The following is a 42179-nucleotide window of genomic DNA, read 5'->3' on the forward strand; positions in this document are numbered from 1 at the left end:
CCACTCTCGGGACCTCACCACGGGGGGGGCCGCGCCGGTGTCCCCGGGGCTGGTGAACAGCGGGCGGCACCCGGTATGCGAAGCTGGGGACCGACCGGTCGCCCGACCGGGTCTGGGAGGGGCGGTACGTGCGCCGAGCAGGGCGAAGAGTGGGTTTCCGGCTGGCCGCGGGGGCGGCGATGCTGGGGCTGGTGACGGGCGTCGCGGGGTGCGCCGGAGGCAGCGCCGGGGCGGTCAAGGGGCCTTCCGGCGGCGGGAGTTCGAACAGCGCCGCGTCGACGGGCGCCTCGGCGGTCCCCGCACCGCCCGGCGGTGCACCCGCCGGGGGAGCGGGCGTGCTGCCGCAGCTTCCCGGTCAGGCCTTCTACGTCTCCGACCAGACCTCCGCCGCCCGTCAACTGTCCGCCCTGCGAGGCCAGGGCCGCACGGCCGAGGCCGACACCCTGCTCCGGATCGCCGCCCAGCCCTCCTCGCAGTGGCTCGGCGACCAGGCGGCCCGGGGCATCGCCGAACAGGTGAGCCGGCGGGCCGCGGCAGCGGACCGCACGCCGGTCTTCGTCGCCTACAACATCCCGCACCGGGACTGCGGCCTGTACTCGGCGGGCGGTGCGCCCGACGCCGCCGCGTACCGGTCCTGGATCACCGGCCTGGCCGAGGCGCTGGGTGACCGCCGGGCCTGGGTGGTCCTGGAGCCGGACGCGGTGGCGCACACCCTGGACACCTGCGGGGTCAAGGGCGACGCGGCGGCCGAGCGGTACGGCCTGCTCGCCTTCGCCGTCCAGGAGCTGAAGAAGCGCCCGCAGGTGCGGGTCTACCTGGACGCGGGAAATCCCGGTTGGGTGCAGGACCCCTCCGCGCTGGCCGAGGCGCTGCGCAAGTCCGGTGTCGCCTCGGCGGACGGTTTCGCGGTGAACGTCTCCAACTTCTCGACCACGGACCGGAACGCCACGTACGGTGCCCAGCTCTCCGCCCTGCTGGACGGCAAGCACTTCGTCATCGACACCAGTCGCAACGGCAACGGCCCGCTGAGCGGCGAGGCGTGGTGCAACCCGCCCGGCCGCGCGCTCGGGGCGCCGCCCACCGCCGACACCGGGCGGCCGGGCGTCGACGCCTACCTCTGGATCAAGAACCCCGGCGAGTCCGACGGCGAGTGCGGGCGCGGCGAGCCCCGGGCGGGCGAGTTCTGGCTGCCGTACGCACTCGGGCTGGCCCAGGCCGCCGGCTAGCCCGGGCCCGGCCCGGCCCTGTCCGGGCCGGCTCCGCTCGGTGCTGCCCGGGCCGGACCGGGTGTCTGTCCCCGGTCCCGCCCGCTCGCCCGTCCGCCCGTCCGCCCGTCCGTCGGAAGAAGGGGGGCGCCGCAGCGGGACGTCAGCCGGCCGTGCCGAGGAAGGACTCCCAGCCGCCGGCCGGCGCCTGGCCGACACCGAGGGTGCGGAGCTTGCGGAGGGTGGACTGGTCCTGCGCCTCCAACCACTCGACCAGCTGCTTGAAGGAGACCAGCCGGACCTCGGGCCTGCCCGCCACGGCCTTGATCGTCTGCTCCACGGCGTCCATGTAGATCCCGCCGTTCCACTGCTCGAAGTGGTTGCCGATGAAGAACGGCGCGCGGTTGCCGTTGTAGGCGCGGTCGAACCCCGCGACGTAGGAGTCGCGGGCCTGCGCGCGCCACTCGTCGTACTTCGCCGGGTCGCCCTTGGTGCTGCCGGCCGACTGGTTGGCCAGGATGTTGTAGTCCATGGAGAGCACCTGGAACGAGTGCCCGGGGAACGGGATGCTCTGCAGCGGGAAGTCCCAGACCTTGCCGTCCTGCACCTTCTGCGGCCAGATCTGCTGGCCGCCGGGGGAGCTGGCGTCGTACTTCCACCCCAGCTTGGCGGCGGTCGGCAGCAGGGCCTTCTGCCCCTCCAGGCACGGGGTGCGGCCGCCGATGAGCTCCTTGCGGTAGTCGAAGGGGAGCGGGTCGACGTCGGTGAAGCCGGTGTTGGTCCGCCACTGGGTCACGAAGCCGACGGCCTGGGATATCTCGCTCTCCCAGTCCTCGGGGGTCCACTTGTTGACGCCGTTGCCGTCCGAGCGGCTCGCGCAGAAGTGGCCGTTGAAGTGGGTGCCTATCTCGTGACCGGCCAGCCAGGCCTGGCTGATGATCTTGATCGTGTTCTTCACCCCGGCGTCCGAGAGGTACGGGATGTCGGAGGCGCCGACCGAGTGCTTCGGCGGCTGGTACTGGTTCGCCTTGCCCTTCGGCAGGGTGTAGATGCCGGAGAGGAAGAAGGTCATCGAGGCCTTGTGCTCCTCGGCGAGCTTGAGGAAGCGGGGGAACTGGCCGTCCTCGGTCGCGCCGGCGCCGTCCCAGGAGAGGACCACGAACTGCGGCGGGCGCTCGCCGGGCTTGAGCTTCTCCGCCTTCGGCTGGTTCGGCTGCGGGCCGGTGTCGGAGGTGGAGCCGTCCCCGATCGGGGTGCCCTTGGGGCCGTTCGTGGTGGGGGCGCCGCTCGTCGGTCCGTTGCTTCCGCTGCTCCCGGTGGGGGCCGGGGCGGAGCCCGATGTCGGGCCGGACGTCGAGCCCGAGCCCGACCCGCTGCCGGAACAGGCGGTCACCGCACCGAGGGCCGCGGTGGCGGCGCCGGCTGCGAGCACGGTCCTGCGAGAGATGATGCTCATGGTCTCCCCTGGTGCCCCGGGCCGGGGGTCGCGGCCGTGGCTGTGGCCGTGGCCGCTCCGGCCAAATCGGACAATTGATCGATTTTCGTCTTCAGCATGGCATACGGACGCGGGGGCACCCAAGGTGCCGGGGTCCGTCGACACTGAACACGCATGGCACAGGTGTGCGGGATGCGCGCAGGTGTCGTCTGTTGCCGTCCTGTGACGATTCGCCCGTTTCGACGGATTGGTCGCGTCGATGCCCGATGCCCGATGCCCGATGCCCGGCACTCGATGCCCGGTACTCGATGCCCGGTACTCGGGGCTCGGTGCCGGTGCCCGGCGGTGGTCGCGGCGTCGCGGTGCCGGGGCGTCAGCCGAGGGAGAGGCGGCGGTTGCGCCGCACGACCCGTGCGATGGCCGTGCTGATCGCGGTGGCCGCCGTGCAGGAGACCGCGAGGCTCAGCCAGGCGGTGTCGAACCAGTGGCTGTTGAGCCAGCCCAGGGTCACGATGTAGGTCGCCCAGATCATCGCGGCCAGCGCCGACCACCGGAGGAACCGGTGCGGGTGCGCGGGAGAGTGGCCGATGGCCAGGTCGAGCACGGTCCGCCCGGCCGGTACGAACCGGGCGATCACCACCATCGCGGCGGCGGCCCGGGTGGTCCGCCCGTCCAGTGCCTGCTGGACCCGTTCCACGCTGGCGGCCAGCTGCGGCCGGTGTTCGAGGCGCCGCCGGACCATGGGTGCCCCGCTCCGGGCGACCCGGAGCAGCAGGAGGTCGCCGAGGAAGGAGGCCATCGCCACCCCGAGCCCGAGCATCAGCGGCGCGCCGTCTATCTGTGCCGTCTTGAGCACGGCCAGGATGACGAGTGTCCCGCTGGGGATGAAGGGGAGGAACGCGTCGCCGAGGACGGCGCAGAGCGCCAGGGCGCAGATCCACGAGGATCCGACCAGCGTCGCGATGTCCATATCCGAAATCTCCCTCCAGACCGCCCGGGGGAGCAGGTGGCTGCAGAGGACAACGCTAGCGCCTCGACTTTTCATGCCATGAAGCACCCCGGCGTGCTGCGGGTCACAGGGCCCACCATGGCGCGAGCCCCCGGAGCGGGGTGCCGCTCCGGGGGCTCGCGGGGATCGATCGGCGCTGGTCCAGCCCGACGATCTTGCTGGTGAGTGCGGATCCGGTTGGGTGATCCGCTCCTGGCCCATAGCCTGCCGGACGCCGACCGCCGACCGCGAGCCCTGGGGCTGGCGACTTCCCGCGCTGGCGTGAAGTCGCCCCGGGTGTTCGGCTGCTGGCGGAGCGTCAGCCGCGCGCCCGCCGGTCCGGCGCGGGTCCCCGGATGCGGTCCCGGCGGGGCCGGGACCGGGCGGGGAACAGCGGACCCCGCCGCGTGGTTGACCATCCTCGGCACCGGCGACGGCACTGACCGCCGAGACCGGTGAGCGACACCGGTGGACACCACCGGCGCACGGCAGCGACCACGGCCAGGAGGACGGACGGCATGACCACCGAGGACCGGCACGAGAACCAGCGGGACCACCGGACGGACCCACGCGTCGACGAGGTGGTCCGCGGTACGGCCCGGGGCACGGCGCCGGCGCCGCTGTCGATCCTCGACCTGGCCACCGTCGGCGTCGGCTACACGCCCGCGCAGGCCCTGTCCGCGACCACCACCCTGGCCCGCAGCGCCGAGGAGTGGGGCTACCACCGCTTCTGGGTGGCCGAGCACCACGGCATGCCCGGTGTCGCCAGCTCCACGCCCGCGGTCCTGCTGGCCCACCTCGGCGCCCACACCAGCACCCTGCGGCTCGGCTCGGGCGGGGTCATGCTGCCCAACCACGCCCCGCTGGCGATCGCCGAGCAGTTCGGCCTGCTGGAGGCCCTGCACCCCGGGCGGATCGACCTCGGCCTCGGGCGCGCCCCCGGCACCGACCCCGCCACCGCCCGCGCGCTGCGCCGCGGCCTGGCGGAGGGCGCCGACGACTTCCCCCGGCAGCTCGCCGAGCTGACCCACTTCCTGGACGGCACCTTCCCGCCCGACCACGCGTACGCGCGGCTGACCGCCGTGCCCAAGGGGGAGGGACGGCCGCCGGTCTGGCTGCTCGGTTCCTCGGGCTTCAGCGCCCAGCTGGCCGGCAGCCTCGGCCTGCCGTTCGCGTTCGCGCACCACTTCAGCAGCGTGAACACCGTCCCGGCCCTCGACCTCTACCGCGCCGCGTTCCGCCCCTCGGCGGTCCTCGACGAGCCGTACGCGCTGATCGGGGTGAGCGCGGTCGCGGCGGACGACGAGGCCACCGCCCGCCGGCTCGCCCGGTCCGCGGCGCTCGGCATGCTCCGGCTGCGCCGGGGCAACCCGGGCCCGATCCCCACGCCCGAGGAGGCGGAGTCCTACCCGTACAGCCCGGTGGAGGCGGACTTCATCGACGAATGGCTGGGCAACGTCGTCCTGGGCTCGCCGGGCGAGGTGGCCGACGGCCTGGAGGCGCTCCGCAAGCGGACCGGGGTGGACGAGCTGATGGTCACCTCGCACATCCACGGCCACGAGGCGCGGTACCGCTCCTACGGGCTGATCGCCGAGGCGTACGGCCTGACCGGGGCGAAGTCCGCCGACGCCTGAGAACCCCCTCGGGGGCGGCCGCCGGCAGGACGGCCGTCCTCGGGCCTCCTACTCGACGGGGCCGACGGCGCCGCCCGGGCCGACCGCGCCGCCCGGGCCGACCGGTCCTCCCTGGGCGTCGCGGCCGTCGCGACCGTCACGGAGTATCGCCGCGACGAGTTCCGCGTCGCCGGGGCGGGCGAAGTACCACCCCTGGGCGGTGTCGCAGCCGGTCAGCCGGAGCCGTTCGGCCTGGGCCGCGCTCTCGATGCCCTCGGCGGTGACGGTCAGGCCGAGGGTGTGGGCCAGCTGCACCATCGCGCCGACGATCTGCTCGTCGGCGTCGCTCCGGCGCGCGTCCCGGCCGGCGAGCCCGGTGCGGGCGCCCGTCGGGGCCGGGTCGCGGAACCCCTCGATGAAGGTGCCGTCCAGCTTCAGTACGTGCACCGGCAGGCGGGAGAGGTAGGCCAGGTTCGAGTAGCCGGTCCCGAAGTCGTCGATCGCGATCCGGACGCCCATGTCGGCGAGTGCCTGGAGCGCCTGCAGCGGGCGTCCGCCGGGGCCGAGCAGTGCGCTCTCGGTGATCTCCAGCTGCAGCAGCCGGGCCGGCAGGCCGGTGCTCTCGAGCGCCTGGGCGACGTCGGCGACCACGTCGGAGTCCCAGATCTGGCGGGCGGCCAGGTTCACGCTCACGAAGGTCTCGGTCTCGGGGAACTCGGTGAGCCAGCGCCGGGCCTGGCGGCAGGACTCCTCCAGGACCCACTTGCCGAGCGGCACGATGGCGCCGGACTCCTCGGCGAGCGGGATGAAACGGTCCGGCGAGAGCGTCCCGTAGCGGGGGTGGCGCCAGCGCACCAGCGCCTCGGCCCCGTGCACCGTGCCGTCGGCCAGGCCGACCAGTGGCTGGTACTCGATGGTGAACTCGCCGCGCTCCAGCGCCGGGCGCAGTGCGGTGGAGAGCAGTTGGCGGGTCAGCTGGTGGGCGCCCCGGTCGGGGTCGTAGAGGGTCCAGCGGGCCCGGCCGTCGGCCTTGGACCAGTAGAGCGTGGAGTCGGCGTCCTTGACCAGGTCGGTGGGGGTGGTCTCGTGGACGGACCGTTCGACGACGCCGACGCTGGCGGTCACCGCCAGCCGGTGACCGGCCACGTCGAAGGGGCGTTCCAGGGCTTCGAGGATCCGGGCGGCCAGGTCGGTCAGCTGGTGGCTGCCCTTGCTGTCGGTCACCAGGACGGCGAACTCGTCGCCGCCCATCCGGGCCACCAGCTGGGTCTCGCGTGCGGAGAAGCCGCGCCGCAGGCGGGTCGCGACGGCGATCAGCAGCTGGTCGCCGATGTGGTGGCCGAGGGTCTCGTTGATCGCGGCGAATCCGTCGAGGTCCAGGTAGCAGACGCCGACCCGGCGTTCGTCCGTCGTCGCCGAGCCGGCCGCCGGGCCCGCCGGGCCCACCCAGGCCGTCCCCGTCCCGGTGACGGTCCGGGCCGGTGACCCGGCGGTCGACCCCGTGGCAGACCCGGTCGGGCGGTCGGTCGTCCGGTCGTGGGTGAGGCAGGCGGCGTCGAGGCGCTCGAAGAAGAAGGTCCGGTTGGGCAGCCGGGTCAGCGGGTCGTGCAGGGCCTGGTACTCCAGGCGGTCGCCGAGCCTCCGCTGTTCGGTGATGTCCTCGACCAGGGCGAGCGTGTAGAGGGGGCTGCCCGCGCCGTCCCGGATGAGGGAGATGGTCACCTTGCTCCAGACCGTGCGTCCCTCACGGTGCTTGAGCTGCTTCTCCACCCGGAGCCGGTCGCGCTCGCCGTGGACGAGGGCGGGGAACAGGCGGTGCGGCATGCCCTCGGGGTCGAGGATCTCGTGGATGTGGGTCCGGGCCAGCTCGCCGACCGTGCGGCCGGTCAGGGCGGCGAAGGCGGGGTTGACCTCGATGATCCGGTCCTCGGGGTCGATCAGTGCCATGCCGATGCCGGCGTCGCAGAAGGCGGCCCGGAAGCGGGACTCGCTCGCCCGGAGCGCGGCCGAGAGCCGTTCCGCCTCCGGGGGTGACGCTTCGGCGGCCCCGTCCTCGGCCGGCCGGTGGGCCCCGTCGCCGAGCGGTGCCGAACAGGTCGGGCAGCGGTGGGGGCCGCCGTCGGCGGCGGGGGCGCGGGGGTCGGTCAGAACGGCGTGGGCGGCCCCGTTGGGGGCTTCGCCGTCGAGTGCGGTGCCGTTGAGCGCGACGCCGTTGGCCGGGCGGACGCCGGGTGGCGGGGGGAGAGGGTGTCGGTGCCGTGGCTCCTCGTGCCGCACGCCCGGGTAGTGTGCGTCGGCCCCCTCGTTCTGGCCCGGCACGGCATGCTCCCGTCCGCTGCTGCAGCTTGACGCTTGACGCTGGTCCGGCCGGTCACCCGACTGGCGGCGGCCGACTCCGCACTCTTCCGGGGCCCTCGGGGCCGGGGTCCGGTGCGGAACGCTCGGGGTGGAGCGGCCGTGCGGAAGCCCGCGTGAGGAACCGTGAGGAACAGGGCGCTGCGGCCGATCATAGGACGCGTCGGCAACGCGCGGTGACCGCCGCCAGGGTGATTCGTCGGCTTTGGGGGCAAGTGCGGCGATACATGCGGACGCCCCCGGTACACATCACATGACGTGTACCGGGGGCGTGTGCTCCGGTAGTGCGCTCTCGGGCGCCGGTCGAGCGCGGTGCGTGCGCCCGCCGGGCCCGAGGACCGCAGGTCGGAGCGTCAGCCCGCCAGCGTGGCGGTGAGGGTGATGGTGGTGCCGGTCAGGGCCTGGCTCACCGGGCAGTTCGCCTTGGCGTCCTCGGCGGCCTTCGCGAAGCCGTCCGCGTCCAGGCCGGGAACCTCGCCGACGACGGTGAGGTGGATCCCGGTGATGCCGGTACCCGGCTGGAAGGTGACGTCGGCCTGGGTGTCGAGCTTGGTCGGCGGGTTGCCCGCGCCGGCCAGGCCGTGCGAGAGGGCCATCGAGAAGCACGCGGAGTGCGCGGCCGCGATGAGCTCCTCCGGGCTGGTCTTGCCGTTCGCCGCCTCGGCCCGGGCCGGCCAGGACACCGGGTACTCGCCGATGCCGGACGACGCGAAGGTCACCTGGCCCTTGCCGTCGAGCAGGTTGCCTTCCCACGCGGTGCGGGCGGTGCGGGTGGTTGCCACGATCGGTACCTCCAGTAATGAGGAACTGCTGAGTCGTCACGTCCGGTCATGCCGCGCTTAGCCTACGTGCAGGTCGGGGGCCTGCCACAAGTAGCGCATCGGGCACGTGCGTCCGAAAACGCCTCGGCCGTCCGGGTGACGGTGCCGGTGAGGGGGCGTGCCCCGCCAGCTCGGAGCCCCGCCGGGGGATCACTCCGTGTGCCGTCCATATCGTGGACGGATAGGCCAAATGGTGCGGGCCCGTGCGGGGTGCCCTGTTAGATTGACCCGGGCCCGAGCCCGGCCGGTGCACGACCGGTGCACGACCGGGTGCCCATTGCGAGAGAGCCGCGGAGCCGCCCCGATGACGGACCACCCCACGACCCCCGACGCCGGACTGCACGAGGGGATCGACGACACCGTGCGGGCCGAGCTGACCAGCCTGCGCGAGAGCATCGACAACATCGACGCCGCGGTGGTCCACATGCTGGCCGAGCGCTTCAAGGCGACCCAGCGGGTCGGGCGGCTCAAGGCCGAGCACAAGCTCCCGCCGGCCGACCCGGCGCGCGAGCGCACCCAGATCAAGCGCCTGCGCGAGCTGGCCGCCGGTGCGCACCTGGACCCGGTGTTCGCCGAGAAGTTCCTCACCTTCATCATCGCCGAGGTCATCCGCCACCACGAGGCCATCGCCAGTGATGCCGTGACCGGCGGGAACGATTCCGTCTGACCCCGGGCCCGGCCCGACCCGCGGGCCGGGCGGGGGATTCCGGGAGAGCACCCGGAGGTCCGTTCCCGGGAGGACGGGTGCCCCGGCCCCCTCCGGCGGTGTCGGGCGGGGGTAAACGCCCGATTTCGCCAGGCTCCCCGGGTGGCGTAGCGTGCAGGTTCCCCCGCAGCCGGAGAGTGGAGCAGCGACGATGGCGGTGAACCTGCCCGGTACGCACGGCGACGCCGGGGCCGCTCCCTCCGGGGCCGTCGGTTCCGGCGGCGGTGCGTACGGCGCCCCCGGTACTCCCGGGGCCGGCGGTGGTCCCGGTGTGCCGGGGTACCCCGGCAGGCCGGAAACTTCCGGGACCCCCGCCGTGCCGTCCGGCGGCCGGGCCGAGGCCCGGCGGGCCCGGCGCGCTGCCGAGGGACGCCGGACTCCGAAGCCCCGCCGGCAGCGTCCGTGGTGGATCGAGATCCCCGCGATGGCGGCGGTCGGCCTGGTGGTCGCGCTGCTGATCAAGACCTGCCTGTTCCAGGTGTTCACCATCCCCTCCGGGTCGATGGAGAACACGCTGCGGATCGGTGACCGGGTCGGGGTGAACAAGCTGGCCCCGCTGACCGGCTGGGAGCCCGAGGCCGGTCAGCCGGTGGTGTTCAAGGACCCGGGGGACTGGCTGCCTCCGCAGCCGACCGGCGGGAACCCGGTCGCCAACGCGCTGGGCTCCGCGCTCGGCTTCGTCGGGCTGATTCCGCCCAAGGACGACAACTACCTGGTCAAGCGGGTCATCGCGACGGGCGGGCAGACCGTCCAGTGTGCGGGTACCACGCTGACCGTCAACGGCACGAAGGTGGACGAGCCCTACCTCCACCCCGGGGACGACTCCTGCGCGGGGCTGGACTTCGGCCCGGTGACGGTGCCCCAGGGCTACGTCTGGGTCGAGGGCGACCACCGCAGTGACTCGGCGGACTCGCGCTACCACCAGCGCGGCCCCGGTGGCGGGGCCGTGCCGGTGGACAACGTGGTCGGCCCGGTGTCGGCCGTCGTGTGGCCGCTCAATCACCTCGACTGGTTCGGCTGGGTCGGTCGCTGACCCCGGCCCGGTCGGCCGTCGCGTCGGCCTCGGCCGCCGCCCCGGCCAGCCGCTCGCCGAGTGCCGTCGCTCCCGCCGGCACCGCGTCCGGACCTCGCGTCACCCGGTCCGTTCCCGGCGGAGCGTTCTCCCGCCCCACCGAGGCCGCAGCCCCAGTCCCGGCCCCAGCCGCAGTCCCGGCCCGAGCCGCAGTCGTGGCCGTCTCCGGCGCGGTACCGGGCTTGCTCGCCTGGGCGGCGAAGGCGCCGGCCAGCACCAGCAGACCGCCGGTCACCTGCGGCAGCCCGAGGTGCTCGCCGAGCAGGACCCAGGCCAGCACGGTGGCGACGACCGCCTCCAGGTTGGCCACCACCCCGGCGATCGGGGGCGACAGGTGCCGCACGGCGATCACGCCGGTCAGGTACGCGAGCACGGTCGCGATCAGGACCATCCACGCGGCCGGGAGCAGCGCGGGAACGGTGCGCCCGTTCATCACCACGTCCCCGCCGAGCAGGCTCCAGTCGGCCTCCCAGGGGCGGGTGAGGGCTGTGAGCACGATCGCGCCGATCAGCAGTCCGTACGCGCTGACCGCGATCGGGTCGACCGGCCGGTCGCCCCGGCTGCCGGCGTCGGCCAGCACGAAGTAGCCCACCTGGCAGCAGGCCGCCCCGAGGGCGAACAGGACGCCGAGCGCGTCGAAGCTCAGGCCGTTCCAGATCTCGACCACGCAGGCCAGACCGGCGACGGCCACCCCGGCGCCGACCGCCGCGCCCCGGCTGATCGGGCGTCGCTGGACGAACCGCACGTAGCCGATGAGCAGCGGCGGACCGAGGTACTCGATCAGCAGCGCCACGCCGACCGGGATCCGGGAGATCGCGGCGAAGTAGCAGGCCTGGACGCCGGCCACGGCGAGCAGGCCGAAGCCGATGAGCAGGCCGGGCCGCCGCAGGACGGCGGCGCGGTGGCGGTAGGCGAGCGGCAGGAGGACGACGGCGGCGCCGGTGACCCGGAGCCAGACCACGTGCAGCGGTGAGAGCCCGGCGGCGATCAGCGGCTTGGCGGCGGTGCCGGAGCCGCCGAAGGCGATGGCGGAGACGAGCGCGAGGGTGAGACCGAGGGTCCGGGCGGAGGAACCGCCGAGCAGGTGTTTTGAGCTGTGCACCGACGAATTGTGACAGTCGTACCGGCACTTCGGTAAGGGGTCATTCCGCTATTCGGTCCTGCCGGGGGCCGTGTGCGGCGACGGGCCCACCGCTCCGTGCGGTGGACCCGGCTGTTCCGGGCCGGCGCTACTGTGCCGCGCCGGCGCCCGCCAGGGCGTTCGCGCCCGCGTCCGCCCCGGAGCCGGTGGCGCCGCCGGCGTTCGAACCGCCCGCACCGCCCGTACCACCGCTGCCGCCGGATCCCGACCCGCCGGTGCCGCCGGTGGGCTGCGGGCTGGGCGTCGGTGCGGTGGTCGGACCCGTCGTCGGGGCGGTGGTCGGCGCCGGCGTCCTGGTCGGCCGGCCGGTCGGCGAGGACGTCGCCGGCTGGCTGGGAGCCGTGGTCGCGCCGCCGGATCCGGCGCCGCCGGTGCCGCCGCCCGTGGGCTGCGGTGCGGTGGTCGGACCGCCGGTGGGCGCGGTGCCCGGCGTCGTGGCCGAGCCGTCCGAGGCCCCCGACCCGCCGCCGCCGGTGGTCGCCGGCGAGGACGGTGCGCCGGACGGCGTGGCCGACCCGTCCGTCCCGCCCGAGGGCGAGGCGGAGGAGCTCGGGGAGTTCGCGGAACCGCTGCGCGAGGAGGAGTCCTCGGCGCCCGACGGGGCGGGGAAGTCGGCGACCGGCTGCCCCTTCAGCGCGCTCTTCATGTAGGTGGTCCAGATCTGCGCCGGGTACTGGCCGCCCGCCGCGCCCTCGATCCCGCCGGTGCCGCTCAGGCTGACCTGCGCGCCGGTGGCCGGGTCCTGCCCGAACAGCGCCACCGAGGTGACCAGCTCCGGGGTGTAGCCGATGAACCAGACCGACTTCTGGTCGTCGGTGGTGCCGGTCTTGCCCGCGGCGGGGCGGCCGAGCGCCTTGGCGCGCCAGCCGGTGCCGCCCTGGTCGCTCACCACGCCCTCCAGCATCGAGGTGACCTCGCGCGCGGTCTGCTCGCTGACCGCCTGCGTGGTCTTGTGGGCCGGCAGCGGGAGCGCCTCGCCCTCGTGGTCGACCGACTGCACCAGCCAGGGGGTGATCTGCCGGCCGTCGTTGTCCAGCGTGGCGTACACCCCGGCCAGGTCGAGCACGCTCGGGGTGGCGGTGCCGAGCGGGATGGACGCCACCGGGTCGAGCCCGGGGGTGGTGCCGGGCAGGCCGAGCGCGATCGCGGTGTCCCGGACCTTCGACAGCCCGGTGTCCTGGGCGAGCTGGGCGAACGCCGAGTTCACCGACCAGTCGGTGGCCTGCTGGAGGGTGATCTGGCCGTAGCTCTTGTCGCCCTCGTTCGGCGGCGCGTACGGGGTGCCCTTCCCGCCGCGGACCTTGCGGCCACTGGTGCCGTCGTAGACGGTGCGCGGGGTGACGGTCTGGCCGGACTGGGTCCTGGCGTCGTTCTCCAGCGCCGCGGCCAGGCCGATGGCCTTGAAGGTGGAGCCCGCCTGGTAGTCCCGCCGGGTCGCGTTGTCGATGTAGTGCCTGGTGTAGTCGACGCCGCCGTACAGGGCGACCACGGCACCGGACTTCGGGTCGACCGAGACGGCGCCGGGCTGGACGTTGGCGTCCTTCTTCCGCTTGTCCGGGTCGAGGGTGTCGTGCAGCTGGACCTGGACCGCGTCCTGGAGGGCCTGCTGGCGCGCCGGGTCGACGGTCAGCTTGATGGTGTAGCCGCCCTTGGCCAGCTCGGACTCGGTGATGATCTGGTTGGTGGTGAGGTACTCGGTCGCGGCGTTGACCAGGTAGCCGGCCTGACCGGAGAGGCCGAGCTGCGACTGCGGGTTCCTGACCTCGGGGAAGGCGGTGGCGGCGCGCTCCTCGGCGGAGAGCCAGCCCTCCTTCACCATGCCGTCCAGCACGTAGTTCCAGCGGTTCACGGCGTTCTGCCTGCCCGCCGGGGTGGCGGTGGCGACGTCGTAGGCGCTCGGGGCGTTCAGCAGGGCGGCCAGGTAGGCGCCCTGGGCGGCGTCGAGCGCGGCGGCGTCGACGCCGAAGTACTGCTGGGCGGCGGCCTGGATGCCGTACGCGCCGCGCCCGTAGTACGAGGTGTTGAGGTAGCTGGAGAGGATCTCGTCCTTGCTCTCGGTGGCGTCCACCTTGATGGCGATGAAGAGTTCCTTCACCTTGCGGGTGATCGACTGCTTCTGGCTCAGGTACGTGTTCTTCACGTACTGCTGGGTGATGGTGGAGCCGCCCTGGGTGCCCTCGCCCTGGGCGGTCTTGACGGCGGCGCGGACCAGGCCGGGTATGTTGACGGCGCCCTCGTGGTAGAAGTTCCGGTCCTCGGCGGCCAGGGTGGCGTGCTGCGCGGCGGGGGAGACCTTGTCGAGGGCGACGTTCTGCCGGTTGGTCTGGCCGGTCCGGGCGATCACCGAGCCGTCCTGGTAGAGCCAGGTGTTGCTCTGCGCGGTCGCGGCGGCGTGCGCGTCCGGCACCTTCACCAGGGTGATGCCGAGGGCGAACAGGCCGACGCCGAGCACCAGGGCCGCGGCGAAGCCGGTCAGCGTCATCCGCCAGGTGGGCACCAGCCGGCGCCAGCCGGTGCGCCGGGGGCGGCGGGACTTCCTGCCGCCCCGCCCGGTACCCGGCCCGGTGTTCTGTTTCGCGGTGCGCTGGATGCCGCTCTGGGCGTCTCGGGACAAAGCGGCGGCCTTTCCTGCGGGCGGGCGTCCGGGCGGGGCAGGCCGTGCGGGCCTGCTCGGACGGGATCGTCGGCGATAGGGGACCTTTGTCCCTTTTCCGGTGTACAGCCCAAAACGCGTCCAACGGGCCGGTTGGATCCACTGGGAGGACAAGCGAGACCGACATCACACACAAATCGGACGTCGATGGGCAGCAAAAAGCCGGAGAGCCCCTCGCGATGGCGAGAGGCTCCCCGATGTCGGTGCGCCGCCAGGGACTCGAACCCCGGACCCGCTGATTAAGAGTCAGCTGCTCTAACCAACTGAGCTAGCGGCGCCTGCTGACGTGGAAAACAATACACGGTCCCGGCGAGTGCCTCGAACCGCTTGCGGCGGCGCCCGCCCCGGCCTGCCCGTTTCCGCCCGGTTGGGGTGGAGTTTGCCGCCGGTTAGGGTGGAATCGTGCCCAGCTCCCACCCCGGCCGCCGGAAGACTCGGCTCACCGCCGCGCTGCTGCTCAGTGCGGTGGCCTGCACCGCCTGGGTCCTGGAGGTCGTGCTCAGCACCCGACACGACCCGGTCCGGGCCCGCGTCGGCGAGCTCGCCGCCGAGGACCTGCCGCTGGGCGGCCTCTCCCGGGCCGCCGGGGCGGCGGGCGCGGACCCGTCCCGGGAGAGGGGGCCGGGATGACCGGCCCCGGGCAGGGCGCCTCCCCGCACCGCCGGGCCGCCGGGGACACCGCGGCCTTCCTGCGCGTCGACGGCGTCCCCCTGCACGTCCGCGTCGAGGGCGACGGCCCGCTCTGCCTGCTCACCGGCGGGCTCGGCAGCAGCTGGTTCGACTGGGACCTGGTCGTCCCCTTCCTCACCCCGTACCGGACGGTGGTCCGCTTCGACCGCCCCGGCTACGGGCTGAGCGCGCCCGAGCCCGCGACCCGGGCGCTCCCGACGGCCGCACGTGAGGCCCACCGGATCCGTGCGGTGCTGGAGGCGCTCGGCCGGGAGGAGCCGTGCACCGTGGCCGGTCACTCGCTCGCCGGCTTCCACGTCGAGACCTTCGCCCGGCTGTACCCGGACCGGACCGCCGGGCTGGTGCTGCTGGACGGCAGCGCCGAGGCGGACCCGCGTCCGCGTCCGGCCCCGGAGCTGCGGGACCTGACGGCCCGCGCGGCTGCCGGGGCGGCCACCGCGGTCGCGGTGCCGTACCTGCTCGGGCCCACCGCGCGCCGGTGGGTGGCCCGCGCCTCGACGGTCCGCCGTGAGGACCTCGCCCCCGTGTCGCTGGTCCGGCACTGCTACCGGACCGGCCGCTCACTGCGCGCGCTGCTCCGGGAGAACACCCACTACCTGGACATGGCCGCCGAGCTCGCCGCACTGCGCCGCACCACGCCACTGCCGGACGGCCTGCCGGTCACCGTGCTCGCCGCCGACGACGGCCTCCGCAGCCGCCGGACCGAGGAGTGGCTGGCCGTCCAGCGCGAGCTGGCCGCGCTGCTCGGCGCCGAGTTCCGGACCACCGCCCCGGCCGGGCACCTGCTGATGTTCGACCGTCCGGACGCCGTGGCCTCGGCGATCCTGGAGACCCGCTGACCCCGCCCGAGGCGTCCGGACGGCGCCGGCCTCAGCCGCCGCTGGCGTTGTCCGCGTCGACGAGGCGGCGCACGGCCCGGGCCACCGGCAGTTCCTTGACGAGCCGCCGTGCGGCCGTGCGGACCTCGGTGTTCTCCGGGCCGGGGAAGATCCGCCGGTCCAGTCGGGCCGCCCCGATCAGCCCCGCCAGCTGCAGGTCGGGCCCGTCCGGTCCGCAGGCCCCGACGGGGGAGGCGCCCGTGAGCGCCCGGTAGAAGGCCGCGGCCGGGACGGGCATCCGGCCGTGGGCCGGATCGGTGCAGAGCAGCACCAGTTCCTCGGGCATCGGGCGCCGGCCGTGCGGTCCGGAGTCGGGCGGAGCCATGGCGACAGCACCTCCGGTGGGGCCGTGCGAGCGCGCGTCGCGCGCGGTGGGGGCAGCGCCCCCAAGCTATCCGGCACGACGGTGCGGGCGTGCCGGAACCGGGAACGAAGGTGCCCGGACGGGCCGGGCAGGGGTGTGCGGGGAACGCCGAAGGGCCCCTCGCTCTCGCGAGGGGCCCTTCGGCTGTCGGTGCGCCGCCAGGGACTCGAACCCCGGACCCGCTGATTAAGAGTCAGCTGCTCTAACCAACTGAGCTAGCGGCGCCTGCTGACCTGGAAGACATTACACGCAGTCGGTCCGATCCGCCGAATCGCCACCGGCCGGACACGCACCGTGGCGACCGGCACAACCGCCGGAGGCGCTACCCCTCCGGGAAGTGGCACGCCGCCCGGTGGTCGGTGTCCGGCGCGGGCCCGGTCGGCAGCGGGGCCTCGGTCTCGCAGCGGGTGCGCGCGGCCGGGCCGCCGAGCCGCGCGTAGACGGGGCAGCGGGTGCGGAACGCGCAGCCGGTGCGCCGGGCGGTGGGGGAGGGCGGGTCGCCGGCGAGCAGGATGCGGGCCCGGGCCCGTTCGGCGGCCGGGTCCGGCAGCGGGACGGCGGACAGCAGTGCGCGGGTGTAGGGGTGGCGCGGACGGTCGAAGACGGCGGAGACCTCGCCCTCCTCGACCGTCCGTCCCAGGTACATGACGCTGACCCGGTCGGCGAGGTGGCGGATGACCGAGAGGTCGTGCGAGACGAAGAGGTAGGAGAGGCCCAGCTCCGCCTTGAGGGCCTGGAGCAGGTTGAGCACGCCGGCCTGGATGGAGACGTCGAGTGCGGAGACCGGTTCGTCGAGCACCAGCAGCTTCGGCCGGACGGCCAGCGCACGGGCGATCGAGATCCGCTGGCGCTGCCCGCCGGAGAACTGGTGCGGGTAGCGGACGGCGTGGGCCGGGTCGAGGCCCACCTGCCGGAGCAGCTCGGGGACCCTGCCGGCGATCTCGCCCCCGGAGGCCCGCTGGGCGCGCAGCGGTTCGGCCACGATGTCGCCGACCGGCATCCGGGGATCGAGGCTGGCCATCGGGTCCTGGAAGACGATCTGCAGCCGGGCCCGCATCCGGTGGGCCTCGGCGCGGGAGAGCCCTGCGGCGTCCCGGCCGAGCAGCTCGATCCGGCCGGACTCGGGGGCGGCGAGGCGCAGCAGTTCGAACAGGGTGGTGGACTTGCCGGAGCCGGACTCGCCGACCAGGCCGAGCGTCTCGCCCTCCCGGATCGACAGGTCGACGCCGTCCACCGCGTACACCGAGCCGATCCGGCGCTTGAACACGGTGCCCTTGAGGAGGGGGAAGGTCTTGGTGAGCCCGGTGACGTCGAGGACCGGGGTGCGCTCCTCCCTCGGGACGGGGTCCGCCGCGGGCGGGGGGAGGGCGGGTACCGGGTAGACCTCGGCGGGCGCGGGCCGCCGTTCGGCCAGCTCGCCCGCGCGGACGCAGGCGGCGAGATGCCCCTCGACCGGCGCCGGCCCGTCCGCCTCCCCGGCGGCCCCGTCGACGCCGGTCCCGTCCGCGGCCCCGGCCGTCCGGCCCGCCACCGCCGTGGCCGGTCCGCCCGTCCCCGCGAGCGGCGGCTCCGTGCTCCGGCAGCGGTCCTCGGCCAGCGGGCAGCGCGCCGCGAACGGGCACCCGGCCGGCAGCTCGGCCATCGGCGCGGGCACGCCGGGGATCGGCACCAGCGGCCCGCCGCGTCCGTCCAGCCGGGGCACCGCGCCGATCAGCCCGAGCGTGTACGGGTGCCGGGGGGCGGCGAACAGTTCGTCGACGCCGGTCGTCTCGACCACCCGGCCCGCGTACATGACCGCGACCCGGTCGGCCATCCCGGCGATCACGCCGAGGTCGTGGCTGACCAGGACGAGCGCGGCGCCGGTCTCGCGCCGGGCGGTGCGCAGCACGTCGAGGACCTGGGCCTGGATGGTGACGTCGAGGGCGGTGGTGGGTTCGTCGGCGAGCAGGACGTCGGGGTCGTTGGCGACGGCCATGGCGATCATCGCGCGCTGCCGCATGCCGCCGGAGAACTCGTGCGGGAAGCTGTCGAGGGCGCGGTCGGGTGCGGGGATGCCGACGAGGTCGAGGAGTTCGGCGGCCCGTTTGCGGGCGGCGGCCCGGTCGAGGGGCTGGTGGATGCGGAGCGCCTCGACGATCTGGTCGCCGATCCGGTAGACGGGGGTGAAGGCGGAGAGCGGGTCCTGGAAGACCATGGCGATCCGTCGGCCGCGGACGGCGGCGAGCTCGCGCCCGGGCAGGCCGACGAGTTCGCGCCCGTCCAGTCGGACCGAGCCCCGGACGCGGGCGGTGCCGGGCAGCAGGCCGAGCACGGCCAGGGCGGTGACCGACTTGCCGGAGCCGGACTCGCCGACGATGCCGAGGGTCTCGCCGCGCCGCAGGGTGAGGTCGACGCCGCGGACGGCGGGGACGGGGGCGCTGCCGCGCGGTCCGGTGAAGTCGACGTGGAGGTCCCGGACGGTCAGCAGCGGGTCGGCGGGTGGGGGTGCGGGCGCGCCGGGCGGCGGGGTCTCGACGGTGGTGGTCACGTGCGGGCCTTCTTCCTGCGGGCGGAGCGACGGGGGCGCCGGGCGGCCTCGGAGGTCGGGTCGAGGGCGTCGCGCAGTCCGTCCCCGATCAGGTTGACGGCGAGGACGAAGAGGACCAGCAGCCCGGCCGCGAAGTAGAACAGCCAGGGGAAGACGGGCGCCTCGCTGGTGCCGGCGGCGAGCAGGGTGCCGAGCGAGACGTCGGGCGCCTTGACGCCGAAGCCGAAGTAGGAGAGCGCCGTCTCGCTCATCACGGCGCCGCCGACGGCGATGGTGGCGTCGATGATGAGGAAGGAGGCGACGTTCGGGAGGATGTGCCGGGTGATGATCCGCAGCGGGTGGACGCCCATGAACCGGGCGGCGCGGACGAACTCCCGCTCGCGCAGGGAGACGGTCATCGAGCGGACCACCCGGGCGGTGATCATCCAGTTGAACAGGGCGAGCAGCAGGACGAAGGCGAGCCAGCCGGCGCCCCTGAGGCGCGGCGAGATGATCGTGACGACCAGGAACGCCGGGAAGACCAGCATCAGGTCGACCAGGAACATCAGGATCCGGTCCGTCCAGCCGCCGAAGTAGCCGGCGCAGGCGCCGACCAGGGAGGCCAGCACGGTCGAGAAGAGGGCGACCAGCAGGCCGATGACGAGTGACTTCTGCAGGCCGCGGACGGTCTGGGCGAAGACGTCCTGGCCGACCCCGTTGGTGCCGAACCAGTGGGTCGCGGACGGGGGTTGACGCAGCGCCGTGTAGTCGGGGGCGGCGTAGTCCCAGGGGGTGAGGAGCTGGCCGCCGAAGGCGAGGGCGAACAGCAGCACGACGACGACGGCGCCGGCCACCGCCCAGCGGGCGGCGAGCAGGCGGGCGAGGACGAGCCGGCCCCGGCCGGTCACCCCGGGAGCGGCTGCGGTGGTGGCGCCGGCGGCCGGGGCGGGCTCCACGGGCCCGGCGGGCTCGACGATCACAGTGGTCACGGGGCTCTCCTCCGGTCAGGTCCGCACGCGCGGGTCGAGGGCGGCGTGCAGGGTGTCGGCGAGGAAGCCGGAGGCGAGGACCACGACGGCGGCGAACAGGTTGACCGCGACGACCGCGTTGACGTCCTGCTGGTTGATGGACTGGATGAACCATTCGCCCATGCCGTGCCAGCCGAAGATGGTCTCGGTGAAGGCGGCGCCGGTGAAGATGCCGAGGAAGCTGTAGGCGAACATCGTCGACATCGGGATCACCGCGGTCCGCAGTCCGTGCCTGAGCAGGGCGCGGCCGCGGGTGAGGCCCTTGGCCTCGGCGGTGCGCAGGTAGTCGGAGCCGAGCACGTCGAGCATCGTGCCGCGCTGGTAGCGGCTGTAGGTGGCGAGGCCGCCGAGCGCCAGCGAGAGGGTGGGCAGCAGCAGGTGCAGCGCCCAGTCGGCGAGGTGGGTGCCGAGCCCGCCGGTGAGCCCGGGGGTCTCGTAGCCGGTGAACGGCACGACCTCGTGGCCGACGGCCTCCTTGGCGGCGATGGCGCCGTTCTTCAGGAAGAGGGCGACCAGGAAGACCGGGGTGGAGAGCAGGACGAAGGAGACGAGGGTGAGCAGCCGGTCGGAGATCCGGTACTGGCGGACCGCGCTCCAGGCCCCGGCGGCGACGCCGAGCACCATGCCGAGCAGGCTGCCGATCAGCAGCAGCCGCAGCGAGACCCAGACCCGGCGGCGGAAGTCGTCGATCACCGGGGTGTCGTGGATGGTGCGGCCGAGGTCGCCGTGGAGCACCAGGTCGCCGGCCCACCGGCCGAACCGCTCGACGACCGGGGTGTGGTCGTTCAGGTTCAGGTCGGTGAGCTGCCGCTCGACCGAGGCGGCGGCGGGGCGCGGCACCTTGGCCTCGAAGTAGGTGCGCGGCTGGAGGGCGGCGGCGGAGAGCGCGTACGCCAGGAAGACGGCGGCGGCGAGCAGGACCGCGTAGTAGGCCAGCCGCTTCGTCAGGTAGCGGAGCATCAACGGCTGCCCGGGGTGGGGGCGGGGCCGACGCGTCGGGTGGGCATCGGGTGGGTGGCCTTCGGTCGGTGGGCCCGGTAGCGGCCCGGTGAGGGGGTGGGTGGGGGCGGTCGGGGCGCGGGATCCCGGGGGTGGTCGGGAAACCGCAGGTCAGAGTGTTGCACCGGCGGGCGGCCGGGGTGTTGCGGCGGTGTTGCGCCGTGTTTCGGTTGGGTCAGGTGTGAACCAGGCCCCCTGGTACTGGTTCTGATCGACTGTTACCTTCGCTCCGCCGGCACCGACTTGGCTGCCCACGCTCAAGCCTCGCCACACCTCGCGACGCTCAACTCTCACCACTCGCCGGACATCACGGGGGGAACCCTCATGGACGCTCTCGCCACGCCCGCACGCCGCCGACTCGGCCGTGCCGCCGTGCTCGCCCTCGCCGTCACCCTCGCCGCCGCGGCGTGCACCTCGGGCGGCGGCGGCTCCGCCGACACCGCGGTCAGGAGCGGGGCGCCGGCCCAGGGCGCCATCGACATCAACGCCAAGGCGGCGGACCTGGTCCGCGACGGCGGTGAGGTCCGGTTCCCGCTCTACCAGTGGATCACCCAGTGGAACCCGTTCCAGGTGGACGGCCGGTACGGTGACGCGGTCGAGATCATGCGGGCCCTGGAGCCGAACCTCTTCACGACCGACGAGGCCGGCGCGTTCAAGCCCTCCCCCGACTACCTGGTGGACGCCAAGGTCACCTCGACCTCCCCGCAGGTGGTCACCTACAAGCTCAACCCGAAGGCCAAGTGGTCCGACGGCAAGCCGCTGAGCTACCTGGACTTCAAGGCCGACTGGGAGGCCAGCAACGGCAAGAAGGACGGCTACAACATCGCCGACTCCTCCGGCTACGAGCTGATCTCCGCGGTCGAGCAGGGGGCCGACCCGGCCGAGGTCAAGGTGACCTTCGCGGACACGTACGCGGACTGGCAGAACCTCTTCCGCCCGCTGATCCCGGCCGCCGGGATCGCCACCGCGGACGACTTCAACAAGGGCTGGGTCGAGAAGATCCCGATCACGGCCGGCGCGCTGAAGATCGGGACGGCGGACAAGACCGCGCAGACCATCACGCTGGTCCCGGACCCGGCCTGGTGGGGCGCCAAGCCCAAGGCGGAGAAGATCACCTTCCGGGTGATGTCGCAGTCGGCGACCACCCAGTCCTTCCTCAACAACGAGATCGACTCCGCGACGGCGGGTACCGCCACCGCGTACGGGCAGCTCAAGGACGCCAAGGACACGGTGATCCGGTCGGCCAGCCCGTGGGACGAGGTGCACATCTCCTTCGGCGGCGGCGGTCCGCTGGAGGACCTGAAGGTCCGCCAGGCGCTCGGCAAGGCGCTGGACCGCAACTCGCTGATCAAGATCGCCAACAACGGCGTCCCGGTCGAGTTCAAGCCGCTCGGCAACCACATCTTCATGCCCAACCAGACCGGCTACCAGGACAACTCGGGCGAGTGGGCCAGGTTCGACGTGCCCGCGGCGAAGAAGCTGCTCGACGAGGCGGGGTGGAAGGAGTCCGGCAGCGGCCAGCCGCGCACCAGGGACGGCAAGCCGCTGACCCTGCACTGGGTGGTCAACGAGGCCACCACGCAGGCCCAGCTCGACCTCGCCACCGCCGCCCAGGCGATGTGGCTGGCGGCGGGCGTCAAGGTGGAGCTGGACAAGGTCCCGTCGAACGACTTCTTCACCAAGTACGTCAACCCGGGCAAGTTCGACATCGCCAGCTGGCGCAACACCGACTCGTTCCCGCTCTCCACCAGCCTGCTGAACTTCCGGCTGCCGCAGGGGGACAACGTCTTCGGGAACTACTCCAAGCTCGGCACCGAGGAGATCGACGGGCTGCTGAAGAAGGCGGCCGGCACCATCGACCCGGTGGAGGCCGCGAAGTTCTACAACCAGGCGGACGCCAAGATCTGGGAGCTCGGCCACACCGTCGAGCTGTACCAGCGGCCGACCGTGCTGGCGACCCGCAAGGGCCTCGCCAACTACGGTGCCTTCGGCCTGGCGAGCCTGGACTACGCCAAGGTCGGCTGGGAGAAGTAGCCGCCGGGGCCGGTGCGACCGTACGGCGGGCGCGGACGAGTGCGCGGGCGCCGAGACGGGCGCGGAGACGGGCGCCGAGACGGGTGCGGAGGCGACGTGCGATGCGGAGGTCGTGAGCCGCACGGCAGGCGCTAACGAGCAGCGCGGTGATCACGAGGCCGGTGGTGCGGACACGGGAGGAACGGCTCTGCCGCCCCCGCTGTCCTGCCACCGGCCTTGACCTTCCGCGATGCCCGCAGGCCGCCCGTGTCGTGGGTCCGCCCGGACCCGCCCGCTTCCAACCGGGGAAGAATCTAGCGGGGTGTTCGGGGCCGCCGTGCCGTACGGCGCTGGCGCGCCGGAAACCCGCCGTGCTGTCACCCGGTTCGCGCACCGCAGCGTCAACTCTGGCTGACGACACGGCACATCGGACCGTCCGGTGCCGTCCCGGGCCCTGCGCGCCGGGCGCCAGGGCGGGACGCCGGCCGTACGGCGGTGCCGCCGACCGCCGTACGGCGCCGCGCCGGTGCGTGCGTGCCGACCGGGCCGCTGCCAGGATGCGGCGGGTACCTGCCAGCCCGCCCGTCCGGAGCCCGGAGACCGCCGATGACCAGCGATTCCGCCGCATCACCCCACCCGCACCACACCGACCCGCGCGCGGTGCGCCGGATGGTCCCGCGCAGCCGGGACGAGCCGCACCGGGTGGCCACCCCGCTGGAGCTCTTCTTCGACCTCTGCTTCGTGGTCGCGGTCGGCCAGGCGGGTCGGGAGCTCGCCCACGACCTCGCCGCCGGCCACTGGGGCGACGGCCTGACCGGCTACCTCTTCGCCTTCTTCGCGATCTGGTGGGCCTGGATGAACTTCACCTGGTTCGCCTCCGCCTACGACTGCGACGACGTCCCCTACCGGATCACCACCCTGGTGCAGATCGCCGGTGTGCTGATCCTGGCGGCCGGCGTGCCCCGGATGTTCGCCGACCAGGACCTGGTGCTCTCGGTCGTCGGGTACGTGGTGATGCGGCTGGCCATGGTGACCCAGTGGCTGCGCGCGGCGGCCGGCGAGGAGGGCCCGGCGCGCGGCGTGGCGCTGCGGTACGCCGCCGGGATCACGCTCTGCCAGATCGCCTGGGTCGTGGTCCTGGTGCTGCCGGACGGTGCCCGGGCGGTGCTCATCCCGCTCGGCATCGTGGCGGAGCTCTCCGTCCCGGTGCTCGCGGAACTGCGGCTCCGGACCACCTGGCACCCGCACCACATCGCCGAGCGGTACGGCCTGTTCACCCTGATCGTGCTCGGCGAGACGGTGGCGGCGGCGACCATCGCGGTGCAGTCCGCCGTGGACGAGCACGAGGGCCTGAGCCGGCTGCTGCCGGTCGCCGGCGGCGGCCTGCTGATCTGCTTCTCGGCCTGGTGGATCTACTTCGCCCGGCCGGTCCACGAGCACCTCCGCTCCAACCGGCAGGCCTTCCTCTGGGGGTACGGCCACTACCTGGTGTTCGGCGCGGCGGCCGCGATCGGCGCAGGGCTGGAGGTGGCGGTCGAATCGGCCGTGCACAAGGCACACATCTCCGAGACGGCCGCCACCGCGACGGTGACCGTGCCGACCGCGCTCTACCTGATCACCGTCTGGCTGCTGCACTCCCGGCACGTCAAGACCGGCGCGGCTCAGGTGCTGCTGCCGGTCGCGTCGGTGGCGGTGCTCGCCTGCACGGCGGCGGGCTGGGCCGGGGTCCTGGCGGCCGGTCTGGTGAGCGCGGTGACCGTGGGGGTCGGGGTGGTGCTGCACGCCCGGGAGGGCTGAGCGGAGGCCGGACGGCGCGGGGGCGCCGGCTCGCGCGGCTGGGGCGCGGGCTCCCGCGGCCGGCCGGCCGCGGGACCGTCCTCGGCCCGCCCGGTGGGCGGCTGTTCGGGGGGCCGGTCGCCCAGGAGGTCGCGGAGGATCTCGCCGTGCCCGGCGAGCCAGGTCCGGTACGGCGGACTGGCCTGCGCCAGGTCCAGGTAGACGGCCCGCAGCTCCCCGAACAGGGCTTCGCGGGCCGGCACGCCGAGCGCACGGGGCCGCCAGACCAGCAGCAGCCGGACGGCCAGCGGGTCGCCGTACAGCCGGCGCACGACGCTGCCGGGACCGGGGGCGGAGGTCGGCTGGCAGGGGCGGACGGCCTCGCCGGAGGCGACCAGCTCGGCGGCGGTCGTGTTGTCGCGGACCTGGACCACCCGCGGGTTGAGCCCGGCGGCGCGGAACACCCGGCGCATCGCCGCGTACTCGTGGTCCGCCGTCGGGTCCACCATCCAGGTGTCGTCGGCGAGTTCGGCCAGCCGGACCACCGGTCGGGCGGCTGCCGGGTGGTTGGCGGCGAGCGCGACGAACTGCGGCTCACGGGCCATCAGCACCCGGTGCTCGGCGTCCGGGGGCAGCCGCAGCGGGAACCCCTCGCTCTCGTGGACGAAGGCGACGTCCAGTTGGTCGGCGGCGATCATCCGGAGCAGCGCGTTGGCGGAGATGTCGATCTGGATGGTGGTGTCGGTCTCCGGCAGCCGTTCGTGCACCCGGCGCAGCCATGCGGCCACCGCCCGGCTGCCGACGCTGCCGATCCGCAGCCGCCGGGCGCGCTCGCTGCCGGCCGTCTCTCGGGCCTCCTGGCGGGCGGCGGCGATCAGCGCGGCCATCTCGGCGATCACCGGCCTGGCCCGGGACAGCACCGAGTGGCCGAGCGAGGTGGGCCGGCTGCCGGTCTGTTCCCGGGTGAACAGCGTGCCGCCGACGGCCCGTTCGATGCGGTGCAGCTGGGTGGTGAGGGACGGCTGGGTCATGCCGAGTTGCAACGCGGCCTTGCGGAGGCTGCCGGTATCGGCAATCGCGCACAGCACCCGGAGGTGTCTCACGTCGAGCTCCACATCGGGAGCGTAACGGTCGAAACGGCGCAACGCCAGGGACATGACAGGTTGTCGGGTCGGCAGGGGCACCGGCCTCCCCGGCCCGCCCGGTTCGCACCGCCGTCCGTCCGGCGCTCGGTCCGGTGGTCGGTCCGGCGCTCGGCCCGGCGGCGGACGGTGATCGGTCCGGTGATTGGTTCGTGCTATCGCCGGTTGACATCATCCGCCGGGCCGCCGGCCTGGCCGAAGCTCTGGGGCAGCAAAGCATTCATCCGATGCCCGAGGCCCGGCCCCCACCGGACCGCGGCGCTTCCGCGAATCGGAGCCCCCACATGGATCGCGTCTCGCGCACGCCCTCCGCCGTGCCAGGCCCGGCGGCCCCTCCGGCCCCGGCCCGTTCGGTGCCGTCCCGTTCGGCACCGGCCCGCACCCGGAGCGTGCCGGGCGCAGCCGCGTCGACTCCTCCCGGCGGAACGTCCGGCCCGGCCGGCGGCCCGGCCTCCTGACGACCCCCGGCGCGGCCCACCGGACGGCCCCCTCCGGCCGGTCGGCGTGCCGGGCGGCGCGCACCACCCCGCGTACGACCCCACGCACCACCGCACGCCCGGTACCGCCTGCACCACCGGTACCACGCGCTACCCCCCACCCCTCCACCCCCGTGAACGGGAGCCCCCACATGAACCGTGTCTCACGCACCTTCTCGGCCGCGCTCGGCCTGGCGCTGGCCGCCGGTCTCGCCGCCCTGCCCACCACGGCCGCCGCCGCGCCCACCCAGGGCTACACGGCCACCGCCGCCCGCACGACCTCGGTCGCGGAGGACGCCAACAACAAGGCGTTCTACGAGGCGGTCATGAAGTCCGCCAAGGCCAAGCAGGCCGCCAACCCGTACCTGCTGGCCGTCACCGTGACCTACGACGCCAGCAGCGCGCCGACCTTCCGCAACCAGATAGCCCAGAGCACGCAGATCTGGAACAGCTCGGTCGCCAACGTCCAGCTGCGGTCCGGTTCGGCCGCCGACTTCCGCTACTACGAGGGCAACGACTCGCGCGGCTCGTACGCCAGCACCGACGGCCACGGGCGCGGGTACATCTTCCTCGACTACGCGCAGAACCGTCAGTACAACTCGCTGCGGGTCGTCGCGCACGAGACCGGGCACGTGCTGGGCCTGCCCGACCACTACTCGGGCCCGTGCAGCGAGCTGATGTCCGGTGGCGGCCCCGGCACCTCCTGCACCAACCCGAACCCGAACAGCGCCGAGCGCAGCCGGGTCAACACCCTCTGGCGGAACGGCCTGGCCGGCTGACGCCCGACGCACCGCAGGACGGCCCGGCCGCTGAACCCCGGCGGCCGGGCCGGTCCGTGCGCGTGCCCGCCCACTGCGGCGATCCCGAGCAGGGCCGGCGGTGCGCGCCCCACCGTGTCACCGCCGCGCCCGCTCGTGCCGGGCGCCGCCCGGGGAAGCCCGTCGGTGCCGCGCCCGCTCGCGCCGGGCGCCGCCCGAGGGGATCTGTCGGTGCCGCGTGCGAGCATGCGGGCGAGAGTCGTCCGCCGCCGACCGCGAGGTGCCACCGCCATGCCCAAGCCCGTCCCCGACCGCCTGGAAGAGCTGCCGTACGCCGACCTGCTGCGCCCGCACACCGGGCCGCTGCGCAGCGACGCGCGCTACGACACCGTCCACTTCGACGGCGGCGAGTACACCGACCTGTCGGCCGCCGGTGCGACCTTTCTGGAGTGCGCGTTCACCGGTGTCGCGCTGAGCGGGGTCAAGCTCCGGCAGGCCCGGTTCAACGAGGCCTGGGTGCAGGCCGGCCGCTGGGTGGCCTGCGACCTCGCCGACAGCGAGTGGCAGGACGCCCTCTTCGCCGGCGGCGTCCTGGCCGGCGTCACCGCGCACGGCTCCGCGCTGCGCCGGGTGGTGTTCCGCGGCTGCAAGCTGGAGGCGGTCAACCTGCGCGCCGCCGTCCTGCGCGACGTCGTCTTCGAGGACTGCCTGCTGCGCGACGTGGACTTCGGTGACGCGCGGCTCACCGACGTCGCCTTCCCCGGCTCCACCCTGGAGGAGGTCCGGCTGCGCGGCGCGACCCTCAGCAAGGTGGACCTGCGCGGCGCCGCCGCCCTGGGCCTGCCCGACGGCCACCAGGGCCTGCGCGGCGCCCTGATCAGCTCCACCCAACTGCTCGAACTGGCACCCCAGTTCGCCCAGGCCCTGGGAATCACCGTGAAGGACGGCTGAGCGCCCCGGCTGCCGGCCCCGGTCGCCGGCCCCGGCCCCGGCCCCCTGCCCCCGTCCAGGCGGCGAGACCGGCACGGCTGTCACAGCTCCCGGGGGAACCACGGGTCGTGGACCTCCCGGGGACCGTCCGGCGTCAGCAGGGTGACCGTCGGCGGCGCGGCCGCGTACTCGGCCAGCAGGACGGCGCCGTGCCGGGTCTCCAACTCCGCCTGGACGGGCACCCGCAGCCGGCTCAGCGCCCGCCGCAGCTGCAGCGCGTCCCGCCGGCTCACCGGCTGCGGCGCGCGCAGCACCAGCCGCAGCGGGCTCAGCGGGCCGGCCACCGGCTCGCCGCTGCCCAACTCGTAGCCGACCGCGCCGATCGGCCCCCAGGCCAGCCGGTGGTCCGCCACCAGCTGCCCGGCCACCGGGAGAACCGCGAGCGCCGGAACCGCCGCCGTCCGCTGCGGCGTCAGCAGGTCGATCCGGCCGGGGAGTTGTTCGGGCCGGAGCGTGCGGGCCACCGCCGCCCGGGGCACCAGCGCGTCCAGCCGCTGCCCGCGCTCCGGGCCGCGCACCGTCACCGGCAGCCAGGTCTCCGGCGCGGCCGAGGCGTCCCGGACGCAGCTCACCGGATGCGGGGTGTCCGCCGGGGAACCCGCCACGACGGGCGCCCGGCCGACGGTCACCCAGGGGTGGGCCCGCAGCACCTGCCGCGCCCAGTGCGGCAGCCCGCCGCCGCCGAGCGGGCGCAGCGAGCTCGGACACTGCACGAGCAGCAGGTCGTGGACGCCGGGCAGCCTGCCGTCCAGCGCGGCCAGCGGCCCGACCAGCCGGCGCGGTCCGTCGTGCGGCTCCTCGCTCGGACGGTGGACACCGGTGTGGGCGGCGACGGTCACGGCGGGCTCCTGGGGTGGGATCGGGACCGGCTGACGGGTCCCACCCTGCTCCTGGTCCGCCGTCAGGGATACGGCCTTTCGACGCTTCCACCCGGGACCAACGGCTCAAGGCCCGGGGGACGGGAACGCTTCGGAGGAACGCGCGGGACGCTCGCGGAAAAGGGTGACGTGTTCTGTCACTTTTGGTGTGGACGATGGAGTGCATGAACCGGGAAACCACCACCCCTGACGTCGTCCAGGACGGTCCGCTCGTCGGTCGGATCGCGCTCGTGGCCGGGGCCACCCGCGGCGCGGGGCGCGCACTCGCCGTCGAGCTCGGCCGCGCCGGCGCCACCGTCTACGTCACCGGACGCACCACCCGCGCCCGGGCCAGCGAGGTCGGCCGGAGCACGGAGACCATCGAGGAGAGCGCGGAGCTCGTCACGGCGGCCGGCGGCACCGGGATCGCCGTCCCCACGGACCACCTCGACGAGGACCGGGTCCGCGCCCTCGCCGAGCGGATCGACCGTGAACAGGGGCGCCTCGACGTCCTCGTCAACGACCTGTGGGGCGGCGAACACCTGCTCGTCCGTTCCGTCTTCGGCAAGAAGAGCTGGGAGACGCCGCTCGCCGACGGCCTGCGCATCCTGGAACTCGGAGCCCGTTCGCACGTGATCACGGCGGCACTCCTGTTCCCGCTGCTGATCCGTTCCGACGCGCCGCTGCACGTGGAGGTCACCGACGGCACGGCGGTCTCCAACCGCCGCTACCGCGAGAACATGTACTACGACCTGGCCAAGAACGCCCCGATCCGCCTGGCCTTCGGGCTGGGCCAGGAACTGGCCGAGTACGGGGGCACGGCGGTGGCGGTCTCGCCGGGCTTCCTGCGCTCGGAGCAGATGCTCGCCCACTTCGGGGTCGGCGAGGAGAACTGGCGCGACGCCGTCGCCCGGGAACCGGCCTTCGCGATCGCCGAGTCGCCGCACTACCTCGCGCGCACGGTCGCGGCGCTGGCCGCCGACCCGGACCGGGCCGCGCGCTGGAACGGCAGGTCCACCTCCAGCGGGGAGCTCGCCAGGGCCTACGACGTCCGGGACGTGGACGGCAGCAGGCCGGACGCCTGGGCCTACTTCGAGGACGTCGTCCACGGCGGGAAGGACGCCTCGCCCGACGACTACCGCTGATCCTCGGGCTCGGGTGCCCCGTACAGGGCGGCCAGGGCCGACGCGCGCTCGCGAAAGCGGGCGCGCAGGCCCGCCGGGGCCAGCACCTCCACCTCCGCGCCCAGCCTGGACAGCTGGTCGAACGCGACCTCGTCCGACTCCGCCGGCAGGTCGAGTGTGACCCGCCCGGCGGCGTCCGGCGCGGTCGCCGAGGCCAGCGCCTCCTCGACCGCCGCCTCGTCCACCACGGCGGGCAGCCGTCGCAGGCCCGACGCGGTCAGCCGCACCGCGACACGGGCGCGCAGCAGCGCCCGGGCGAACCCGGCCGAGTGCGCCTCCCAGTGCGCCGCCAGGTCGAAGGCCGGGTCACGGACGAACGGCCCGTCCGCGCCCGGAGCGGCGGCCAGTGCCGTGACGCGGTCGACACGGTAGGTACGCCAGGCGCCGTCACGGTCACGGTCGGCCGGCTCACCCGGAACGCGGCCCACCAGGTACCAGACGCCCGCTTTCAGGACGACCCCGTACGGCTCCACCACGCGGGTCACCGCGGCGGGCGGGGCGCCGTCCCTGCCCGGCCGCGCGTACGTCAGCTCCACGGTCCGGTCGGACCACACCGCGCGGGCCAGCTCCGGGAGGAGCCGCGGCGCCTCCGGCTCGCGGAACCAGGCGGGGGCGTCGAGGTGGAAGCGGCGTACCGAGGACTCGGCCGCCGTGCGCACCGACGGGAGCAGGGTGGCGGTCAGTTTCAGCCGGGCCGCGCTCGCCGCGTCCGACAGCCCGAGGTCCCGCAGGGCCGTGGGCACGCCGGACAGGAAGAGGGTCTCCGCCTCGGTGGGGTGCAGCGTGGTGAGCCGGGTCCGGTAGCCCGGCGGCAGGTGGTAGCCGCCCACCCGGCCACGCTCCGAACGGACCGGGACACCGGCCTCCTGGAGGGCCTGGGCATCCCGGATCACCGTCCGCTCGGAGACCTCCAGCTCACGGGCGAGGGTGGCGGCGGTCACGCCGGGGTTCGACTGGACGAGGAAGGCCATGCGGATCAGGCGGGCGGCACGCATGCCTCAATGATCGGCGGCCGGGTGAACGGGCACGGCACCGGTTCCGCCCGGGCCACGGGTTCCGCCCGGCCCGGCACCCCGCCGCCCGTCTCCGCAGCGGATGCGTCCGTCGCGTGCCGGTGTGAGAGTGGGGGCAGCCCGGAAGTCGTCCGGAGGAGGAGTCATGGGCATCTTCGACAGGTTCCGCCACAAGGAGCACGCCGCCGCAGGGGAGGACAGGTCCTCGCTCGGCGGGGGCCACGAGCAGGACACCACCGCGATGGCGGACTCCGCCCAGCGCGCCGCGCTCGCCCACGACGAGGCGGCCGACGCTTTCAACGCCGAGACCCAGCGGGCCCGTGAGGTCCGGGAGTCCGAGGCCCGGCGGTCGACCGGGATCAGCGAGCGGGAGGCCGAGGAGCGGGCCCGCGAGAACATGACGGCCGAGGGCGACCCCTGGGACTGACCCCGCCCGGTCCGCCGCGGGGCGCCCGCCCGCCGGGCGCCCCGGCGGGCGGGCGGCTGCCGTCACGTCCCCCTGCCGTCCCCGGCGTCCCCGCCGCCGTCCGGGTCACCGCCCCCGAATCCCGTCCCCGTCCGCGTCACCGGTCCCGGGGCGGCAGCGGGGGCCGCCGCAGGTCCGGCCGGGGGGTGTCGTCGGGAGGAGGGACGGCGGCCGGTACGTCGTCCAGCAGCTCCAGCGCCAGCCGCACCGCCATGACCAGCTCGGGGTAGCGGCCCGAGGCCCAGTCCCGGGGGGTGCGCAGCACGTGCACGTCCGGCTCGACGCCGCGGTTCTCCACCGACCAGCCGAGCCCGCCGGTGAACCAGGAGGCGTTCTTCGGCACCGAGATCTGCGTCCCGTCGCCGAGGGTGTGCCGTCCGGTCATGCCGACCACGCCGCCCCAGGTCCGGTTGCCGACCACCGGGCCGAGCCCGAGCAGCCTGATCGCCGCGATGATGACGTCGCCGTCCGAGCTGGTGGCCTCGTCGGCGAGTGCCACGACGGGCCCGCGCGGGGCGTCGCGCGGCCACCGGACCGGCTCCCGGCCCCGGCTGAAGTCCCAGGCGAGTACCCGCCGGGTGAGTTTCTCCAGCACCAGTTCCGAGACGTTGCCGCCGGCGTTCCCGCGGACGTCGAGGACGAGCGCGGGCTTGTCGAGCTCGCGCCGCAGGTCCCGGTTGAACTGGGCCCAGCCCGAGCCGCCGAGGTCGGGGATGTGCAGGTAGCCGCACCGGCTGTCGCTGAACTCGCGGACCAGGGCGCGTCGTTTGGCCACCCAGTCCTGGTACCGGACGGGGCGCTCGTCGGTGAGCGGTGTGACGGTGATCCGCCGCACCTGGCCGTCCGGCCCGCCGCCGCGCAGGGTCAGTTCCACGATGGTCCCGCCGGTGCCGGCGAGCAGCGGGAGCGGTCCGCGCACCGGGTCGACCGGGCGGCCGGCCACGGCGAGCAGCTCGTCGCCGTCGTGCACGCCCTGGGCGGCGAGCGGGGCGCGGGCGCGCGGGTCGGAGGACTCGCCGGGGAGGATGCGGTCGAGCAGCCAGTGTCCGTCGGGGGAGCGGTGGGCGTTGGCGGCGAGCAGGCCGAGCGGCTGCTGGGCGAGGGACGGCCCCTCGCCGCGCCGGGAGGCGGTGACGTAGGCGTGCGAGGTGCCGAGTTCGCCGAGGAGTTCGCGCAGCAGGTCGGCGAAGTCGTCGGGGCCGGCGATGCGGTCCAGCAGCGGCTCGTACTGGGCGACCAGGGCCGGCCAGTCCAGCCCGGACATCCCGGCGTCCCAGAACTGGTCGCGGACGATCCGGGCGGCCTCCGCGTAGGACTGCCGCCACTCGGCGGCCGGCCGCACGGTGTGGGTGATCCGGCGCAGATCGACGCTGGTGGCGGCGGTGGGGGCGGCCACCGGGAGGATCCGCAGGGTGCCGGACGAGTAGACGGCGACCGACCCGCCGTCCCCGGAGACGGCGTAGCCGTCGAGCCGGTCGGCGAGGGTGGTGCGGGTGCCGCGGGCCAGGTCGAAGTACTCCAGGGAGGGGCGGCCGGAGGTGTCGTCGGGGTTGGTGAAGGTCTGCCCGAGGGTGCCGGAGATCGGCCAGCGCAGCCAGACCAGCCCGCCCCGGACGCTGTCGGTGGCCGAGTACTTGGAGGCCAGCACAGGGAAGGGGACCAGCCGCTCGCCGATGCCCGCGGGATCGACGTGCACGGCGCCGTCGCCGCCGCCGTCGCCGCGCGGGGCGCCGTCCTCGGCGGGGGCCGCGAACGGGGACGGCGTGTCGGCGGCGAGCGGCACGAGGTAGGGACGGCAGCCGAGCGGGAAGGAGAGGTCGCCGGTGTGCACGTCGTGCACGGGGTCGAAGCCGCGCCAGGAGAGGAAGGCCAGGTAGCGGCCGTCCCGGGTGAAGACCGGCTGCTCGTCCTCGAACCGGCCGTCCGTGACGTCGGTGACGGGCGCGGGCCCGTCGGTGCGGGTGAGCCGGATGCGGCGCAGTGAGCGGCCGGCGGCCGGCTGGGACCAGGCGAGCCAGTGCGAGTCGGGGGAGAACCGGGCGCCGGCGACCGGGCCGTGGCCGGAGGCCGCGACCTCGCGGACGGTGCCGTCGGCGGTGGCGAGCAGCAGGAGCCGCCCGTCGGAGGCGACGGCGGCGAGGTGGGTGCCGTCGGGGGAGGCGGTGAGTTCCAGGACGCGGCCGAGCCGGCCGTCGGCGAGCACCCGGTGGCCGCGCTGTCCGGGGGCCTGCTCGTGGCCGGGCAGCGGCACGATCTCGACCGCGTCCTCGCCGCGGGCGTCGGTGATCCAGGCGGCCTCGCCGGTGTGGCCGAGGACGACCGGCAGCCGGGTGCGTACGCCGGGCGTGTCGGCGAGGGCCCGGGCGGGCCCGTCGCGGTGGGTGAGCCAGTACTGGCTGCCGCGGACGGTGATCACCCCGGCCCGGCCGGTCTGGTCGCAGGCGAGGTCCTTGACGTGCGAGGCGGCGTTCACCTGGTAGGGCCGTCGGCCGGCCCGGGCGCCGCCGAGCGGGACGCGCAGCCGGCGCGGGGCGGGGGCGTCGAGGCTGTCCAGCAGCCAGAGGTCGCCGGCGTGCTGGTAGACGATCCGGGTGCCGTCGCCGGCGGCCTCGCGGGCGTAGTAGGAGGCGTGGTCGGTGTGCCGGCGCAGGTCGGTGCCGTCGGGGCGGCAGGAGTAGAGGTTGCCGATGCCCTCGTGGTCGGAGAGGAAGGCGATCCGGTCGCCGTCCGCCGAGGTGACCGGCATCGGCGAGGCGAGGTGGCCGGGGTGGCCCTCCAGGAGGCGTTCGCCGTCCACCCAGAGCCGGCCGGTGGCGCCGCCCCGGTAGCGCTTCCAGGCGGCCGGTTCGTGCGGGGCGGAGCCGGTGAGGAGCACGGTGTGGGCGGGGCCGACCTGGGCGTCGCCGACCGGCCCCCAGGGCATCCGGCGACCGGGTCCGCCGTCGGCGGGCAGGGCGTGCGCCCAGGTGTAGTGGCCGAAGGGCTCGTGGTACGAGGTGACGGCGAGCAGCTCGCCGTCCGGCAGCCAGCCGCGCAGCCGGGTGTCCTGGCTGCCCCAGTGGGTGAGCCGGTGGGCCTCGCCGCCGTCGACGGGTGCGGTCCACACCTCGGGGGTCAGGCTGTACCAGCCGGTCCAGGCGAGGGTGCGGCCGTCGGGGGAGAGGCGGGGGTGGCTGACCCGGGTGCGGTCGCAGCTGACCCGCCAGGCGCGGCCGGTGGCGGCGTCGTCGCCGAGCGGTGCGAGCCAGACGTCGTCCTCGGCGGTGAAGGTCAGCAGGTTCCCGCGCAGGTGGGGGTGGCGGAGGTAACCGGGTGACGTCACTCCTCCATGCTTCGACGGGGTGTCACGTCCGGCAACCGGGGGCGGTCCGGGCGGGCCGGTGACGGGGCCGTGGCGGGGCCCTCTCCGGGCCGGTGCCGGGGCCCTCTCCGGGCCGGTGTCCGGGCCGTGGCGGGGGCCGGAACCGGTCTGGACCATTGACACCGAACCGCCGCATCCACTTCAGTGGTCTAGTCCAACTGGTATGCCTGGCCGCGCCGTTCCCCCACCGTCTGCGCGCGTTCCGGCCTGCCCCGGACGACCCCCACGCCCGCGCCTCCGCGAGGAGAGTCCCCCACATGCGCAGATCCCCCGTACCCGTCGTGCCCGCCGTCCGCCGCCGCCCGCGCACGCTGCTGGCCGCCGGTACCGCGTCCGCCGTCGCCGCCGCCACCATGGTCGGCCTCACCCTGGGCCTCGCGCCCTCCGCCTCCGCCGGCGAGTTCCTGGTCAACGGCGGCTTCGAGAGCGGCGCCGTCGGCCCGTGGAGCTGCTCCGCGGCCTCCGGCAGCGTCGTCACCGGCCAGTCCCACGGCGGCAGTTACGCCCTGGCGGCAGCCGCCTCGGCGAGCGACACCGCCCGCTGCGCGCAGACCGTCACGGTCGCGCCCAACACCACCTACACGCTCAGCGCGTACCTGAAGGGCTCGTACGTCTACCTCGGCGTGGACGGCGGCACCTCCACCTGGACGCCCGCCACCGGCGGTGCGTACCAGAAGCTCAGCGTCAGCTTCACCACCGGCGCCAACCAGACCAGCGCCACCGTCTACACGCACGGCTGGTACGGGCAGGGCACGTACTACGCCGACGACGTGTCGCTGGACGGCCCGGGCGCTCCCAGCCCGACCGTCACGCCCACCGCGACACCGACCGTCACCCCGACCGTGACGCCGACGGTGACGCCCACCGTCACCCCGACCGTGACGCCGACCGTGACGCCCACGGTCACGCCGACCACGCAGCCCGGCGGCAAGGCCCTGGTCGGCTACCTGCACGCCAGCTTCGCCAACGGCGCCGGCTACACGAAGGTCGCCGACATCCCGGACTCGTGGGACTTCATCAACCTCTCCTTCGGCGAGCCGACCTCCGTCACCTCCGGCGACATCCGGTTCAACCGGTGCTCGGTCGCCGACTGCCCGACCGTCGAGTCCGACGCCGACTTCAAGGCCGCCATCGCCGCGAAGCGCGCCAAGGGCAAGAAGGTGCTGATCTCGATCGGCGGCCAGAACGGCCAGGTCCAGCTCACCACCGCGGCCGCCCGGGACACCTTCGTCAGCTCCGTCTCGGCGATCATCGACAAGTGGGGCCTGGACGGCCTGGACATCGACTTCGAGGGCCACTCGCTGTCGCTCCAGACCGGCGACACCGACTTCAAGAACCCGACCAGCCCGGTCGTCGTCAACCTGATCTCCGCGATCAAGACGCTGAAGGCCAAGTACGGTCCGAACTTCGTGCTGACCATGGCCCCGGAGACGTTCTTCGTCCAGCTCGGCTACCAGTACTACGGATCGGGCCCCTGGGGCGGCCAGGACCCGCGCGCCGGCGCCTACCTGCCGGTGATCCACGCCCTGCGCGACGACCTCACCCTGCTCCACGTCCAGGACTACAACTCCGGCTCCATCATGGGCCTGGACAACCAGTACCACTCGATGGGCGGCGCGGACTTCCACGTCGCGATGACCGACCTGCTGCTCAAGGGCTTCCCGGTGGCGGGCAACGCGAACAACGTCTTCCCGCCGCTGCCGGCCTCCAAGATCGCCATCGGCATGCCGGCCACCACCAACGCGGGCAACGGCTACGTCGCCCCCGCCGAGGTCAACAAGGCGCTGGACTGCCTCACCAAGCTCACCAACTGCGGCAGCTACGTCCCGAAGGCCGGCGCCCAGCCCGGCCTGCGCGGCCTGATGACCTGGTCGATCAACTGGGACCAGTTCGCGGGCCGGGAGTTCTCGAAGAACTTCGACTCCTACTTCCGCCGCTGACCGGACGGCCGCCGGGCGGCGGGGACACCCCCGCCGCTCAGCGGTCCACCCGGACCGCCTCCAGATACTCCGCGATCGCGTCCCGGTTGCGGGTGAGGCACCGGATCCGCTCGCTCATGCCGTCCCGCTCCTGCTCCAGGGTGGCGATCATCTCCGGCGTGGCGTCCGGGAAGTGGATGGCCCGGGGCTTGTCGAGGCACGGCAGGATCTGCTTGATGATCCTGGTCGGCAGCCCCGAGTCGAGCAGTCCCCGGATCTGCAGCACCCGGTCCACGGTCGGCTCGTCGTAGGCGCGGTAGCCGTTGGCGCAGCGTTCGGCCAGGATCAGGCCCTGCTCCTCGTAGTACCGCAGCAGCCGCCGGGACGCCCCGGTCCGCTCGGACAGCTCGCCGATCCGCATGTGCCCCACCTCACCCCGGGACTGATTGACCCTCACACCAGTGTGAGCGTTCGAGCATAGCCGCCATGCGGACCACCGACCGACCCACCGCCGTCGAGCAGCGGAAACTCCCCCTGCCCGCCCTGCTGGCCCTCGCCACCGCCGTCTTCGTCACGGCCCTCACCGAAACCCTGCCCGCGGGCGTCCTGCCCGCGATGAGCGCCGACCTCGGCGTCGGCGAATCCGCCATGGGCCAGGCCGTCACCGTCTACGCCCTCGGGACCGCCGTCACCGCCGTCCCCCTGACCGCGGCCACCGCCGGCCGGCCGCGCCGCCGGCTGCTGCTCACCGCCATGGCCGGGTTCGCGGTGGCCAACACCGTCACCGCCCTCTCCACCGACTACCTGCTCACCATGGCCGCCCGGTTCCTCGCCGGGGTCGCCGCCGGCCTCGCCTGGGCGCTGCTCGCCGGGTACGCCCGCCGGCTCGCGCCGCCCGAACTCCAGGGCCGGGCCATCGCCGTGGCGATGACGGGCGTCCCGTTCGCCCTGTCGCTGGGCGTGCCTGCCGGGACCTTCCTCGGCAGGGTGCTCGGCTGGTGGGTGTCGTTCCTGGTCATGACCGTGATCGCGGTCGGCGTGACCGGCTGGATCGCCGCGACCGTCCCCGAGCGGCCCGGCCTGGCCCGGACGGAACGGGCCCCGGTGCTGCGCGCCCTGGCCGTCCCCGGGGTGGCGCCGGTCCTGGCCGTGACCTTCGTCTTCGTCCTCGCGCACACCGTCCTCTACACCTACGTCGCCCCCTACCTCGACCGGCGCGGCATGGGCGGCGCCACCGACACCGTGCTGCTCGCCTTCGGCGTCGCCTCGCTGGTGAGCATCTGGTTCACCGGCGCGCACATCCACCGACGACTGCGTGCCCTGACCGTCGCGTCCACCCTGCTGGTCGCCGCCGCGGCGGCGGTCCTCGGCGTGCTGGCCGGCAGCGCCGTCCCGGTCTACGCCGCGGCCGTGCTGTGGGGCCTCGGCTGGGGCGGCATCCCGACCCTGCTGCAGACCGCCGCGGGCGACGCGGGCGGCGAGCAGGCGGACGCCGCGCAGGCGATGCTGGTCACCCTCTGGAACGCGGCCATGGCGGGCGGCGGCGTGGCCGGCGGGCTGCTGCTCGACGGGCTCGGCGCGGACTCCTTCCCGTGGGCCGTGCTGCTCCTGCTGCTCCCCGTCCTCGCGGTCGTCCTCGCCGCCCGCACCCACGCCTTCCCGTCGCGCCGGACCACGCCGGCCTGACCGAGCCACAGGGCCTGACCGAGCCACAGGGCCTGACCGCGCCGCCGGGCCTGACCGCGCCCCGGGCCGTACGGACCCGGGCCGGGGCCCGGCCCGGGGTCAGTACCCGCCCAGCGCGTCCCGGGGCGGCATCAGTCCGCTCCGGTACGAGATGGCGACCGCCTGGGCGCGGTCCCGGGCGTCGATCTTCGTGAGGATCCGCTTCATGTGCGTCTTCACCGTCGACTCGGCGAGGACGAGCAGCGTGGCGATCTCCCGGTTGGACCGCCCCTCCGCCGCCAGCCGCAGCACCTCCCGCTCGCGCGCCGTCAGCTGGGCGAGCCGGGTGTCCTCCGGCGACGGCGGAGGCCGGTCCGCGACGCGGCCGACCACCTGCGCCACCAGGTCCCGGGTGACCGCGGGGTCGAGCACCGACTCGCCCCCGGCGAGCGTGTGCACCGCGTCGATGAGCCGCTCGGCCGAGGCCCGCTTGAGGAGGAAGCCGCCCGCTCCCGCCCGCAGCGCGCCCCACACGTAGTCGTCGTGGTGGAAGGTGGTCAGCACCAGCACCCGGGTCGACAGTCCGGCGGCGGTGATCCGCCGGGTCGCCTCCACCCCGTCGATGCCGGGCATCCGGACGTCCATCAGGACGACGTCCGGCACCAGTTCGCGGCAGAGCTCCACCGCCCGCAGGCCGTCCGCGGCGTGGCCGACCACCTCGATCCGGTCGTCGGTCTCCAGCACGAGGGCCACCCCCGCGCGCAGCAGTGCGTCGTCGTCCGCCACGACGACCCGGATGTTCACGGGATCGGGAGCACGGCGCGGAGCCGGAAGCCGCCCTGCTCGCCGCGCTCGTGCTCCACGCTGCCGCCGAGCATCGAGACCCGCTCGGCGATGCCCAGCAGCCCCCGGCCGGGTGTGTACCCGGCGTCGGAGCCCCGGCCGTCGTCGCTCACCTCGATGTCGAGCGAGCCACCGGTGCACCGGACGGTGACCGAGGCGGTCCGGGCCCGGGCGTGCTTGACGGTGTTGGTGAGCGCCTCCTGGACGATCCGGTACGCCGACACGTCGAGGCTCCGCGGCACCCGGTCGGCGCCCCGGTCGACCCGCACGCTCACCCGCAGGCCGGCCTGTTCGAGCCGCCCGGTGAGCCGGTCCAGGTCGGCCAGGCCCGGCTGCAGGGCGGGGCCCCCGGGCGCCTCGGCACCGCGCCGCAGCAGCCCGAGGACCCGGTCGAGGTCGTCCAGCGCCTCGCGGCCGCTGTGCTCCATCCCGGACAGCAGCTCGCGGGTGCGCTCCGGCTCCCGGTCGAGCAGCCGTCGGGCGGCGCCGGCCTGGATCAGGAGGACGTTCAGGGTGTGGCCGACCAGGTCGTGCAGTTCGCGGGCGAGCCGGGCCCGCTCCTCGGCCACGACCTGCTGGCGCAGCCGCAGCCGGGCGGCGCCCCGCTCCTCGACCCGCCGGGCCGTGCCGTAGCCGACGGCCCAGCCGAGCAGCCACAGGAAGAGGACGCCGGTCGGGATGACGGGGTAGGTGTGGGCGAGGTCCGCGAAGTAGGCGGCCATGCCGAGCAGGGCGGCGAAGGGGCCGAACCAGGCGCGGCGGCGCGTCGCGTACAGGCCGATCGAGTAGAGGCCGACCAGGTTGGCGTACGGCGAGACGGCGCTGGGCAGGACGAACAGCGCCTCCGCCGAGAGCGCCGCCGAGCCCACCAGGTAGCCGGCCAGCGGCAGGGTCCGCCGGACGGCCAGCGCACCGGCCGCGACCGCGCTCAGCGCCAGCGCGAGGGGCAGACCGGTGTGCAGTCCGTCGGCCGCCTCGATCCGGTCGACGGACATGGCGATCAGGAACACGCCCGCCAGGACGGCGTCCCGGGGGCTGGTCCAGTTCGTCCGGCCCAGCGGGCCCGCCCGGCCCGCCCGGTCGGCCGGGCCCGTCCACACCGGCGGGACCAGTCGGCTCATCCGCTTCAGCGGGCTCGTCCGGATCATCCTGACCGGCCGGATCGCGGACGGAGGGCTCATGGCGGCTCCCGGGTGAGGGCGGTGACCGCCGCGCGGGGGTGCGGGCGCACGGGCCGTACGGTAGCGGTGGCCGGCCGGGCCGCGCATCGCCCTGCTGGGGTATTCCGGCGCCGACCGTCCGGCGGTGCGGCGCCCTCCGGTACCACCTCCGGGGGCGCGCCGGTCACCCGCCCGGAGCAGGCCGGGCCACCCCGAGGGGTGGACGCGCCCGACCGCCCCGGCTCCGTACCGTCCGGGGCATGAACGATCCGGACTCCCGTGCCCCGACCGGCACCCCCGCGCCGTCCGCACCGACGGTCGCGCCGCCCGCCCCCGCCGGTGCGCCCGCCGCCACCCGGACCTCGCGCCGCGCCTCCACCGGCCGGGCCCGCCGGGCCGGCTGGTTCGCGGTCACCGCGCTGGCCGCCGCCACCGCCCTCCTCACCTCCCGCTACCTCACCCTCGACCCCGAGGTCTTCCTGGAGGAGCAGCGGGCGGTCTACCTGGCCAACCGGCTCCCGCTCGCCCTGCACGTCGGCGGCGGCGTGCTGGCGATCCTGCTCGGCCCCTGGCAGTTCCTGCCCCGGCTGCGGGCCCGCCGCCCCGGCCTGCACCGGACGATCGGCGGGGTCTACCTGGTCACCGTCCTGGTGACCGCCGCGGGGGGTCTCGTGCTGGTGCCGAGGGCCCTGGTCGGCCCGATCGCGCCGATCGGCTTCGGGATGCTGGACGCCCTGCTGCTGCTCTCCACGGCCATCGCCTGGCGGGCCGTCCGGCGCGGCGAGATAGCCCGCCACCGTGCCTGGATGACCCGCTCCTACGCGCTGATCTTCGCCGGGGCGACCCTGCGGGTCTGGCTCGTCGTGATGGACGCCCTCGGCGTCCCGTTCGACCAGGCGTACGCGGCCGCCTCCTGGACGTGCTGGCTGATCAACCTGGTGGTGGCCGAGTACCTCATCACCCGGGCGCCCGCCCCCGCCACGGCGGGTGGCCGCCGTCCGGGTGACCCGTCGCCGGCCCTTCCGGTCTGACGACCTATCATCCGACCATGACCACCGCAGAGTTGATCCGCATCGTCTCCCGCTCCTCGCCCATGGCGCTCGCCCAGGTCGAGCGGGTCCGGGCCGAACTCGCCGTCCTGCACCCGGGGCTGCGTACCGAGGTGGTGCCGGTGACCACCTCCGGCGACCGGTGGATGGGCGACCTGGCCCGGCTCGGCGGCAAGGGCGCGTTCACCAAGGAGGTGGACGAGGCACTGCTCGCCGGCGAGGCGGATCTCGCCGTGCACTGCCTGAAGGACGTGCCGGCCGACCGCCCGCTGCCGGCCGGCACGGTGTTCGCCGCCTACCTGCGGCGCGACGACATCCGCGACGCGCTCGTCCACCCCGGCGACCTCACCCTGGACGAGCTGCCGCCCGGCACCCGGATCGGCACCTCCTCGGTCCGCCGCCGGGCCCAGCTCGCCGCCTCGCACCCGCACCTGGCGTGCGTGCCGATCCGCGGCAACGCCAACAGCCGGCTGGCCAAGCTGGAGGCGGGGGAGGCGGACGCGCTGCTGCTCGCGCTCTCCGGCCTGGAGCGGATCGGCGAGGAGGCCCGGATCAGCGAGGTCCTGCCGATCGAGACGATGTGCCCGCCGATCGGCGCCGGCATCCTGGCCCTCCAGTGCCGCGTCGAGGACACCGCCACCATCGACGCCGTTGCCGGCCTCGGTGACCACCCGACCTGGCGCGAGGCGAGCGCCGAGCGGATGTTCCTGCACGTGCTGCAGGGCCACTGCAACTCGCCGATCGCCGGCTACGCCAAGGCCGAGCCGGACGGCCGCCTCTCGCTGCGTGGGCGGGTCTTCACCCCGGACGGCAAGCAGATCCTGGACGCCCACGAGTGGGCCGGCTCGCTGAGCCCGGAGGACCTCGGCACGGCGACCGCCCTCGCCCTCAAGCGGCAGGGCGCCTCCGAGCTGATCTCCGCCATCCCGCACTGACCGCTACGGGCCCGTCGCGCCGCGCCCGGCGCGCGCCTGCGGACCCGGAAACGCCGGAAGGGCCCTCGGGCTCGCGCAGGGGCGAGCCGGTGGGTGTGGGCCGCCCCGGGCGCGCACC

At 74.6% G+C, this 42179-nt stretch carries 32 protein-coding genes, 2 tRNA genes and 1 pseudogene; 16 read left to right on the forward strand and 19 right to left on the reverse strand.

Annotation, left to right across the window (positions count from 1 at the left end):
- Window positions 1-335: 335 nt before the first annotated feature.
- Entirely contained in the window at window positions 336-1226 is an 891-nt protein-coding gene (locus ACFWOG_RS13065) for a glycoside hydrolase family 6 protein (RefSeq protein WP_329883676.1), read from the forward strand.
- A 142-nt stretch (window positions 1227-1368) separates the two neighbouring features.
- On the opposite strand, the gene ACFWOG_RS13070 is transcribed toward ACFWOG_RS13065, so the two are convergent.
- Together ACFWOG_RS13070 and ACFWOG_RS13075 are read right to left on the reverse strand one after the other, a co-directional pair.
- Window positions 1369-2661, reverse strand: coding sequence for a hypothetical protein (locus ACFWOG_RS13070; RefSeq protein ID WP_329951025.1), 1293 nt, complete (start codon window positions 2659-2661; stop codon window positions 1369-1371).
- A 352-nt stretch (window positions 2662-3013) separates the two neighbouring features.
- Window positions 3014-3610 carry a VTT domain-containing protein gene (locus ACFWOG_RS13075; RefSeq protein ID WP_329883678.1) on the reverse strand — a complete coding sequence of 199 codons (597 nt, stop codon included), beginning with the start codon at window positions 3608-3610 and terminating at the stop codon, window positions 3014-3016.
- Window positions 3611-4146: 536 nt separating this feature from the next.
- On the opposite strand from ACFWOG_RS13075, the gene ACFWOG_RS13080 reads away from it, so the two are divergent.
- Window positions 4147-5262 carry an LLM class flavin-dependent oxidoreductase gene (locus ACFWOG_RS13080; RefSeq protein WP_355399236.1) on the forward strand — a complete coding sequence of 372 codons (1116 nt, stop codon included), beginning with the start codon at window positions 4147-4149 and terminating at the stop codon, window positions 5260-5262.
- A 48-nt stretch (window positions 5263-5310) separates the two neighbouring features.
- Here the strand turns inward: ACFWOG_RS13080 and ACFWOG_RS13085 are convergent, their stop codons facing one another.
- Both ACFWOG_RS13085 and ACFWOG_RS13090 read right to left on the reverse strand, forming a co-directional pair.
- Complete coding sequence (locus tag ACFWOG_RS13085; protein ID WP_380357726.1) at window positions 5311-7560, reverse strand: putative bifunctional diguanylate cyclase/phosphodiesterase; 2250 nt, start codon at window positions 7558-7560, stop codon at window positions 5311-5313.
- A gap of 389 nt (window positions 7561-7949) precedes the next feature.
- On the reverse strand, window positions 7950-8378 hold the full coding sequence (locus ACFWOG_RS13090) for an OsmC family protein (protein ID WP_329883681.1): 429 nt from the start codon (window positions 8376-8378) through the stop codon (window positions 7950-7952).
- A gap of 343 nt (window positions 8379-8721) precedes the next feature.
- Between ACFWOG_RS13090 and ACFWOG_RS13095 the strand changes: the two genes are divergently transcribed.
- Together ACFWOG_RS13095 and lepB are read left to right on the forward strand one after the other, a co-directional pair.
- On the forward strand, window positions 8722-9084 hold the full coding sequence (locus tag ACFWOG_RS13095; RefSeq protein WP_329883682.1) for a chorismate mutase: 363 nt from the start codon (window positions 8722-8724) through the stop codon (window positions 9082-9084).
- 355 nt (window positions 9085-9439) lie between these two features.
- Entirely contained in the window at window positions 9440-10156 is a 717-nt protein-coding gene (gene lepB / locus ACFWOG_RS13100) for a signal peptidase I (protein ID WP_380357730.1), read from the forward strand.
- Here lepB and ACFWOG_RS13105 read toward each other — a convergent pair.
- The 3 genes from ACFWOG_RS13105 to ACFWOG_RS13115 all read right to left on the reverse strand — a co-directional run bounded on the left by ACFWOG_RS13105 (window position 10119) and on the right by ACFWOG_RS13115 (window position 14267).
- On the reverse strand, window positions 10119-11297 hold the full coding sequence (locus tag ACFWOG_RS13105; RefSeq protein WP_380357733.1) for a DMT family transporter: 1179 nt from the start codon (window positions 11295-11297) through the stop codon (window positions 10119-10121). The genes lepB and ACFWOG_RS13105 overlap by 38 nt on opposite strands.
- 127 nt (window positions 11298-11424) lie before the next feature.
- Window positions 11425-13950: a transglycosylase domain-containing protein gene (locus ACFWOG_RS13110; RefSeq protein WP_380357735.1), complete on the reverse strand. Its 2526-nt coding sequence runs from the start codon at window positions 13948-13950 to the stop codon at window positions 11425-11427.
- Window positions 13951-14193: 243 nt separating this feature from the next.
- A tRNA-Lys gene (locus ACFWOG_RS13115) sits at window positions 14194-14267 on the reverse strand.
- A gap of 124 nt (window positions 14268-14391) precedes the next feature.
- On the opposite strand from ACFWOG_RS13115, the gene ACFWOG_RS13120 reads away from it, so the two are divergent.
- Window positions 14392-14619: a hypothetical protein gene (locus ACFWOG_RS13120; protein WP_380357738.1), complete on the forward strand. Its 228-nt coding sequence runs from the start codon at window positions 14392-14394 to the stop codon at window positions 14617-14619.
- Window positions 14616-15518 carry an alpha/beta fold hydrolase gene (locus ACFWOG_RS13125; protein WP_380357741.1) on the forward strand — a complete coding sequence of 301 codons (903 nt, stop codon included), beginning with the start codon at window positions 14616-14618 and terminating at the stop codon, window positions 15516-15518. The genes ACFWOG_RS13120 and ACFWOG_RS13125 overlap by 4 nt, the downstream gene beginning before the upstream one ends.
- 31 nt (window positions 15519-15549) lie before the next feature.
- On the opposite strand, the gene ACFWOG_RS13130 is transcribed toward ACFWOG_RS13125, so the two are convergent.
- The 5 genes from ACFWOG_RS13130 to ACFWOG_RS13150 form a co-directional block, all read right to left on the reverse strand.
- Window positions 15550-15882 (reverse strand): hypothetical protein, encoded by a 333-nt coding sequence (locus tag ACFWOG_RS13130; protein WP_329951033.1) that lies wholly within the window; start codon window positions 15880-15882, stop codon window positions 15550-15552.
- 190 nt (window positions 15883-16072) lie between these two features.
- Window positions 16073-16146: transfer RNA gene (locus ACFWOG_RS13135), tRNA-Lys, on the reverse strand.
- 97 nt (window positions 16147-16243) lie between these two features.
- Window positions 16244-18448, reverse strand: coding sequence for a dipeptide ABC transporter ATP-binding protein (locus ACFWOG_RS13140; protein WP_380357744.1), 2205 nt, complete (start codon window positions 18446-18448; stop codon window positions 16244-16246).
- Complete coding sequence (locus ACFWOG_RS13145; protein ID WP_380357788.1) at window positions 18445-19407, reverse strand: ABC transporter permease; 963 nt, start codon at window positions 19405-19407, stop codon at window positions 18445-18447. Before ACFWOG_RS13145 ends, ACFWOG_RS13140 begins: the two co-directional genes overlap by 4 nt.
- A gap of 24 nt (window positions 19408-19431) precedes the next feature.
- Window positions 19432-20415, reverse strand: coding sequence for an ABC transporter permease (locus ACFWOG_RS13150; protein ID WP_329883690.1), 984 nt, complete (start codon window positions 20413-20415; stop codon window positions 19432-19434).
- 363 nt (window positions 20416-20778) lie between these two features.
- On the opposite strand from ACFWOG_RS13150, the gene ACFWOG_RS13155 reads away from it, so the two are divergent.
- Both ACFWOG_RS13155 and ACFWOG_RS13160 read left to right on the forward strand, forming a co-directional pair.
- Entirely contained in the window at window positions 20779-22488 is a 1710-nt protein-coding gene (locus ACFWOG_RS13155) for an ABC transporter family substrate-binding protein (protein WP_355399254.1), read from the forward strand.
- Between the two features lie 585 nt (window positions 22489-23073).
- Window positions 23074-24264, forward strand: a complete 1191-nt coding sequence (locus tag ACFWOG_RS13160; RefSeq protein WP_380357749.1) for a low temperature requirement protein A — start codon at window positions 23074-23076, stop codon at window positions 24262-24264.
- 263 nt (window positions 24265-24527) lie between these two features.
- On the opposite strand, the pseudogene ACFWOG_RS13165 reads toward ACFWOG_RS13160, so the two are convergent.
- A pseudogene (locus ACFWOG_RS13165) lies at window positions 24528-25400 on the reverse strand (LysR family transcriptional regulator); the annotation flags it as partial.
- Between the two features lie 613 nt (window positions 25401-26013).
- Between ACFWOG_RS13165 and snpA the strand changes: the two are divergent.
- A complete protein-coding gene (gene snpA / locus ACFWOG_RS13170; RefSeq protein WP_329883693.1) occupies window positions 26014-26640 on the forward strand; it encodes a snapalysin in 627 nt (208 codons plus the stop codon).
- Window positions 26641-26910: 270 nt separating this feature from the next.
- Entirely contained in the window at window positions 26911-27570 is a 660-nt protein-coding gene (locus ACFWOG_RS13175) for a pentapeptide repeat-containing protein (protein WP_380357754.1), read from the forward strand.
- 80 nt (window positions 27571-27650) lie between these two features.
- Here ACFWOG_RS13175 and ACFWOG_RS13180 read toward each other — a convergent pair whose 3' ends face one another.
- Window positions 27651-28448 (reverse strand): phosphoribosyl-dephospho-CoA transferase MdcG domain-containing protein, encoded by a 798-nt coding sequence (locus ACFWOG_RS13180; RefSeq protein WP_380357757.1) that lies wholly within the window; start codon window positions 28446-28448, stop codon window positions 27651-27653.
- Between the two features lie 194 nt (window positions 28449-28642).
- Here ACFWOG_RS13180 and ACFWOG_RS13185 point away from each other — a divergent pair, with 194 nt between their 5' ends.
- The gene (locus ACFWOG_RS13185; protein WP_380357761.1) at window positions 28643-29611 is read left to right on the forward strand and encodes an SDR family oxidoreductase; all 969 of its coding nucleotides are present in this window, start codon (window positions 28643-28645) and stop codon (window positions 29609-29611) included.
- On the opposite strand, the gene ACFWOG_RS13190 is transcribed toward ACFWOG_RS13185, so the two are convergent.
- Window positions 29602-30645, reverse strand: a complete 1044-nt coding sequence (locus ACFWOG_RS13190; protein WP_380357764.1) for a helix-turn-helix transcriptional regulator — start codon at window positions 30643-30645, stop codon at window positions 29602-29604. The two genes, ACFWOG_RS13185 and ACFWOG_RS13190, sit on opposite strands and share 10 nt — an antisense overlap.
- 163 nt (window positions 30646-30808) lie before the next feature.
- Between ACFWOG_RS13190 and ACFWOG_RS13195 the strand changes: the two genes are divergently transcribed.
- Window positions 30809-31090 carry a hypothetical protein gene (locus ACFWOG_RS13195; RefSeq protein WP_380357766.1) on the forward strand — a complete coding sequence of 94 codons (282 nt, stop codon included), beginning with the start codon at window positions 30809-30811 and terminating at the stop codon, window positions 31088-31090.
- A 136-nt stretch (window positions 31091-31226) separates the two neighbouring features.
- On the opposite strand, the gene ACFWOG_RS13200 is transcribed toward ACFWOG_RS13195, so the two are convergent.
- Window positions 31227-34607 carry a S41 family peptidase gene (locus ACFWOG_RS13200; protein ID WP_380357769.1) on the reverse strand — a complete coding sequence of 1127 codons (3381 nt, stop codon included), beginning with the start codon at window positions 34605-34607 and terminating at the stop codon, window positions 31227-31229.
- Between the two features lie 140 nt (window positions 34608-34747).
- Here ACFWOG_RS13200 and ACFWOG_RS13205 point away from each other — a divergent pair, with 140 nt between their 5' ends.
- On the forward strand, window positions 34748-36430 hold the full coding sequence (locus ACFWOG_RS13205) for a chitinase (RefSeq protein ID WP_380357772.1): 1683 nt from the start codon (window positions 34748-34750) through the stop codon (window positions 36428-36430).
- Between the two features lie 37 nt (window positions 36431-36467).
- Here ACFWOG_RS13205 and ACFWOG_RS13210 read toward each other — a convergent pair whose 3' ends face one another.
- Window positions 36468-36830 (reverse strand): MerR family transcriptional regulator, encoded by a 363-nt coding sequence (locus tag ACFWOG_RS13210; protein ID WP_329883699.1) that lies wholly within the window; start codon window positions 36828-36830, stop codon window positions 36468-36470.
- A 65-nt stretch (window positions 36831-36895) separates the two neighbouring features.
- On the opposite strand from ACFWOG_RS13210, the gene ACFWOG_RS13215 reads away from it, so the two are divergent.
- Window positions 36896-38095 carry an MFS transporter gene (locus tag ACFWOG_RS13215; RefSeq protein ID WP_380357775.1) on the forward strand — a complete coding sequence of 400 codons (1200 nt, stop codon included), beginning with the start codon at window positions 36896-36898 and terminating at the stop codon, window positions 38093-38095.
- Window positions 38096-38194: 99 nt separating this feature from the next.
- On the opposite strand, the gene ACFWOG_RS13220 is transcribed toward ACFWOG_RS13215, so the two are convergent.
- Together ACFWOG_RS13220 and ACFWOG_RS13225 are read right to left on the reverse strand one after the other, a co-directional pair.
- Window positions 38195-38878 (reverse strand): response regulator transcription factor, encoded by a 684-nt coding sequence (locus ACFWOG_RS13220; RefSeq protein ID WP_329883701.1) that lies wholly within the window; start codon window positions 38876-38878, stop codon window positions 38195-38197.
- Complete coding sequence (locus ACFWOG_RS13225; RefSeq protein ID WP_380357778.1) at window positions 38875-40098, reverse strand: sensor histidine kinase; 1224 nt, start codon at window positions 40096-40098, stop codon at window positions 38875-38877. Before ACFWOG_RS13225 ends, ACFWOG_RS13220 begins: the two co-directional genes overlap by 4 nt.
- Window positions 40099-40337: 239 nt before the next feature.
- On the opposite strand from ACFWOG_RS13225, the gene ACFWOG_RS13230 reads away from it, so the two are divergent.
- Both ACFWOG_RS13230 and hemC read left to right on the forward strand, forming a co-directional pair.
- The gene (locus ACFWOG_RS13230; RefSeq protein ID WP_380357781.1) at window positions 40338-41108 is read left to right on the forward strand and encodes a DUF2306 domain-containing protein; all 771 of its coding nucleotides are present in this window, start codon (window positions 40338-40340) and stop codon (window positions 41106-41108) included.
- A 17-nt stretch (window positions 41109-41125) separates the two neighbouring features.
- Window positions 41126-42061, forward strand: coding sequence for a hydroxymethylbilane synthase (gene hemC / locus ACFWOG_RS13235; RefSeq protein WP_380357784.1), 936 nt, complete (start codon window positions 41126-41128; stop codon window positions 42059-42061).
- The last annotated feature ends 118 nt before the right edge of the window (window positions 42062-42179 follow it).

The organism is Kitasatospora sp. NPDC058406 (assembly GCF_042722765.1).
Classification (GTDB): domain Bacteria; phylum Actinomycetota; class Actinomycetes; order Streptomycetales; family Streptomycetaceae; genus Kitasatospora.

Coding starts and splice junctions, on each gene's coding strand:
- ACFWOG_RS13150 (WP_329883690.1), bottom strand. CDS start 20,415: ATGCTCCGCTACCTGACGAAGCGGCTGGCCTACTACGCGGTCCTGCTC.
- ACFWOG_RS13075 (WP_329883678.1), bottom strand. CDS start 3,610: ATGGACATCGCGACGCTGGTCGGATCCTCGTGGATCTGCGCCCTGGCG.
- hemC (WP_380357784.1), top strand. CDS start 41,126: ATGACCACCGCAGAGTTGATCCGCATCGTCTCCCGCTCCTCGCCCATG.
- ACFWOG_RS13130 (WP_329951033.1), bottom strand. CDS start 15,882: ATGGCTCCGCCCGACTCCGGACCGCACGGCCGGCGCCCGATGCCCGAG.
- ACFWOG_RS13125 (WP_380357741.1), top strand. CDS start 14,616: ATGACCGGCCCCGGGCAGGGCGCCTCCCCGCACCGCCGGGCCGCCGGG.
- ACFWOG_RS13200 (WP_380357769.1), bottom strand. CDS start 34,607: ATGGTCCAGACCGGTTCCGGCCCCCGCCACGGCCCGGACACCGGCCCG.
- ACFWOG_RS13185 (WP_380357761.1), top strand. CDS start 28,643: ATGGAGTGCATGAACCGGGAAACCACCACCCCTGACGTCGTCCAGGAC.
- ACFWOG_RS13080 (WP_355399236.1), top strand. CDS start 4,147: ATGACCACCGAGGACCGGCACGAGAACCAGCGGGACCACCGGACGGAC.
- snpA (WP_329883693.1), top strand. CDS start 26,014: ATGAACCGTGTCTCACGCACCTTCTCGGCCGCGCTCGGCCTGGCGCTG.
- ACFWOG_RS13205 (WP_380357772.1), top strand. CDS start 34,748: ATGCGCAGATCCCCCGTACCCGTCGTGCCCGCCGTCCGCCGCCGCCCG.
- ACFWOG_RS13225 (WP_380357778.1), bottom strand. CDS start 40,098: ATGAGCCCTCCGTCCGCGATCCGGCCGGTCAGGATGATCCGGACGAGC.
- ACFWOG_RS13155 (WP_355399254.1), top strand. CDS start 20,779: ATGGACGCTCTCGCCACGCCCGCACGCCGCCGACTCGGCCGTGCCGCC.
- ACFWOG_RS13230 (WP_380357781.1), top strand. CDS start 40,338: ATGAACGATCCGGACTCCCGTGCCCCGACCGGCACCCCCGCGCCGTCC.
- ACFWOG_RS13070 (WP_329951025.1), bottom strand. CDS start 2,661: ATGAGCATCATCTCTCGCAGGACCGTGCTCGCAGCCGGCGCCGCCACC.
- ACFWOG_RS13195 (WP_380357766.1), top strand. CDS start 30,809: ATGGGCATCTTCGACAGGTTCCGCCACAAGGAGCACGCCGCCGCAGGG.
- ACFWOG_RS13210 (WP_329883699.1), bottom strand. CDS start 36,830: ATGCGGATCGGCGAGCTGTCCGAGCGGACCGGGGCGTCCCGGCGGCTG.
- ACFWOG_RS13175 (WP_380357754.1), top strand. CDS start 26,911: ATGCCCAAGCCCGTCCCCGACCGCCTGGAAGAGCTGCCGTACGCCGAC.
- ACFWOG_RS13095 (WP_329883682.1), top strand. CDS start 8,722: ATGACGGACCACCCCACGACCCCCGACGCCGGACTGCACGAGGGGATC.
- ACFWOG_RS13190 (WP_380357764.1), bottom strand. CDS start 30,645: ATGCGTGCCGCCCGCCTGATCCGCATGGCCTTCCTCGTCCAGTCGAAC.
- ACFWOG_RS13215 (WP_380357775.1), top strand. CDS start 36,896: ATGCGGACCACCGACCGACCCACCGCCGTCGAGCAGCGGAAACTCCCC.
- ACFWOG_RS13160 (WP_380357749.1), top strand. CDS start 23,074: ATGACCAGCGATTCCGCCGCATCACCCCACCCGCACCACACCGACCCG.